This is a genomic window from Microbispora sp. ZYX-F-249 (genome assembly GCF_039649665.1).
Taxonomy (GTDB): Bacteria; Actinomycetota; Actinomycetes; order Streptosporangiales; family Streptosporangiaceae; genus Microbispora; species Microbispora maris.
This window is the reverse complement of the sequence record NZ_JBDJAW010000044.1, coordinates 1-56141: the sequence shown is the minus strand read 5'-3', so window position 1 is coordinate 56141 and position 56141 is coordinate 1. Positions and strand designations below refer to the sequence as shown.

The following is a 56141-nucleotide window of genomic DNA, read 5'->3' as shown; positions in this document are numbered from 1 at the left end:
AGCCGCCGGCGCCGACGGGAACCGTGGCGGCGCCGGCGGGCAGAGCGGGCAGGGACAGAGTGAGGGCGGTCAGGACGGCGAGGCCGAGGGTCCTGACGGGACGGAGTGGCATGTGCGACCTCCGCTGGGGGTCAACGACTGCGGAAGGCGGAACTCCTGCCGGCCCGTGATCCGGCAGCAACGCTGGAAGCGCTCTCAGCGCCGCTGACGCTAAGCGGGATGCAACCCCTTGTCAACGCGGAGAGAAAGTTTCACGAAGGTCAAGAGAACGCTCTCTTCTCGTGCTCGGCCGACGACCCGGCGGCCGATCCGCGGCCCCGCGGCGCCTCCCGCATGCCCGCGACGGGACCCCGGCACGCTGCGCGAATAGCCGTGGGAGCGCTCTCACCAGCGGCTTTGCCATCCGGAGATAACGGGAATCGTTACTGATCCATCCCTTGACGGCCCCACAGCCGACTCCCACTCTTATGCGAGAGCGCTCTCTTCAAGATCGATTTTATATGCGGGACCCAAGGAGGGTTCATGGGCACTCCCCATCCGGGCCGCCGGGCCGTCCGGTTCGTCGCCCCCATGCTCGCCGCCTCCCTGCTCACGCTCACGGCGTGCGGCGGAGGCGGATCCGGCACCGGGACCGGCGGCGGCCAGTCCACCGAGAAGGTCAAACTCAGCGTCGGCCTCTTCGGCGACTTCGGCTTCAAGCCGCTGTACGAGGAGTTCAAGAAGACGCACCCGAACGTCGAGATCGAGGAGCGCCAGGCGGCGTTCGCCGACCACCACACGAACCTCGCCGCGCACCTGGCCACCGGGGCGGGCGCCGCGGACGTCGAGGCGATCGAGGTGGGCTACATCAGCCAGTTCACCTCCCAGCCCGACAAGTTCACCGACCTCAAGCAGTACGGCCTCGACAAGCGCCAGGGCGAGTACCTCGACTGGAAGTGGCAGCAGGGCCTGGCCCCCAATGGCGCGCTCCTCGGCCTCGGCACCGACGTCGGCGGCCTGGCCATGTGCTACCGGACCGACCTGTTCGAGAAGGCCGGCCTGCCGGGCAAGCGCGACGAGGTGTCGGCCCTGTGGCCCACCTGGGAGCAGTACATCGAGACCGGCAGGAAGTTCGCCGCCAAGGCGCCCAAGGACGCCAAGTTCTTCGACAGCCCCGGCGAGATCTTCCGCGCCATCATCGCCCAGGCCCCGGTCGGCGTGTACGACGCGCAGGACAACATCGTCGTCGCCACCAACCCCGACGTGAAGAAGGCATGGGACCTGTCGATCCAGATGATCGACGCCGGCCTGTCCGCCAAGATCGGCGCCTTCACGCCCGAGTGGAACACCGGCTTCGCCAAGGGCTCGTTCGCGACCGTGATCTGCCCCGCGTGGATGACCGCCTACATCCAGGACCAGGCCAAGGACTCGGCCGGCAAGTGGGACATCGCCACCGTCCCCGGCGGCGCGGGCAACTCCGGCGGCTCCCACCTCACGGTGCCCAAGCAGAGCAAGCACCCCAAGGAGGCCGCCGAGCTGATCGAGTTCCTGACCTCGGCGCAGAACCAGGCCGCGGTGTTCAAGGCGATCGGCAACTTCCCGTCGATCCCCTCGCTGTACGACCAGCCCGACATCCAGAACTTCACGAAGGACTTCTTCAACGACGCCCCCGTCGGCAAGATCTACTCCGACGCCGCGAAGAACCTCAAGCCGCAGCACCTCGGCCCCCGCGAGGGCGACGTGCGCACGGCCATCGGCAACGGCATCGGCCGGGTCGAGCAGGGCAAGCAGTCGCCCGACGAGGCGTGGGCCCAGGTCCTCAAGGACCTGGAAGCGATCAAGTAGTCCGTCGCCGGCAGGGCCCCCGGCGAACCCGCCCGGGGCCCTGTTCCGGTCGTGTCTGCCCTCCCCGAGGAGGATCTTCCATGGCAACACCCCCGGGCGGGTCCGTGCGGACCGTGACGCCCTCCCCCGGCGGCCCTCCGGCCGCCTCGCACACGCCCGCACCCCCGAAGACGGCGGCAGGCCGGCGCTCCCGGCTGCACCGGCTGGACCGGCAGGCCTCGCCGTACGCGTACGTCGCGCCGTTCTTCCTGCTCTTCGCCGCCTTCGGCATCTTCCCGCTCATCTACACGGCCTGGGTGTCGCTGCACGACTGGAACCTGCTGAGCAGCGACAACCCGTTCATCGGCCTGGACAACTACACCGCGCTGTTCGCCGACGGCTACTTCTGGAACGCGGCGTTCAACACGCTGTCGATCGGCGTCCTGTCGGCGGTGCCGCAGCTGCTGCTCGCGCTCGTCCTCGCGCACCTGCTGAACCGGCCGCTGCGGGCGCAGACGCTGTTCCGCATCACGCTCCTGCTGCCCAACGTGACCAGCGTCGTGGCCGTGGTGGTCATCTTCAGCCAGCTCTTCGGGCGCGACTTCGGCCTGATCAACATGGTGCTCGACTGGCTCGGGTTCGGCCGGATCAACTGGCAGGCGGGGGTGGCCAGCTCGCACGTCGCCATCGCCGTCATGATCATGTGGCGGTGGGCCGGCTACAACGCGCTGATCTACCTCGCCGCCATGCAGGCCGTGCCCAAGGAGATCTACGAGGCGGCCACCCTCGACGGCGCGTCCAGCTTCAAACAGCTGTGGGGCATCACGCTCCCGATGATCCGGCCGACCGTCATCTTCACGGTCATCGTCACCACGATCGGGTCGATGCAGATCATCGCCGAGCCGCTGCTGTTCGGCGCGCAGGTCAGCAACGGCGCGGCGGCCACCGGCGGCACCGACCGCCAGTTCCAGACCCTCGCCCTCTATCTGTACGAGAAGGGCTTCCGCAGCTTCGAGTTCGGCTACGCCTCGGCGGCGGCGTGGATGATGTTCCTCCTCGTGGTGGTGGTCGTGGGATTCAACTATCTCGTCGTCCGGCGCATGCGGGGAGGCCTCGATGTTTAGGGCGCTACGCGGGCATCCGCTCACCTATCTCACCCTCGTGGCGGTGGCGTTCTTCTCGGCGTTCCCGGTCTACTGGAGTGTGATCGTCGCCTCGCACGACAACGCGGCGCTGGCCGAGGTGCCGCCGCCGCTGCTGCCCGGCGGCAACTTCTTCGCCAACGTGCAGCGGGTCTTCGACACCGCGCCGTTCGCGCTGGCGCTGCTCAACTCGTTCGTGGTCGCGGGGACGATCACGGTGTCGGTGATGTTCTTCTCCACGCTGGCCGGCTTCGCGTTCGCCAAGCTGCGCTTCCGCGGGCGCAACGCGCTCCTGCTGATGACCGTCGTGACGATGATGGTCCCCACGCAGCTCGGCATCATCCCGCTCTACATGCTGATGATCAAGCTGGAGTGGACCGGCACGATGTACGCCGTCATCGTCCCTGCGCTGGTCAACGCGTTCGGCGTGTTCTTCATGACGCAGTACCTGAGCCGCGCGCTGCCCACCGAGCTGCTGGAGGCCGGCCGGATCGACGGGTGCAGCACGGCCCGGCTGTTCTGGCACGTCGTGCTCCCGGCCGCCCGGCCGGCGGCGGCGGTGCTCGGAATGCTCACGTTCATGACGGCCTGGAATGATTACTTCTGGCCATTGGTCGTCCTCACCCCCGACAATCCAACCGTGCAGGTCGCGCTGTCGCAGCTCGCCAGCGGCTACGTGCGGGACTTCACGCTCGGCCTCACGGGCACGGCGGTGGCGACGCTGCCGCTGGTGCTCATCTTCGTCCTGCTCGGCAAACAGATCATCGGAGGAATCATGCAGGGAGCTGTGAAGGGTTGACCGCGGAGACCATCACCACTCGGGGGACCGGATCGTCCAAGTTGGTCTTCCCTGACGGCTTCGTCTGGGGCGCCGCCACGGCGTCCTACCAAATCGAGGGCGCCGCCGCCGAGGACGGCAGGGGCCCCTCGATCTGGGACACGTTCTCGAAGGTCCCGGGCAACGTGGCCGACGGCCACACCGGCGACGTCGCCTGCGACCACTACCACCGGTACGCCGACGACGTCCGGCTCATGGCCGGTCTGGGCCTGGCGGCGTACCGGTTCTCGGTGGCCTGGCCCCGGATCCTGCCCACCGGGGCGGGCCGGGTCAACGCCGCCGGCCTCGGCTTCTACGACCGGTTGGTGGACGAGTTGCTCGCCCACGACATCACGCCCTACCCGACGCTCTACCACTGGGACCTGCCGCAGGCGCTGGAGGACGCCGGCGGCTGGGCCGTACGGGACACGGCTCAGCGTTTCGCCGACTACGCCGCCGTCGTGCACGAGCGGCTCGGCGACCGCGTCCGCACGTGGACCACGCTGAACGAGCCCTGGGTGGCCGCCTTCCTCGGCTACTGCTCCGGCGTCCACGCTCCGGGCAGGCGCGACCCGGCGGCCGCGTTCCGCGCGGCCCACCACCTGCTGCTCGGCCACGGGCTGGCGGCGCAGTCCCTGCGCGCGGCCGGGGCCGCCGAGATCGCGCTCACCCTCAACCTCGCGCCGATCATCCAGACGGACGACGGCCTGGAGGAGGCCGCCCGGGTGGACGCGCTGATGAACCGGCAGTTCCTCGACCCCGCGCTGCGGGGGCGCTACCCGGAGGAGGTGCTGGAGATCGCCGCGCGCCACGGCGGTCTCGACCACATCGGCGACGGCGACCTGGCGGTCATCCACCAGCCGATCGACCTGCTCGGCATCAACTACTACAACCCGTCCTTCGTGTCGGCCCGGCCGGGCGAGCCGGCCAACCCCGCCTTCCCCGGCACCGAGGGCGTCCGGTTCGAGCCGCCGACCGGCCCGACGACCGCGATGGACTGGCCCATCGAGCCGTCCGGCCTGGAGACCCTGCTCGTACGGCTGTCGCGCGACTACCCCGAGGTCGGGCTGCTCGTCACGGAGAACGGCGCGGCCTTCGACGACCGGCCCGACGGCGACCGGGTGCACGACGAGGACCGGATCGGCTACCTCGACGGACACCTGCGGGCGGCGCACGCCGCGATCGCCGCGGGAGCGGACCTGAGGGGTTATCTCGTATGGTCTCTCCTGGACAACTTCGAGTGGGCCTACGGCTACCACAAGAGGTTCGGCATCGTGTACATCGACTTCGAGACCCAGCGACGCGTTCCCAAGGACAGCGCGCTGTGGTATCGAGACGTCATCGCACGCAATGGGCTGGGGAGTGCCTGACGAACGCTTGATCTGTCAGGCACCACAAAGGGGGCATGAATGAAACGACCCACTCTGGAGGCGGTCGCGGCGCGGGCAGGGGTGTCCCGCGCCACCGTCTCCCGGGTCGTCAACGGGCAGATGACGGTGACGCCGCAGATCCGGGATGCCGTGATGCGCGCCGTGGACGAGCTGGGCTACGTGCCCAACTCGGCGGCGCGCAGCCTCGTCACCCAGCGGACCGACTCGATCGCACTGGTCGTGTCGGAGCCGCCGACCAGGGTCTTCTCCGAGGACCCGATGTTCTCCACCGTCATCCGCTCGGCCAGCCTGGAGCTCGAGGCCGCCGACCGGCAGGTCGTGCTGATGCTCGGCGGCTCGGCCCAGAGCCACGCGAGGATCGAGCGCTACATCGCCAGCGGCCACGTCGACGGGGTCATGCTGATCTCGATGCACGGCGCCGACCCGCTGCCCGCCGCCATCGCGCGGATGGGCGTCCCCGCCGTCTCGTACGGCAGGCCGGCGGTGCCGGTTCCCCTGCCGTACGTGGACAACGACAACGTGGGCGGCGCGGTGAAGGCGGTGCGCCACCTGCTGGACAGCGGGCGGCGGCGCATCGCCACGATCGCCGGGCCGCAGGACATGATCGGCGGTCAGGACCGGCTCACGGGCTACCGTGACGCGCTGCGCGAGTCCGACCGCCGGTCGATCGTCGCCGTCGGCGACTTCACCCGGGAGTCCGGCGCCGTCGCGATGCGTCATCTGCTGCAGGACGACCCGAACCTGGACGCCGTCTTCGTCGCCAACGACCTCATGGCCATCGGAGCGCTGCAGACCCTGCGTCAGGCGGGCCGCCGGGTGCCGGACGACGTGGCGGTCGTCGGGTTCGACGACATCGAGGCGGCCCGCTACACCGAGCCCCCGCTGACCACGATCAGGCACCCGATCATCGAGCAGGCCGCCGCGATGGTCCGGCTGCTGCTGGGGTTGTTCCGGGGCGGCCCGGCGGACCCCGTGATCCTCCCGACCGAACTCGTCGTCCGGGGCTCCGCCTGAGCGATCCCCGTGGTCAGGACGCCGTGGTCAGGACGCCGTGGTCAGGACGCCGTGGTCAGCGACTCGACCGGCAGCCCGGCCTCGACCCAGTCCTGGATGCCCTCCCGGTACTTGCGCACGTCGGTGTACCCGAGCGCGGTCAGCCGGTTGGCCACGGCCTGGCTGTTGGAGCAGGCCGGGTTCGAGCAGTAGGTGACGATCGGGGCGTTCTTGTCCGGCAGCAGTTCCGCGGCCCGATCGGCGACCTCGGACTCCGTCAGCGGGATCGCGCCCGGAAGGTGCTGCCGGGCGTAGTAGTCGCCGCCGAGCGCGTCGACGACGGTGACGGCGCCCGCGTCGATCGCGGCCTTGAGCTCGTCCCTGCCGATGAGAGCGGTCATTGCGTCCTCCAAATAACTGGACTACAGTCCGTTTGCGTGAACAACCCGGAAATTACCGGACCGCAGTCCGGTTCGTCAAGAGACCTCACCTCCCTGATGGCGGACCCGCCCCGCGAGCGCGCGGACGCGGCCCGCAACCGGCTACGGGTGCTGGAGGCGGCGGCGAAGTTGTTCCGCGAGCACGGAGTCGAAGCGGTCTCGATGGACGCGGTGGCGGCGGAGGCCGGAGTGGGCAAGGGCACGCTGTTCCGCCGGTTCGGGGACAAGTCGGGACTCGTGGCGGCCCTGCTCGACGACAAGGAACGGGAACTGCAGGGGCGCATCCTGTCCGGGCCGCCACCGCTGGGGCCCGGCGCCTCGCCCGCCGATCGGGTGCGCGCGTTCGTGGCGGCCTACGCCGGCTATCTCTTCGGGCACCTCGACCTGCTGCGCGTCTCGGAGACCGCGAGCCCGGGCGCCCGCTATCGCATCGGCGCCTACCGTTTCTGGCACCGCCACCTGGCGATCCTGCTGGCCGAGGCGCGACCGGACGCCGACGCCGACTACCTCGCCCACGCGCTGCTCGCCCCGCTCGCGGCCGAGCACGTCACCGCCGTGCTGCGGGAGTGCGACGCCGCCCGGGTCGCGGCCGGCCTGGCCGTCCTCGCGGACGCCCTGGTCACACCCCCGTCAGTGGGCTCGGACCGGTGATCCGCACGGCGCGGCACGGCGGCAGGCCGGACGCTCCGCGCCCGCGACGGGTTCGGGCGGGCGCCCGGTGACGTCGGGTCAGGCGAGCGCCTCGGTGATGCGGCCGAGCGCGTCGAAGGGCGCCAGGCCGTACGCGGAGAAGTCGACGGCCCCGGCCCCCGCCGTACGGGCGGCGCGGACCTTGGCCGCCAGCCGGTCGGCGGAGTCGGTGTCCGGGGCGCCGGGGCGCAGCACGACCCTCAACTCGGGGTTCTTGCCCACGGACCGGCGGTAGGCCGCGACGTCGTCGGCCACCCGGACGGGGTCCCTGGCGTAGCCGAGGACCGCGAACGACGGGACCAGATCGCCAAGCGCCACCAGGTCGATCCCGAGTTGCCAGGAGTCGTGCGCGGCCAGCCCGGCCGAGGGCAGTCCATGGGTCTGGCCCTTGACCGCGCCCGTCGCGTCCGTGAACGTCAGCCGTGCGCCTTCGGCCGTCACGGCCGCCGCGACCTCGCCGACCAGCGACGTGACGCTCTCGGAGCGGGCCCGCGCGTACGCCACCGCCTCGGGGCCGGCATAAGCCGTCAGCGCCGCCCGCGTGACCTCGCCCTCCGCGGGAGGATCGCCGTCGAGCACGCCCGCCACGATCCTGGCGCACTCCTGCCTGGCCACCTCGGCGTTCACCCCGAGGTCGGCGGCCCGGCGCATGCAGTGGGCGCAGAAGCACAGGCCGAACAGGAAGGCGTCCATCGGGCCGAGCGCCACGAGGCACCGCTCGCAGGTGAAGGGCCCGAAGTGCAGCGACTCCGCGACGACCGTGTCCACCCCCTGCCGCGCGACGGCCCGGGCCAGCGCCACCGCGTACGCCCGCACATCGGGATGCGAGGGGCACAGGTCGGCCGGGGAGCCGTGGTCGCCGAAGCAGTTCTCCACGGTCACGTCCGGGCAGGCCAGGCCGAGCGTGGCGTTGCGCAGGAACACCGTCCAGCCGTGCAGCCGCATCCCCCGGTCCGCGCAGGCGCGGCGCAGCTCGTCGAGTGGCCGGTCCTCCGCCCCCGGTTGCACGGGCGGGGCCAGGCGCAGCCCGCCGAACAGGTCGTCCGGCGGGGGGAAGTGGACGCCGTCACGGCGCAGCGTCAGCCGCGAGGCACCGTGCGGGGTCACGTCCCTGGCCTGGTGGTAGGCCGCGGCCACCGCGACGCCTCGCACGCCGTACGCCGAGGCCCGGTCGAGCAGCCCGCGCACGCCCTCCGCGCGCAGGTCCTCGACGAAGACGTACAGGGCGCTGTCCATCGTCAGCGGCCCGTGTACGCCACGAAGTCGATCTCGACGAGGATGTCCAGGAGATCGGAGCCCACGGTGGTGCGCACCGGGTAGGGCCGGGTGAAGTAGGTCTGGTAGACCTCGTTGAACGCGGCGAAGTCCTCCTTCAGGTTCTGCAGGTGGACCGTCGCCTTCACCACGTCGTCGAACGTCAGGCCGTGGGCCTCCAGCACGGCCCCCAGGTTGCGCATGGTCCGGTGCGTCTGGGCCGCCACGTCGTCGCCCACGACCTCACCGGTCGCGGGGTCGAGCGGGCCCATCCCGGAGGTGTAGAGGAAGTCGCCGACCACCACGCCCTGCGAGTACGGCCCGATCGGCGGGGCGCCCTCGGCCGTACGGATCTCCTGCTTGCCAGCCATCGTCACCGCTCCGGAAGATCAGAAATACGTATTGATCAAATCAATCACGACGTCGTCGTCGTCCACCACGGGGATGACGCGCCACTTGTCGAAGGCCGTGCACGGATGGGAGAGCCCGAACGACACCAGGTCTCCCGGGCGCAGCCCGGCTTCGCCGCTGAGATGGGCGTGCTGGTCCCACAGCTTGACGACCGTCACCCCGGTCAGCGGCTCGGCCGGCTCCTCGCCCTCGCCGCGCCGCACGGCCTTCGGGGACGGCAGGTGCAGGTCGTACGGCACGTCCCGCTTGCCCATGCCGACCAGCACGAGGCCGGGCTCCGGCACGGACAGGACCTGGGCCCAGACCTCCAGCGCCGGCCGCAGTTCGCCCGCCACCCGGTTGTACGGCGTGGTCTCGCGGTAGAAGCCGTCGTCGTGCGCGATGTAGGCGCCGCTGCGCAGCACCACGGTCGCGCCGAGCTCCGCGGTCAGCGGCGCGAGCTCCTCGGCCACCAGGTCGAACCACGAGCTTCCCCCGGCGGAGACCACCAGGGGACCGGCCACCAGCGGCGCCAGTGCCCGCGCCGCGCGCGCCATGTCACGCAGGTACGCGCGGACCTCGTCGGCCGTCCGCAGGGTGCCCTCGTATCCGGCGACACCGGCGAGCTCGGTCCCCCGGGCCTCGCGCACCGCCCCGGCCACCTCGAGCAGCGCGTCGTGACCTCGGCAGCCGGTCCTGCCGCCGGGGTGGCCCAGCTCGACGAGCACCCGGAACGGCACCTCGCCGGCCGTCTCGTCGAGCGCGCGCACACCCTCGACGGAGTCGGCGTAGCAGAGGAACTCGAAGCGGCCGATCTCGCCGGCCAGCAGGCGCAGCGCGCCCCGGTCGAGGATCTCGTTGGCCAGCAGCACCCGGGGAACGCCGAAGGAGCGGTGGACGAGCACCTGGCTCGCCGTGGCGGCGGTGACCCCCCAGGCGCCGGCGTCGAGCTGGGCCCGGACGAGCTGGGGCGACATCGTGGTCTTGGCGTGCGGCGCGAAGGCGAGCCCGTGCCGGTCGGCGAAGGCGGCGAGCGTCGCGATGTTGTGGTCGAGGGCCGAACGCCTCGCCACCATGACCGGCCAGGTGAACGAGCCGTCGAACAGGGAGTGCCGCGCCGCGGCGAAATTCCGTCCGCCGATCGGCTCGCCCGGCCACAGGAAACCGCGCGTACGCGCGTCGACGACGATCTCCGGGAGCGCCGGTGGCCGCGCCGTGTCCTGCTCGGAGTGATCGAAGGAGTGCTCGTAGGAGTGCTCCGGGGAGTGCCGCGGGGCGTGCTCCGGGAGGCCGTCCGCGAAACCCACGCCGCCCCCTCGCTGTCCCGGTTCAGATCACCTCGTGGATCGTACTGGACCGCGCCCGCGGTGGCGGACTCCGCGCCTCGCGGAGCAGCGCCGCACGAGCGGGAACGCGCCGAATCGTCGTAGGGGATCACTACAGTGCGGTCCGGCAGTGCACACGAGTTCCGCGACGATCACGGATGGGACCGAGATGAGCGAGGATCCACGACTCGCACGGGCCGGCGCTCTCTATGAGCAGGCCGTCTTCGGCGGCGACCCCTCGGGCCTGCCCGAGGCCGAACGGGGGTTGGACGCGGTGGAGGCCGACCTCGCCCTGGCCCGCGGCCGGGTCGCCCACGCGCGGTTCCTGGAGGACCGCGAGGAGGACCCCCGAGAGCTCGAGCTGTTCGAGCGGGCCGCCGGCCTCTACCGGCGGCTCGGCGACGTACGCGGCGAGGGCGAGGCGCTCTTCTGGGTCGGCTGTTTCCACCAGGTCGTGCGGCACGACGACGAGGCGGCCGGGGTTGCGTTGCGGCGGTCGCACGAGCTCGCCGCCGCGGCCGGTGACACGCTGACGATGTCCTACGCGCTCCGGCATCTGGGCATCGCCGAGCACGGGGCCGGGCGGCTGGAGGCTGCGCGGGAGCGGCTGGAGGAGTCGGTGCGGCTGCGCCGGGAGATCGGTTTCCTGCCGGGTGTCGCCGCCAACCTGGTCGGACTGGCCTACATCGCCGCCGCGGAGGGCCGCAGGGACCACGCCCTCGGGCTGCTCGACGAGGCGGCCGACCTCGCGAAGGCGAGCGGGGCCCGGGGCATCGCCCGGCACGTGGAACAGGCGCGTACGGCCCTGTGACCATGGGTCCGCGAGGCGGCCAGCATTCGATGACATGTTCGATATAAGGTGTGCTGGCCGTCACAGGAGAGTCCGGCCGGGCCCATCTCCCGCGCCGGCGGCTTCACGCTCCGCAGGCGGATCAAGCAAGCGGATCGAGTAGGCAGATCACCCGTATCGAGGAGGAACCACCCATGACCGAGCCCAAGACCCACACCCTCGAGGTGCCCGGCTGCGTTCTGCACTACGACGTGCGGGAGGCCGAGGGGACCACGGAGCCGGTTCTGCTGCTGATCGGATCGCCGATGGACGCCACCGGATTCGCCGCCCTGGCGCGGCACTTCCCGGACCGTACGGTGGTCACCTACGACCCGCGCGGCAGCGGGCGGAGCACGCGGACCGGCGACGCCGCGGAGTCGACGCCCGAGCTGCACGCCGACGACCTGCACCGGCTGATCGACGCGGTCGGCGGAGGGCCGGTGGACATCTTCGCCAGCAGCGGAGGCGCCGTGAACGGGCTCGCGCTGGTGGCCCGGCATCCGGAGCAGGTGCGCACGCTCGTGGCGCACGAGCCCCCGACCGTCCGGGTGCTGCCGGACCGGGAGCAGGCGCTGGCCGCCGTGGCCGACATCCGGCGGACGTACGACCGGGAGGGCTTCGGCCCGGCGATGATGAAGTTCACCGCGATCGTGAGCCACCAGGGCGAGATCCCGGCGGACTTCGCCGACCAGCCCCGGCCGAGCCCGGCCGAGTTCGGGCTGCCGGCGGAGGACGACGGGTCGCGGGACGACGTGCTGTTCGCGCAGAACCTGATCACCTGCACGCACTACGAGCCCGACTTCGAGGCGCTGCGCGCGGCCCCGACCCGAATCGTCCTCGGCGCCGGCGTCGAGTCGGAGGGGCAGCTGGCCGGCCGCGCGGCCACCGTGATCGCCGAACGGCTCGGCGGCAAGCCCGTGCTCTTCCCCAGCAACCACGGCGGGTTCCTCGACGACACCTACGGCATGCCGGGCGACCCGGACAACTTCGCCGTCACGCTGCGCCAGGTCCTCATCGAGCAGGCGTAGGCGGCAAGTGCTCCGCCGCGGCGGCGACCGGCGCACGCCGGGCGCCTGCCGCACCCCCTTGCCGGCCAGGTCGCGTGCGGGCCAGGGACACGAGTGCGAGCGACACCAGGAGCGCGCACGCCCAGGCGAACCAGTCGCCGAACCTCGTGTAGAGCGTGTCGGCCGAGAGGGTGGGCAGCGTGGTGAGGACGGACGCGAACGGCGCGTCCGCGCTGTGCGCCTCGGCCCGGATGCGGCCATAGGCGTCGCTCACGACCAGATCGCCGTCGCGCGCCGCGCGCGCCACGGTGAGCCCGGTCTCGACGCCCCGGGTGACCGCCATCCTCCCGTGCAGCCAGCGGTCCCGATCGAAGTCCCAAGCGGGCACGAACAGCGTCGTGGCGCCGCTTCCGCGGTAGTCGCGCACCAGGCCGGGCAGGTCCAGGTCGAAACAGATCGCGATCGCCCAGCGGGAGCCCGAGCCGGGCACGAACGCCTTACGGCTTCCGGGCCGGAAGTCGTCTTCGAGTCCGGGGATGAGGTGGTGCTTGAAGTACTCGACCGGCCGGCTCCCGTCGGCGGGGAAGTCGAGCGCCGCGTTGCGGAGGCCGCCGGACCGCTCGAGGACCAGCCCGACGACGATGTCGACGTGGTGATCGGCGGCGAGCCGCGCCAGCGGCGCCGTCAGCACGGGCAGCGTCGCGTCGTCGGCGAGGAAGACCTTCTCCGGCATGACCACGACCCGCGCGCCCTGCGCGGCGAGACCCGGGATCCGCGCCGCGTACCGCCCGAGGAGGGCACGTCCCTCCGCCGATGCGACCGGGACCCAGCCGTCCCGGTCGATGGCGAGCAGCGCCACCTTCTCCGAGCCCTCGCCGTACGGCGCGCTCAGCCGCCAGGCGCCGTGCCCCGCCGCCAGAGCCAGGACGATCACGGCGGTGACCGCCACCCGCAGCCGCCCTGCCACCCGCAGCCGCCCGGCCGCCCCCGGTGCTGCGGGGAGCGGTGCGACGAGCACGGCGGCGGCCGCGGGCACCCCGAGGATCAGGAACGTGATGCCCCACGGTCCGGTGACCGAGGCGGTCTGCAGAACCGGAAGGACGTCGGCCTGGGTGTAGGCCAGGCTCCACCATGCCCCGTTCGGAGACAGCGCCGAGACCGCGTACTCGAGGGCGGCCCAGGCCGCCGGCACGACGACGGCGGCCGTCAGCGGACGTCCCCTCAGCATCAGCGCCCGTGACAACAGGACGACCAGCCCGAACAGCAGCGCCGACCCGACGAGCATCGACGCGACCATCGGCGGCGGGATCCGCACCGTGTCGAGGAAGTAGCCCCACATCGTCGTCTCACCGCCGAGCCACGCGGCCGACGCCGCGAGGAACGCGGCGCGAGCGCCGGCACGGTGGGCGAGGACGAGCACCGGCAGCGGTGCGAGCCAGGTGAGCCAGGGCACCGGCGTGAGCCCGGTGCCGAAATGGAACAGCGTCGCCGACAGCGCCGTGGCGGCGAGCGCCACGGCCAGACGCCTAATCGGTGAGTTCATCGTGCAGCCTCCTTCTCCAGCCGCCCCGACCCTCCCGGCTCCGGCCCGGACGCACATCACCGGCGGGAGTGGTCCGGGTGTCCGTCGCGGGGACCGGGACCGCTCGGACAGTCGTGACACCGGGATCACTCGAAGGAGTGAGAGGGCCATCAGCCGAGCGATGGAGGCGACGGCGGATGCCGCGCGCATAGTCTTGCCGGGTTTCCTTCGACACCCTCCCGGAGCCGGTCATGCGGGCGAGCATCCTCAGTCCATCGAGGGCCGACGTCGCGATCGCCGCCGTCGTCACCGTGATGACGGTGACGCCCGTCCTCGTCCCCCACCGGCAGCCGTGGTGGGCCGTGGCGCTCGCCGTGCTGATGTCGGTGCCCGTGCTGTGGCGGCGCCGCGCCATCCTCCCCGTCGGGGCGGTCGTGGGCTGTGCCACGACGATCCTGGCGATCACGGCGAAGTCGCTGCCGCACTCCGCGACTCTGGTGCTGCTGCTGCCCTACGGCGTGCTCGTGTGCACCTACACGTTCGCGGCGGCGGATCTCTCCCGGGCGCGGCGCGCCGGGGGGATCGCGGGTCTCGCCGCCGGCGTGGCCGCGTCGCTCGTCGTCCCGCACGAGAATCTGGAGACCTACCGCTACCTCGTCACCGCGATCGTCGCCGCGTACGCCCTCGGGGTGGGCGCACGGGCCCGGCGGGCCGCCCGGGACGCCGAGCGGGAGCGCGAAGCCCGCATCCGCGAGGAACGCGCCGCCGCGGTCGCACGCGAACGCACCCGGATCGCCCGCGACATGCACGACATCGTGACCCACTCGGTCGGCCTCATGGTGATCCAGGCGGAGACCGGCCCGCTGGTGGCGCGCGATCACCCGGAGAAGGCCGAGGCGGTCTTCGAGGCGATCGCGGAGGCCGGGCGGGACGCGATCGGCCAGCTCCGCCTGATCCTCGGCGCGCTGCGCGGAAGCGAGGCGCCGGGCGGTGCGGCTCCGGCCCGGGGGCCGCAGCCCGGGCTCGACGCCCTGCCCGGCCTGCTGGACAACGCCCGCCGGGCGGGCCTGGCGGTCGCCGCCGACGTGCGCGGCGAGCCACGGCGCCTTTCCTCCGGCGTGGACATCGCCGCGTACCGGATCATCCAGGAGGCCCTGACCAACACGATCCGGCATGCTGGGGCGAGCACCGTCCGCGTACGGCTCCGCTGGTCCGGTGACGCCCTGGACGTCGAGGTCGCCGACGACGGCCGGGGCGCACGGGAGCTGAGGGAAGGACACGGCATGATCGGGATGCGGGAGCGGGTCACCGCGTGCGGCGGACGGCTCGCCGTCCGGCCGGGGAACCCGGGTCTCACCGTCACCGCGACCCTGCCGATCGGCTGACGGGCATGCTGCGCGTACTCGTCGCCGACGACCAGGACCTGTTCCGCGGCGGCTTCGCGATGATTCTCGACGCCCATGACGACATCACCGTGGTCGGCGAGGCGGCCGACGGCGCCGAGGCGGTCGCCAGGGCGGTCGAGCTGGAGCCGGACGTGGTGCTCATGGACATCCGGATGCCCGGCGTGGACGGCGTCGAGGCCACCGCGGAGGTGTGCCGCAGAACCGACGCGAAGGTGCTGGTCCTGACGATGTACGACGTCGACGAGTACGTCTACGACGCCCTGCGCGCCGGGGCCAGTGGCTTCCTGCTCAAGGACGTGCGGCGGGACGACCTCGTACGCGCCGTCCGCCTGGTCGCCGAGGGGGAGTCACTGCTGGCCCCCGCGATCACCCGGCGCCTGATCGGCGAGTTCGTCGGGCGCGGACGTGCCCGGCCCCGGCTGCGGCAGCGGCTCGGCGAGCTGACCGACCGGGAGATGGACACGCTGCGGCTGCTCGCGCGCGGCCGGTCCAACGCCGAGATCGCCGCGGATCTGGTGGTCACCGAGCACACGGTCAAGAGTCACGTGAGCAACCTGCTGACGAAGCTGGACCTGCGCGACCGCGCCCAGGCCGTCGTCTTCGCGTACGAGTCCGGCCTGGTCGTCGCCGGCGACCAGGACCAGTTCCGCGCCGATCCGCGGTGACCACCGGTGCCCGGCCCAGCGGCAGGCAGCGGCAGCGGGGCCGGGCGGGCCTGCCGGGCCGGCGGCGCTCCCGGGGCGGACGCGGGCCGCTCGGGCTCTCAGGCGGGGCGCAGCGCGCGGCCGGGGGCGGCGCCGGTGAGCGCGCCGCCGCGCAGCACCGGCACACCGCCGACGAGCACGTCGTCCACGCCCACGGCGAGCGATCGGGGGTCCTCGTAGGTCGCCGTGTCGGCCACCGTCGCCGGGTCGACGACGATCAGGTCCGCGACCTGGCCACGCCGTACGAGGCCGCGGTCGGGCAGCCGGAAGCGGCGCGCCGGGTGGGAGGCCAGATGCACGGCGGCCTGTTCCCAGGTGAGGTCGCCGAGCTCGCGCACGTGCCGGCCGAGGTAACGGGCGAACGCGCCGAAGCCGCGCGGGTGCGGATGGCCGCCCACGTAGATGCCGTCGGAGCCGCCGGTGTGGCCGGGGTCGCGCATGACCGCGCGCACCGACTCCTCCCCCGCCGGGCCCTCGTCGGGCCGCGCCTGCACGCAGCCCGCCTGGAGCCGGGTCTCCACCAGCAGCACCCGGCAGAACTCGGCGGGGGTGGCGCCGTACTCGGCCGCGGCGGCGGGCAGGGTCATCCCCTCGGCCCACTCGAAGCCGGGGGCGTGCGAGAGCGTGATGCGCGGCCACAGGTCGTCGCGTCCCGCCCACTCCGCGGCGAGACGATCGCGCTCGGAGGACATCTCGGAGGACAGCATCGCCACGGCGCGGCCGGGGTCGGCGGCGGGCACCCACGGCGGCAGCGTCACCATCGCCAGGATCGTGCTGGACCGCAGGTAGGGATAGGTGTCGAAGGTCAGGTCGACGTCCTGCCGCCGGGCGTCCTCGACCAGCGGCAGCAGAGTGGAGGCCGGGCCGTGGAGATGCGAGACGTGCGCGGCCGCCCCGGACCGCCGGGCGATCTCCACGACCTCCGTCATCCCCACCGCCGCGGACGGGCCGTACGCACGCATGTGCGTCACGTACGGCAGGCCGCCCAGCGGTGCGCACAACGCGGCCAGCTCGGCGGCGTCGGCGTACCGGCCGGGGGCGTACTCCAGGCCCGACGACAGCCCGGCCGCCCCTTCGGACAGGCCCGCCTCGACCCTGCGGAGCATGGCCCGCGTCTCGTCCTCGTCCGCGGCGCGCTCCGCGGGACCCATCACGTCGAACCGGATCGTCGCGTGCGGGAGCAGGTAGACGGTGTTGAGCGCGGTCCTGCCGTCGTATCCGGCGAGCAGGTCCGCGACGCTCACCGGCCCGTCCACGTGCGGGTGCGCGCCGTTGACCGCCGCGAAATAACGGCTCGCGTACGCGAAGGCGGCCGGGGTGGTGGCGGGCGCGAACGACAGGCCGTCCTGCCCGAGCACGAAGGTCGTGACCCCCTGCCGCAGCGCGGCGTGCTGCACGAGAGGGTCGAACACGACCGCGTCGCCGTGCGCGTGGCAGTCCACGAGCCCCGGCAGCACGTATCTGCCCGCCGCGTCGATCCGGGTGGCCGCCCCGGCCGCGTCGAGACGGCCGACGGCCTCGACCCGGCCCCCGCGAACGCCGACGTCGGCGCGGAACGCGGGGGCTCCGGTCCCGTCCACGACACGGCCGCCACCGATCAGCACATCGAAGGTCACGTCCCCGATTAGATCAGTCGTACGGTCCGGGCACACGCGACGAACCGGGGCAGTCGTCGGGCCGCACGACGGGCCTGCGCTCCAGCACCTCACGGGCGCGGGCGCGGGCGAGGTTCCAGCCGTTCCAGGAGTCCGGCTCGCGCAGGCCGTTGACCGCGATCACGTCGCTGAGCACGCAGCTGCGGTCCGGTTCGGGCAGCCGGTCCAGGATCGGCACGGCCTCCGCCCCCAGGTCGCCCAGATAGCCGTGGTCGAGCCGCTCGACGCCCCGGATCGTGAGCTGGGTCTCGGCCACCCGCGCGTCGGGGTTCCAGACCCCGAACGCCAGCAGCGACACCCCGGTGAGCAGCACGAGCCCCCGGAAGAACCAGGACGCGCCGCCGCCGAGCAATCGCACCGCCCCGGCCGCCAGCACCAGCACGAACACCGCGCCGAGCCACCAGATCGTCGCCACCACCGAGGCCCGCAGCCGCGACAGGCCGTACGCGTCGGTGTAGAGGCCGATGCGATGCAGCGCCGAGGCGAGGATGACCAGCGTGAACGCGCACAGCAGGCCGAGCAGCACGGCGAGCAGCCAGCGGTCGGCCCGGCCGCGCAGGCGCAGCAGGGCCACCGCTGCGGCCACGACGCCGAGCACGAAGAGGCTGACCGTGACGAGTTCGAAGAAGCCCGACCTCGCGTACTCCGCGTAGGTGAGCCCCGCCGTCGACAGCACCCTGCGGCTTCCGCCGAACAACACGGTGATCTGCACGGTCACGAACGCCGCGAACAGCAGGTTCAGCCCGGCCAGCGGGATCACCCACACCTGCCGGCCGAGGGACATCCGCAGGTCGGGCGCGGCGGGCTCGGCCACCGGCCGCAGGCCCACCAGCACCGCCGCCACGGCCAGCACCGCGAACACGCAGAACACGAAGATCCGGTACGGCAGGCTCTGCGCCCAATCCGGCGTCCGCAGCAGGTCGCTGAGGAAGGCCGAGAAGACCGCGTCGGCGGAGGAGAACAGCAGGCCGAAGACGGCCAGCAGCACGACGGTCACGGCGGCGCTGACCAGCGTGGGCAGCATCCGCCTCCGTCGTGCCAGGGTCCGCACCGGCCCGGCCAGGAACCACGGCGTCGGCAGCACCGCGAACGCGACCGAGACCCCTCCCCTGAGCACGGCCAGCCAGCCCCGGCCACCGCCCGACAGCGCGAGGGACCCCACTCCGAACGCGGCCAGCAGCACCGGCCCGACCACCCATTCGGCGTCACGGAAGAGCGCCACGGAGACCAGCGCGTACGCCAGAAGGCCGAAGGCCAGGGTCCACGGGGTGACCCGGCCGCGCCGGAGCGGCAGCACCGCGGGGAGCGCCGCCGCCCCCATCGCGACCGCCGTCAGCACGAGGCCCAGCCCGGCCGACGCGTACGGCAGGGTGACGGCGGCGACCAGACCGGCCGCCGCCGCGGCCGGCAGCAGCCAGCGGGGCGCCTCCGGCAGGTCCGGCCGCGGGAACAGCGGCGGCGGCACGTAGGCGGGCGGCGCGGGCAGGGACGCCCCGGACGGAGGCGGTACGACCCCGGACCAAGCAGCCCCCGACCAGGCAGCCCCCGATGAGGCAGGCCCGGACGAAGCAGCTCCCGACCGGGCAGCCCCCGACGAGGCGGGCCCGGACGAAGCAGGCCCCGACGGCACAGGCGCCGGTGGTTCGGACGAGGACGGCACAGGCTCGGACAAGACAGGACCGGGCGACACAGGACCGGACGGCGCGGGCCCCGACGGCACAGGCGCCCGCGATCCTGACGAGGACGGCACAGGACCGGATGACACGGGCACCGGCGCCGCGGACAGCGGCGGGCGCACGGCCGCACCGGAGTACCCGGGCTGGCGGAGCACGTTCACGGCCGCGCCGGACCGCTGGGCCGAGGACGAGCCGAGAGCGGCCCCCACGACCATCCCTATGGCGGTGAACAGCAGCACCACGCCGATGCTCAGGATTCCCCCGAGATACAGGCCGAGGAAGAACGCGGCGGACAGCTTCACGAAGCAGCCGGCGACCATGCCCACACCCGCTCCCAGAGCCACCCGCGCCGAATGGGCCGTGCGACTGTAGGCCGGCGTGTGGGGGGCGGGCACCCGCCGCTGCGGGCCCGCACCGCTCACCGGGGAAACCGCGTGCGCCGCTCGAACGAGATCCGGCCGGCGCGGATGCCCGCGTAGCTCGTCGCCGCCGGCGTCGTCCCCGTCATTCGCGCCGCCGCCGGAGGGACCCCGTTCCCCTGCGCCGGGTTCCCCTGCGCCGTGTTGCTCTGTGCCGGGTTCCCCTGTGCCGGGTTCCTCTGTGCCGGCGGGGCCGGCCTCGGCACGTCCGGGCGGCGACGACGCGCCGGCAATGCGGGGAGTCTCCGGGCTCTCCGCGTGGCCGGCCTCGGGGTGCTCGTCGTCTTCGGCTCGCGACCGGCCGCCACGGGCTCCTTCCTGGAGGTGGCCGCCCGCGTCCTCGCCGTCGGATGGCCCTTCGGCCGCCGTGGCACCGGCCCGGGCCGATCCGCTCCCCGCGGGTGCGGGTGCGGGTGCGGGTGCACCGACGACGCCGCCGTCGTGTCGTCCCGCGGTGTGACCTCCGCCCGCCTCGATGTGCATGGTCCCCCTTCGTTCGTCGGCGTGGACGGGTCCGTCCACGCTCTCCCCCGCCACCGGCTCACTCTGACGCGGCAGCGTGACGACCATCCGGCACCCCGGGGCCGTCCCATGGCCTCTCCCCGCGGGCCGTCTCACGGTGGGGAGCGGATCCGCCACCGAGATCGACCCGCCGTGCAGCTCGACGATCTCCTTGGCGATGGCGAGCCCGAGCCCGGCCCCGCCCGCGTCGGCGGCCCGGCCGGCGTCGAGGCGCGAGAAGCGCTCGAACACCCGGGCCCGCTCCGCCGGCGGAATGCCGGGGCCCTCATCGGTGACGCCGATCTCCAGGTTCGTCCCGGCGGCCCGCGCCTCCACCCGGACCGTGCCGCCGGGCGGGCTGTGCCGTACGGCGTTGTCGAGCAGGTTGGCCAGCACCTGGGCGAGCAGGGCCGCGTCGGCCGACAGCGCGGTCCCCGGCGCGACGGCGCTCACCACCGTCACGTCGTCGCGCGCGAGAGCCGCCTCCGAGGCGGCCTGGCGGCACAGCGACGCCAGGTCCAGCTCCTCCGGCTCGATCAGCCGCGCCCCCGAGTCGAGCCGTGACAGGTCGAGGAGCTGGGCCACCAGTCGCCCGAGGCGCTGCGTCTGGGCGAGGGCCGTGCCCAGGGTGTCGAGGTCGGGCGGGCTGACGCCGTCCACCACGTTCTCCAGCACGGCCTGCAGGCCGGTGATCGGCGTGCGCAGCTCGTGGCTGACGTTGGCCACCAACTCGCGCCGCTGGCGGTCGACCTCGGCGAGGTCGGCCGCCATGGCGTTGAACGCCCGCGCCAGCTCCCCCACCTCGTCCCGCGACGTCGCGGTCACCCGCAGGCCGTACCGGCCCTTGGCGATCGTCTGCGCGGCGGCGGCCATCTCGCGCAGCGGCCGGGTCATGCCGCGGGCGAGGAGCTGCACCATGATCAGCGCGAGCACGACGGCGATCGCGATCCTGAGATCCCGGGACAGGCCGGAGTTGATGCCGACCTCGTTGACGACGAACGCCGCGACCACGGCGAGCACGATCACGATGCCGAGCTTGACCTTGATCCGGCCGAGGAAGTCGAGGGGCCTCATCGCCTGGCTTTCTCCGTTGCGGCGCGCGTCACGGACGGACGAGCGCGTATCCCACGCCATGGACGGTACGGACGACCTCCGGGCCGAGCTTGCGGCGCAGGGCGCGGACGTGGCTGTCCACGGTCCGGGTCGCGGCGGCCTCGGAGAAGCCCCAGATGTCCGACAGCAGCCGCTCGCGCTCGAAGACGTGGCCGGGCCGCTCGGCGAGACGCCGCAGCAGGTCGAACTCGGTCCGGGTGAGCTGGGCCTCGGTTCCCCGGACGAACACCCGGCGCTCGGCCGTGTTGATCTCGACGTCGCCGATCCTGATCACCGTGTCCTCGTGGGCCAGCAGACTGGCCCGCTCCACCCGCCGCAGCAGCGCGTGGATCCTCGCGACGAGCTCCCGCATGCTGAACGGCTTCGTGATGTAGTCGTCGGCGCCCACGCCCAGGCCGACCAGCACATCGGTCTCCTCGCCGAGCGCGGTGAGCATGAGCACCGGCACCGGCCGGGCCGCCTGCATCCTGCGGCACACCTCGAGCCCGTCCAGGCCCGGCAGCAGCCGGTCGAGGACGACGACGTCGGGCTCCGCCTTGGCATAGGCCGCGAGCGCCCCCTCGCCGTCGCTCGCGACGCGGACCTCGAAGCCCTCCGCCACGAGCCGGAGCCGTACGGCGTTGGCGATGGTGTCGTCGTCCTCGACGACGAGGACACGGCGTTGCTGCGGGGTTGCCATGCACGGAAGCGTAGATCCCCCCTGTGCAGAGGTGCCGTCCGGAAATGTGCAGATCCCGTGCACCGGAAACGTCGGCCGCCCGCGCTAGCGTGGCGGTGTGGATCGGACGCTGCACGTGGAGGACTACCTGCGACGGCTCGGCCTGCGGTCGAGCGGCCCGCCGAGCGTCGAGGAGCTGTTCCGGCTCCAGGCGGCCCACGTCGAGCGGGTTCCGTACGAGAACCTGCAGATCTGGCTGGGCCGGCCGACCACGATCGACCCGGCCGAGTCGTGGCGGCGGATCATGCGCGGGCGCGGTGGATACTGCTGCCACCTGAACGGCGCCTTCTCGGTGCTCCTGCGGCTGCTGGGCTACGCGGTCATCCAGCACTTCGGCGGCGTCCAGGGCTCGCCCGAGGAGGCCGCCGGGGCCACGGGCAACCACCTGGCCCTGACGGTGAGCGGCCTGCCGACGGACGCCAATCCCGGCGGGCGATGGCTGGTCGACGCCGGGCTGGGCGACGCGATCCACGAGCCGATCCCCCTGGTCGAGGGCGTCTACCGGCAGGGCCCGTTCCGGTACGCCCTACGCCGGTCGGAGGCCGAGCCGGGCGGCTGGCGGTTCGACCACGATCCGCGCGGCAGCTTCAGCGGCATGGACTTCCGTCCGGGACCGACCGAGATGGGCGCCTTCCAGGCCAAGCACGAATGGCTGTCCACCTCCCCCCAGTCGGGGTTCGTCCGGGTGGCATCCGTGCAGCGGCGCGACACGGCCGGAGTCGACCTGCTCAGGGGGCTCGTGCTCACGCGCGTCGGTCTTCCGCCGGCCGGGGGCGGGCCGGACGCGTCGGTGACGCTGGAGCGCCGCGAGGATTATTTCGCCGCGCTCGCGGACGTCTACGGCATGACGCTGGACGACGTCGGCGCCGCGGAGAAGGACGCTCTGTGGTCCCGGCTGCTCGCGGCCCACGAGGAGTGGCTGACCTCGCGGCAGCACACCTGAGCCGCCGGGGACGGCGCCCCGCCCACACGTTTCCGCGCCGGGTCGCCGTGCCCGTCCCGCGCGCCGTATCATGCGGCCCCACCGCGCCGAATCCGCAGGTCATGGGTTTCGCTCCCCGGTTACGGGTAGCCCCGATATGACCAGGAAGGAGGCGCTAATGGACCGCCAGTCAAGGCCGGAGACCATGCGGGAGAACGACGTGATCGAACTCCTGACGCACCAGCACGCTCTCATCCGGGAGCTGTTCGACGAGGTCGACAGATGCCAGGGGGAGGAGCGCAAGGAGGCCTTCAGCCGCCTCGTCCGCCTGCTCGCCGTTCACGAGACGGCGGAGGAGGAGATCGTCCACCCCTACGCGCGGCACAAGCTGGTCGGCGGCGACACGATCGTGGACAACCGTCTGCAGGAGGAGGAAGAGGCGAAGGAACTGCTCAGCCGCCTCGACGACATGGACGTGACGACGGCGGAGTTCTCCCGGGAGCTCGAGAGGCTGCGGGCCGCCGTGTTCGCCCACGCCGCCGCCGAGGAGCGCTACGAGTTCTCCGAGCTCAAAGCGAGCACGTCCGAGACCGAGCGCAGGGCCATGGCCGTGGGTGTCAAGGCCGCCGAGGCGATGGCGCCCACGCATCCGCACCCCGGGGTCGAGTCGGCGACCGAGAACATCCTGATGGGAACGCCGATCGCGATCATGGATCGTGCCCGCGATCTGATCCGCAAGGCGATGGGCAAGCAGGAGTCCGGCGAGGGCTGAGCCACCGGCGTTCCGCCGCAGGGGTCGCGGCGGAGCCGCCGCAGCCGGGGTCCGCGGCATCGGAATCCCGACTCGACCTGAAGAGCGAACGCCCCGGGCCGGGCTTCCGCCGCAGTAGCCGCGGAGCGGCGGCAGCCGGGGTCCGCGGCATCGCAACCCCGGCTCGACCTGAAGAGCGAACGCCCCGGGCCGGGCTTCCGCCGCAGCCGGGGTCCGCGCCCGCGGCATCGCAACCCCGGCCCACGTGAGTGCGCGGGCCGGGGTCCGAGCCGCACGCCCGGCACCGGCCCGCGCCGGACGCGACGCCGCGGAGCCGGGCCGGGGACGACCAGTCCTCCCCGGGGGCCGCCGCGCCGCGGCCTGGTCGCCTCGTCGGCTGGCCCTCGCCGGGGCCGATGCCCAGGCACGGCCCCGAACCCACCACGCGGCACGCCTCGCCGAAGGCGTCGTTCGACGGACGGCGAAGCCGGAGCCGGAGCCGTGCGTCTCCTCCCCCGGCCGTCCGCCGGAACTCGGCATGGAACTCGGCTCGGACCTCGGACGTTCTCCCAGCGACGCGGGACGACGCCCCGCGCCGGACCCGACACGAAAGGCCTGACGATGTCGCCACTGGGCAAGTACTACGTGGGCGCGGCGGTGGTGGCCGTGCTGGTCTTCATCCTTCCGCTGCCGACGCTCCTGGCCTGGCTGATCGCGATCGGCGCGCTGGGAGCGCCGATCGTCGCCTACTTCATGCTGGACGAGTCGCAGCGGGCGCGGCTGCGGCGCATTCGCCGGCGCCAGATCGGCGGCTGAACAGCCTGTTCCATTGAACAGTCCGCTCCCTTGATCCGCCGGTTCCGCTGAGCGGCCTGTTCCAGAGCTCGCGCGCATTCCCGGCCGGGCGCCGTCACGGCGCCCGGCCTGCCGCGTTCACGGGCCGGCGCTCACGAGCGGGGCGGCGTTTACGAGGCGGCGCTCACGAGCCGGCGCTCACGAGCCGACGCACACGAGGCTGTGCTCACGAGGCTGTGCTTACGAGGCGGTGCTTACGAGGCGGTCGCGATCCTCCTGCGGACCCGCTCGGTGACGTTCCGCTCCAGGACGAACGACAGGAACGGGATCGTGCCCGCGACGAGCACGAGCAGCAGGTAGCCGACCGGCCAACGGGCCTTGATCAGGCCCAGGTTGATCGCGGCCACCAGGTAGACCATGTACAGGAAGCCGTGGATCGGCCCGACGACCGCGACCATCGTGCCGTTGTCGAAGCCGTACTTGACGATCATTCCGGCACACAGCACGAGCAGCATCACGCCGACGATGTAGGCCAGGACGCGGTAGAAGTTGAGCGCGGATTCCACGTCGATCAATACCTCTGCTGGGTGCTGGGGAAACGGTCACCACACGATATCCGTGCGAGGCGGCGGTCCGGGCTCCAGGGCCCGTCAGGCCTCCACATGCGCGGCGGGCTCGGCGGCCTCCGGCTCCCGGCGCTCCTCCCGATTCCGCCGCCCGCGCAGGGCGTCGCGGACGAAGTGGAACCACATGTACACGGCGAACAGCGCGAAGATCCACCACTGGAGGGCGTAGGCCAGGTTCCGCCAGGTGAAGCCGCCGCCCTGGGTCGGCGGGGACACGGCCACCGGCGTGGCGCGGGACGGCGGCTCCTGGGCGGTCACGACGACGAACCCGTCCCGCACCCGCGCGTCCGGCCACAGGTTGATCAGCTCGGCCGTCGACACGGTCGCCACCTGGCCGCGCGGCAGGTTGCCGTTGCGCATCACGTCGTCGGTCTGCTCGGCAGGCCGCAGCCGCCCGGTCACCGTGACGGCGCCCTCGGGCACGGCCGCGGCGGGGTCGGCCGCCGCCGCGACCCAGCCGCGTACGACGGGGACGACCGTGCCGTCCGCGAGCCGCAGCGGGGTGAGCAGCCAGAACCCGCTCCCCCGGGCCGCCCTGCCGCCGGGGGCGTCGACGTCGGCGACCCGATCGGCCACCAGCAGCTGGTCCGCGGCGTCGTAGGTCCCCGTGGCGGTCACTTTGCGGCTGATCGCGGCACCGCTGACGTGCCGGCCCACCTGGGTCAGCTCGGTGACGGCGACGGGCGCCGGGTCGGGGGCCCGCCGTGGGGCGCCCGACGCCTCGAAGACGCCGAGTTGCCAGCGGCCGAGGAAGGTGAAGGACACGAGCACCCCGATGACCAGCAGGTGCAGGGCCACCAGCCGGGGAGCCAGGAGGGTGCGGAGCATGCATACAACGCTATCCGCCGGCCGTACCGGTCCGGTATCCGCGCCGGTGTCACGGGCGACGGCGAGCAGGAGCCCCAAGTCAAGCGCCACCGGAGGGCAAAATCCGACAAATCACAGCCGTGGCACACCGTGTGTCGCTAGAGTCTTGGCCATGTCCGACCCTCAGATCGACCCGGCCGGAAACACCCAGGCTTTCCGTGCCTTCGCGCAGCAGCAGGACTCGGCGGCGTCCAACGAGCAGCCGTCCCGCCTGCCGATTTGGATCGCCGTCGGCGCGGCGCTCGTCGTGATCCTCGCTGTGGTGGCCTACCTCCTGGTTCGCTGACATACCTGTACCAGCCGCCGACGACCGCGCCCGTCGGCGGCTTTGTCATGCCCCGCGCGGCCCGTTCAGGCGTACCGCCGGCCCGAAAACGGACTGGTACCACATAAGGTGACGGAGAGCCGCGAACGCCTCCACAACGGATCGCGCTGCCGGACCGCGCTGCCGGATTGTGCGGGGGCTGCGCCCGGGACGGCGCCGCTGGACCCCGGCGTACGGACGCGAATATATTGGACGATGTTCCAATAGGGCGGGGAGGACGCATGCCCAGTCCGGGCGTCACGATCATCGGTTCCGGGTTCGCCGGGCTCTGCATGGCCATCAAGCTCAAGGAGGCCGGCTACCACGACTTCGTGGTCCTGGAGAAGGCCGGTGAGCTCGGCGGCACCTGGCGGGACAACACCTACCCCGGCTGCGCCTGCGACGTCCCCTCGCCGCTGTACTCGTTCTCGTTCGAGCTCAACCCCGGCTGGTCGCGGTTGTTCTCCCCCCAGGAGGAGATCTGGGACTACATGCGGGCCTGCGCCCGCAAGTACGGCGTGGAGCCCCACCTGCGGTTCGACACGGAGGTCTGCGGGCTGGAGTACGACGACGAGCGGGCCCTGTGGCGCGTGTCGACCGGCGACGGGGAGACGTTCGAGACCCACGCCGTCGTGTCCGGCATCGGCGCCCTGCACGTGCCGTCGTTCCCCGAGATCCCCGGCCGCGAGCGCTTCACCGGCACGGCGTTCCACTCCGCCCAGTGGGACCACTCCACGGACCTGACCGGCAAGCGCGTCGCGGTCGTCGGCACCGGCGCGTCGGCGGTCCAGTTCGTCCCGGTCGTCGCCGAGCAGGCGAGCCGGCTCACCGTGTTCCAGCGCACCCCTCCGTGGATCCAGCCGAAGCCGGACCTGCCGATCGAGGGGCGGCTGAAGCGGGCCATGGAGACGCCGGTCGGCGCCCGTCTGGTGCGCGACGCCGTCTACTGGCTGCTGGAGACCCGGGCCGTGGGCTTCACGATCGACCCCCGGCTGATGAAGGTCCACCAGGCGATGGCCGAGCGGCACCTGGCCCGGCAGGTGCCCGACCCCGGGCTGCGCGCGAAGCTGACGCCCGACTACACCATCGGCTGCAAGCGCATCCTGCTGTCCAACGACTACTATCCCGCGCTGACCAGGGACAACGTCGAGCTGGTCACCGACCGGGTCACCGAGATCAGGGAGCGGTCGGTCGTGGACGCGGCGGGGCGCGAGCACGAGGTGGACGTGATCGTCTACGGCACGGGCTTCCGCGTGGTCGACTCCCTCAACGAGCAGCGCATCGTCGGCAGGAACGGCGTCAAGCTCCAGGACGCGTGGCGCGACGGCATCGAGGCCTACCACGGCGTCACCACCGCGGGCTTTCCCAACCTGTTCTTCCTGCTCGGCCCCAACACCGGGCTCGGGCACACCTCGGTCGTCTTCATGATCGAATCGCAGGTCCGGTACGTCCTGGACTGCCTGCGGCTGCTGTCCAGAACCAAGGCGAGGGCCCTGGACGTACGGCCGTCGGCGCAGCGGGCCTACAACGACCGCCTGCAGCGGCGGCTCGACCGGCTGGTGTGGAGCGAGGGCGGCTGCGTGAGCTGGTATCTGGACGAGCACGGCAAGAACCGGACGCTCTGGCCCGGCTTCACCTTCGAATACTGGGCACGGACCCGGAAGGTGAAGCCGGAGGCCTACGAGCTCATCGGCGCCCGGACCGGCGACGCGGGCTGACCGGATCAGCGACGTGTGCTGACCACGAGGGCGCTGCCCCCGCCACGCCGGAAGGCCGGCTCGGCGACGGCCTGCACCCGGCCGTTCCTGAGGAACTCCAGGCCGGTCGCCGCGCCGATCTCGCCGGCCGGCGGCGTGGTCGGCACCGCGAACGTGTGGCCCAGCTTGCCCAGCTTCTTGCCGTACCGGTCGATGAACGCCTGCTCGGCCTGGGTCACCTCGGTGTTGCGCTGGGAGGCCCGCGGCGCGGCCACCGCGTCCGGCAGCGACATGCCGAAGTCGAGCCGGTTCACCAGGATCTGCAGCACGGTCGTGATGATCGTCGCGCCGCCGGGCGAGCCGACGGCGAGCAGCGGCCTGCCGTCCTTGAGCACGATGGTGGGGGCCATGGACGACCTCGGGCGCTTGCCGGGCGCGGGCAGGTTCGGGTCGCCCGGCGCCGGGCCGAAGGTGAAGTCGGTCAGCTCGTTGTTGAGCAGAATGCCCCGGCCCGGCACCACGATGCCGCTGCCGCCGGTCTGCTCGATGGTGATGTTGTAGGCCGCGACGTCGCCCCACCGGTCGGTCACCACGAGGTGGGTGGTCTCCGGCCCCTCCTTCTTCTCCTCGGGCGCCGAGGCCGCCGGAGCCCCCTGAGCTGCCGGATCCCCCTGCGCGCACGAGGAGTAGGACCCGTCGGGCGACCCGGGCTCGGCGGGGTGCGCCATCGCCCGCGGGCCGATCAGGCAGGCGCGCTCCTTGGCGAACCCGTCGGACAGCAGCGCGCCGAGGGGCACGTCCACGTACGCCGGGTCGCCGACGTAGGCGTTGCGGTCGGCGAAGGCGAGCCGGGAGGCCTCCAGGTATTCGTGCAGGCCGACCTTCGGCAGCGCCTCGAGGATCTTCAGCGCCTCCCCCACGGTCGAGCCGCCCGACGACGGCGGCGCCATGCCGTACACGTCGAGGCCCTTGTACGTGACCTTGGTGGGCGGCCGTTCCAGCGCCCGGTAGGCCGTGAGGTCGGACACCTCCATGAGCCCGGGCCGGACGTTCCGGGTGGCGCCCTCGCGTACCGGCGGCTTCTTCACCGTGGCGACGATCTCCTGGCCGAGCGCCCCGCCGTACAACCAGGACGGGCCGCGGATCCCCAGCTCGCGGTACGTACGCGCGAGGTCGGGGTTGCGGAAGACCGAGCCGACCCGCGGCGGCTGCCCGCCGGGCAGGTAGAGCGACGCGGTCGAGGTGAAGTCGGCGAACCGCTCGGCGTTCTGCTGCGTCTGGTCGTAGAACGTCTGATCGACGACGAAGCCCTTCTCGGCGATGTCGATCGCGGGGCGCAGCGCCTCCCGCAGCGACATCGTGCCGTACTCGCGCAGCGCCGTCTCCCACTGCGCGACGCTGCCGGGCACGCCGACCGACAGCCCGCTGGTGACGGCCTCCGCGAACGGGATGCCCTCCAGCGTCGTCGAGGTCATCGCCTGCGGGGCGGTCTCCCGCCCGTCGATCGTGGTCACCTTCCGCCTGCGGGCGTCGTAGTAGACGATGAAGCCGCCCCCGGCGAGCCCGGCCGAGTAGGGCTCGGTCACGCCGAGCGCCGCCGCCCCCGCCACGGCCGCGTCCATCGCGTTGCCGCCCTGGCGCAGCACCGTGAGCGCGGCCTTGCTCGCGTCCAGGTCCACGGTCGCCACGGCCCCGCCGTACCCCTCCGCGACCGGCCGCTTGACCTCCTGCGGAGGCGGAGGATGCACGCCCGCCCGGGCGGGCGGGGCGAGGAGGCCCGCCAGCGTGACCAGTCCCAGCGAAGTGACGACGACGCTCCTCATACCCGGCACCTCCACCACACGCGCGATCACTCCAGCATGACTCAGGTCCGTACGAAGCGCTGCGAAATTGTCCGCATTTGGACGTCCGGCGACTGCCGGGCGAGCCCGAGGAACGGGGCTGGAGAGGGAGCGGGGCGACGGAGGGGCCGTGCGACCGCCTCACGCCGCCGGAGCGGTGAGCGGGGCGTACTCCCTCCGGCGTACGGCGGACTGCGGCGGCTGGCGGATGCGGCTGCCTGCGGCGATGGCCTAGCGTGCGGGGTGTGCGCCCCGGTTCCGCGTTGTATCACCGCATCGATCCCGTCCTGCCGGTCATCGTCGGGATCGTCGAGGTGTTCCTGTCGATGGGCGCCCAATACTGGCAGCTGCGCAATCCCGACCTCGGGCGGGTGCCGCTGACCTGGTGGGGCTACACGCTGCTGCTGGTCGGGGCGTTCGCGATCGCGCTGCGCCGCCGGCACCCGGTCGCCGCGCTGGCCGTCACGCTGACGGCGACCTCGGTCTACATGCTGTTCAATTACGCGTACGGGCCCGTGTTCCTCAGCCCGGTCATCGTGATCTTCAACGCGGTCCTGTCCGGGCACCGCCGCGCGGCGTGGCTGTCGTCGGCGGCGTTCTTCCTGTTCGTGGTCGCCTATGCCACCTGGCTCATCCCCCACCGGGCGAGCCTCTTCCACCACACCGCCGTCGCGGCGTACCTGCTGCTCACGCTGACCGTCGCGGAGTTCTACCGCGTGCGCCGCGAGCGCCTCGCCGAACGTGAGCGGGTCGAGCGGGAGGAGGCCAGGCGGCAGGCGAGCGAGGAACGACTGACGATGGCCCAGGAGCTGCACGACGTGCTCGCCCACAACATCTCGCTGATCCACGTCCAGGCGTCCACCGCGCTGCACCTGCTGGACGACCACCCCGAGCAGGCCCGCACCGCGCTGAGCACGATCAAGCAGGCGTCCAAGGACGTGCTGACCGAGATGCGCGGCGTGCTCGACCTGCTCAGGGACGGCGCGCCGCGCTCTCCCACCGCCGGGATGGCCCACCTGGCCGACCTGACCGGGCGCAGCGGCCTGCCGGTGACGCTGGAGGTCGCCGGGCGGGAGCGCCCGCTGCCCGCGAGCGTCGACCGGGCCGGCTACCGGATCGTCCAGGAGTCGCTGACGAACGTGTCACGCCACGCGCCCGGTTCGCGGGTGACCGTCCGCGTCGCGTACGGGCCGGAGGAGCTGGTCGTGACGGTGGAGGACGACGGCGCGGGCGCGGCGCGGGCCGAGACGGGCCTGGGCGGCGGCAACGGCATCCCCGGCATGCGGGAGCGGGCCGCCGCGCTCGGCGGGTCGCTGACGGCCGGACCCCGGCCGGGCGGCGGCTTCCGGGTGGAGGCCCACCTCCCGCTCCCCCTCCCCTCATCCGACGGACAGAAGGAGCCGAATTGATACGCGTCCTGCTCGCCGACGACCAGGCGCTGGTACGGGCCGGGTTCCGGGCCCTGCTCGACGCGCAGGAGGGCATGACCGTCGTGGGCGAGGCCGGGGACGGCGAGGAGGCCGTCCGGCTCACCCGGGAGCTGCGCCCCGACGTGGTGCTGATGGACATCCGCATGCCCGGCACCGACGGCCTGACGGCCACCCGCCGCGTCGGCGAGGATCCCGCCCTCGCCGACGTCAAGATCATCATGCTGACGACGTTCGAGCTGGACGAGTACGTCTTCGAGGCCCTGCGCGGCGGCGCGAGCGGCTTCCTGGTCAAGGACACCGAGCCGGCCGAGCTGATCCAGGCCGTCCGGGTGGTGGCCTCCGGCGACGCCCTGCTGTCCCCCGGCGTGACGCGCAGGCTCATCGCGGAATACGTCGCCCGCGCCAAGGAGCCGGGCATCGCGACCAGCCTCGACGCGCTGACCGAGCGGGAGCGGGAGGTGCTCGCGCTCGTGGGCACCGGCATGACGAACGACGAGATCGCCGCCAGGCTCTACATGTCCCCGGCGACGGCCAAGACCCACGTGAGCCGGACGATGACCAAGCTCCACGCCCGCGACCGGGCCCAGCTCGTGGTCATCGCATACGAGTCGGGCCTGGTGAAACCCGGCTGGCTATGAGTCCGCGCCCTGAACCCGCCGGCGAGGAGGACGCGCCCTGAACCGGCGGGTCACGGGGGCCCGTCCTGGCGGCGCTCCTCCAGCTCCGCGCGCAGGGCGGCGAGCGTCGCGGCGGTCCGGGCGAGGTCGGCGGCGGGGACGGCGGCCGTGCGGGCGGCCAGCTCGTCCGCGACCGTGGGGCGTGCGGCGGCCAGGATCCGCGCGCCCTCCGGCGTGAGGCTGAGCACGGAGGACCGCCGGTCCTCGGGGTGTGCCGCGCGCACGCACCAGCCCGTGCTCTCGAGCCGGTCCACCCCCTTGCTCACGGCGCCGACGGTGATTCCCACCTCGCGCACGATGTCGAGCACCCGGCACCCGGGGCGGTGGTCGATGATCTCCAGAAACTCGAACTGGCCCAGGCTGAGGCCGTGCTCGGCGCGCAGCCGGTCGCTCACCGCGTTGTACAGCCGGGTCTCGACGCGGACGAGGTCGACGAACAGGCGAGTGACGTCCGTCACAGTTACCACTCTCATAGATTCCAAGGAATCATCTTCCAGGGAATCGGGTTGCAGGTCTCACAAGTGCATTCCAGGTAATCCATCCTCTCACCCCGACCTATGGAGGTCCGGATGACCCGCAAGCAGCGCGAGGCCGTCGACGCCCTGCACCGCAACGCCCCCGTCCACCCGAACCCGACGCTGGCGGAGCAGCGCGCCGGATTCGCCGGCGCCCTCTCCCGGCCCGGGCCCGACAACGTGGCGGTGCGCGAGACGGAGCTCGGCGGCCGACCCGCACTCGACCTGACCCCGGCCACCGCCGGTCGCGGCCGGCTGCTCTATCTCCACGGAGGCGGCTACGTCCTGGGGTCGCCCGGCACGCACACGGGGATCGCCGCCCAGCTGGCGTCCCGTGCCCGGCTGCGCACGACGTCGCTGGACTACCGGCTGGCCCCCGAACACCCCTTCCCCGCGGCGGTGGACGACGGTCTCGCCGCCTACCGGGCACTGCTCGACGAGGGCGTGCGGCCGGAGGAACTGGTGCTCGCCGGAGACTCCGCCGGTGGCGGGCTCGCCGTCGCCACCCTGATCGCGGCCCGTGACGCCGGCCTGCCGCGGCCGGCGGGCGCCGTCGTCTTCTCCCCGTGGGTCGATCTGACACTCGGCGGGCAGAGCATGAGCACGAAGAAGGACGCCGACCCGATCTTCACCCCGGAGGCGATCCAGGCGTTCGCCACCCACTACCTGGCCGGCCAGGACCCCGCCCAGCCACTGGCGAGCCCCGTGTTCGCCGACCTGCGTGGCCTGCCCCCGCTGCTGGTGCAGGCCGGCTCGAACGAACTGCTGCTGGACGACGCCGTCCGGCTCGCCGCACGCGCCGCCGCGGACGACGTGGACGTCACGCTGCGAGTCTGGGCGCAGGTGCCGCACGTGTTCCAGAACCACTTCGGCCATCTCGACGAGGCCGACGAGGCGCTCGACGAGGCCGCCCGCTTCCTGTCCGTACGGGCGGAGGCCGGCCGGGAGGCCCCTGGAGCGGACTGACGTCCGAGCCGGCGGCGTGCCGGACAACGCGCTTCACGTGGTCCTTCTAGCCGGCGAGCGGCTCCTGGAGTTCGGTGACCCACCGGGCGGGGTCCTCCCCGGCCTCCAGGTAGAGCTCCCTGGCGTACCCGGCCGAGCGGTGGCCGCCGTCGGCGATCCATCGCGCCAGCGTCTGCGCGGCCGGGAGGACGTCGTCCATCGGCCCCCGGTGCACGATCGTGGCGGCCCGTTCGATCGCGGGCAGGTCCACGACCGCGAAGTCGTGACGGTCCCCGGGCGCCACCGCGACCGGCACCGCGACCGGCATCGCGGCGTGCGCGAGGATGCCGTCGCCGCCGGGGGCGTCCTCGTAGTAGGCGATCCCCGGCCCCACCGCGGTCACCCCGGCCTCGCCCAGCCTCCGGCACAGCTCGTCGAACAACGGGCCCACGACCGGGCCGATGTCCTCCGGCTCGTAGCTGCGCGCCACGGCGCTCAGCTCGGCCACCCGGACCGCCGGGATGCGCTTGACCACCACGTCGTCGGTGTTCATGTGTCCCTCACTCTCGATCGCGTGGAGCCTCGCCTCGACCTGGGCCAGCCGTGCCGTGGCGGCGGCCACCGCCGCCTCCAGCTCCGCCTGCCGCAGCCGCAGCATCCCGCGCAGTTCCTCGGCGCTCACCCGCCCGTCCAGGACCTCCCGCACCTGCCGGAGCGTGAAGCCCAGGTCCTTGAGCGCGGTGATCCGGTTGAGCCGGGCGAGCTGGCCCGCCTCGTAGAAGCGGTAGCCGCTCGCGGGATCGACGTGGGCCGGGCGGAGCAGCCCGATCGCGTCGTAGTGGCGCAGCATGCGGACCGACACGCGGCCGTGCCTGGCGAAGTCTCCGATGATGAACATGGTGCCGCCGATTCCAGCGCCTCACACGGTGTCAGGGTCAACAGCGCCCATGCGGATGCTCCGGGGCGGCGCGCCCAGCGGTCCGGGCAGCCGCAGCGGCCCGCGCCCAGGGGTGATCGTGCCGAGCACGCGCGGCCCGGCCGCGCCGGTGCAGGCGGGCACGGTGCCGGGCAGGCCGTGCGCGGTCAGCCAGCCGAGATAGGAGAACGCGATCGCCTCCTTGGCGTCGGAGGGCACACCGAGGTCGTCGCTCGGCAGCAGCCGCACACCTGCGGCCCGCTCGCGCAGCGCGCGCATCAGGGCCGGGTTGCGCACCCCGCCGCCGGACACGACCACCGTGCCGAGCCGGTGCCGCCGGATCTCGGCCGCGACCGTCTCGGCGGTGAGCGCCGCGAGCGTCGCCAGCAGATCCGGCAGCCCCAGCGCGTACGGCCCGGCCACCCGCTCCAGATAGCCCGCGTGAAAGAGTTCCTTGCCCGTCGTCTTGGGCGGCGGCCGGTGATAGTAGGGCTCGGCGAGCAACTCGGCCAGCAGCCCCTCGTGCACCCTCCCCGTCGCCGCCAGCCGGCCGTCCTCGTCGTACGGCCTGCCGGTGGCCGCGAGCACGGCCGCGTCCAGCAGCGCCGAGGCCGGGCCGGTGTCGTAGGCGAGCGGAGGCTCGCCGGCCGTGGGAGCCACGGTGAGGTTGGCGATGCCGCCGAGGTTGAGGGCGCCCGCGCGACCGGGCGGAGCAGCCGGCCCGCGCGACCCGTGCGATCCGGACGATACGGGCGGCTCGACCGGCGGGGACGGCGGGGTCGGCCCGTGCGGCTCCCGGGGTCCGAGGGGTTCGGGCGGCCCTTGCGGCCCGGAGGGCTCGCGCAGTCCGGCGAGCAGCGGCAGGTCGAAGGCGGACACGAGCGGCGCGCCCTGTCCGCCTGCCGCCACGTCGCGCACCCGCAGGTCAGACACGACCGGGACGCCGAGCCGTTCGGCGATCCAGGCTGGCTGACCGAGCTGGAGCGTCCCGCGCACACGCCCCTCCTCGACCCAGTGATACAGCGTCTGCCCGTGGGAGCAGACGAGGTCGGCGGGCGGGCAGCCCGCCGCCGCCTCGGCGAACGCCTGCCCGACGAGGGTGTCGAGACGGCAGACCTCGCCCATGTCCGTGCTGTTCGGCGGCAGCGCGGCGACGATCGCGGCCCGCAGGCCGGGAGGGTACGGCACCGTGCCGGTGTGTTCCACGACCCCGGTGAGCAGGTCGCCGTCCGCAGACCAGCGGACGAGCGCGCAGTCGATCCCGTCGTGGGAGGTCCCCGAGATCAGCCCGAGCACGCGCATGACCACCTCGCCAGAACCGCTAGCCGGCTCTCGGCGGCAGGCCGACGAGCTTGGTGAGGAATCGGTCGATCTGCTCCTCGGCGGGCGGCCAGGGCAGGTCGGGCTCGTTGATCCGCTGCGACAGCATGCCGTTCACGGCGGTGCGCAGGTCGATGGCGACCGTGGCGGCGTCGTCGCGCGGGGCGATGCCGGCGTCCATGCAGCGCTGGACCGCCTCCGTGGTCCTGGCCACCAGCACCTCCTTGAACGGCATGCCGAGCCGGCGGTGGACGGCGCTCTCGTGCAGCACCTTGTAGAGGCCCGGATGCTCGTGCGCCCAGGCGGCCTGCGCGAGGATGCGCGCGCGCAGCCGGCCCGCGGGGTCCTCCTGCGCCGCGTCGGCCTCGTCGCCGGTCCGCACCAGCTCCTCGTGGCAGCGCCGCAGGACCGCGAGCACGAGCGCGTCGCGATCGGGAAAGTGCAGGTAGACCGAGGTGGCCGCGATCGACACGGCGCGCGCCACGGCCCGCAGCGACAGCGCCTCGTCGTCGGCGAGGTCGTCGAGCATCCGCATGGCCGCCGCGACGATCTCCTCGCGCAGCCGCTCGCCCTGCCCGCGCGCGTTCGGGCGGCGGCGGGCGGCGGGGGCCGGGGGCCCGGTTGCCGGAGTTGGGGTGGCTTCCATGACCGGCCCATTGTACGAGGAGGGTCATCACGCTACAGTCGTAGCGCTACAGTCGTTTACAAAGGGAGCGAGTCTTGTGTCCGTGGAAACTCCGACCGACTTCGACGTGATCGACGGGATGGACCCGGTGTTCGCCCAGATGGCCGCCGCCAGCGTCGGACACTGCTGGGCGGTGCCCGAGCTGTCCGACCGCGAGAAGGTCTTCCTGGCCCTGGTGGCGGACGTCTGCCAGCCCGCCCTCGGGTTACCGTTCGAGATGCACGTCCGCGAGGGCCTGCGGCGCGGCCTGTCCACCGCGGACATGCGGGCGCTGCTGCGCCTGGTCTCCTACGACAGCGGGTACGCCGCCGCACTGGCCGCCCTGGAGCGGCTCGCCGAGGTCGAGGCCGCGGCCGGGCTGCCCCGCCCGGACGCCGAACCGCTGCCCCGGGAACTGCTGGAGACCGGCCCCGGGGCCGCGCCGACCCCGCTGCCCGAGCCGGTGCGTGCCGAGCTGAGCGGGCTCGACCCGTACTTCCTGGAGTACTTCGACCTGCAGTCGCGCATGCGGGGCGTCCAGGGGCCGGGCACGTTGAGCATCCGTGAGCGGGCGTTCGTGACGATGAGCGTCGACGTGCATTATCAGACCCTGGACGAGACGTTCCGCATCCACGTGGGCCGCGCCCTCGGGGCCGGCGCGTCAGCCGAGGACGTGCGGGCCGTGCTGCGCTTCAACGCGCAGTTCGGGGCGACGAGGGCCTGGCAGGCGTGGAAGGCGCTCAACGCCTGCCTCGCCGGCTTCGCCCCCGCCCGCTGATCCCGCAAGCCCCGGCCCGCGCCGCCCGGCCGTACGGGCCGGCGTCTCAGCGGCCGATCTTGTCCAGATCGGCGAGGTCCTCGTCGGAGAGGGAGAGCCCGGCGCCCGCGACGTTCTCGCGCAGGTGTGCCACCGACGAGGTGCCGGGGATCAGCAGGATGTTCGGCGACCGCCGCAGCAACCAGGCCAGGGCGACGGACATGGGCGTCGCGTCCAGCCGGGCGGCCACGGCCGACAGCGCCGAGGACTGCAGCGGGCTGAAGCCGCCGAGCGGGAAGAAGGGCACATAGGCGATGCCCTGCTCGGCGAGCTCGTCGATCAGCTCGTCGTCCTGGCGGTGGGCGAGGTTGTACATGTTCTGCACGCACACGATCGGCGCGATCGAGCGCGCCTCGGCGACCTGCTCCGCCGTCGCGTTGCTCACGCCGAGGTGGCGGATCAGGCCCTGCCGCTGGAGGTCGACGAGCGTCTCGAACGCCTCGGCGAGCGACCCGGGTTGAGGGCCCTGCGCGTCGCCGAGCCGGAGGTTGACCACGTCCAGCACCTCGAGGCCGAGGTTCTCCAGGTTCTCGTGGACGGCGCGGCGCAGGTCGTCGGGCCGGCGGGCCGGGGGCCAGCCTCCCTGCTCGTCGCGGGTCGCGCCGACCTTGGTCACGATGTGCAGCGAGCCCGGATAGGGGTGCAGCGCTTCGCGGATCAGCTGGTTGGTGACGCGCGGCCCGTAGGCGTCGGCGGTGTCGATGTGGGTGATGCCGAGGTCGACGGCCTCGCGCAGGACGGCCAGTGCGCCGTCGTGGTCGGCGGGCGGGCCCATGACCCCGGGACCGGCGAGCTGCATGGCGCCGTAGCCGAACCGGGTGACGGTCAGGTCGCCCAGAGTCCAGATGCCGCCGGGAAGCGAAATGGAGAGCGTGCTCATGCCTCTGTCTTTCATCGTGAGCTGAATGGTGGTGCCTCACGGCCCCCCTGCTGCATCTTGGATCGGTAACATCCTGGCGGGAAGTACGCACTTCGGAGTGCGTAAGGCACCCCCGGGTTGAGGAGCGGTCGATGGCGACGATGACGGCGGCCCAGAAGAGGGAGCAGGCCAAGATGGAATACGACGCTTTCCTGGCGGCGTGTCCAAGCCGGCAACTGCTCGACCGGATCTCCAACAAGTGGGTCACGCTGATCCTGGCCGCGCTGGGCGGCGGCTGCGACGGTGAGCCCCAGCCGATGCGCTACTCGGAACTGTCCCGGCTGCTCGCCGGCGTCAGTCAGAAGATGCTCACGCAGACGCTGCGCTCCCTGGAACGCGACGGTCTGATCACCCGCACCGCGACGCCGACCGTGCCCGTCACGGTCACCTACGAGCTGACCGACCTCGGTCTCTCCCTGCAGCAGATGATGCGCGGCCTGAAGACCTGGGCCCAGGCGCACATGGACGACGTGCTCGCCCACCGCACGACGTACGACGCCCGCACCGCCTGAGAGCTCGTACACCGTCTGACGGCCCGTACACCGTCTGGCCGGAACCGTGGCACTCGGGCACGTCCCGCCGAGAGCGCCACGGCCCGCGGACCCCGCTCAGTGCACCTGCTTCAGGGCAGCTGCTCTTGGGCACCATGCTTCGGGGCACCCTGCGTCAGGGCACCCTGCGTTCGCGGCTCGGCTCGCTCTGCCGGGATGCCCGGTCCACCGCCGTGACGTGATAGCGGTGGCCGGGCGCGCCGTCGGGGTCCACCCAGCGGACGTGCCTGCCCGCGGGGACGACCGCGACCAGGTGCGTCGCGTCGGCGAAGTCCTGCCGGCGGGCGGGCCGGTCGAACCGGAAGACGGCGAACTGGAACGGGGCGCGGGGACCCGCCGCCTCGACGTGCAGCTCGACGCCCCCGCTCACGCGCCGGGCCGAGGCGAGCACGGGACGGCGCGGCGGCTCGCCGCCCGCGAGCCTGGGCAGCAGCGGCGCGAGCGCGGGCCGCGTGTAGTGCCCGCTCACGACCGCGCTGATCGAGCCGAGCCGGTCGTCGCGGACGTCGGCCGCGTTGTACCAGATGTCTCCGCCGACCTCCGGATGGTCCCGGTTGAGCGTGAGGTGCCGGGCGAGCTCGTCCGGCTGGAACCACTCGGCGGGCTGCCCCGCCGTCCCCGCCTTGTACGCCGCCTGGCCGATCCACAGCTGCACCCCGGTGCCGGCGGCCACGTCGGACCACCAGGGGACGAGCTTGACGTAGTCGGCGTTCGACTGGCCGATGTACCAGTACAGCTGCGGCGCGACGTAGTCGAGCCAGCCCTTCTTCACCCAGCCACGGGTGTCGGCGTGCAGGTTGTCGTACGACTGGCCGCCGCTGGTGTCGGAGCCGAGAGGGTCGGTGGCCTTGTTGCGCCAGATGCCCGACGGGCCGATGCCCCAGATCACCTCGGGCTTGGCCCTCCGCACACGCCGCTGCATCTCCCGGACGAGCAGGTCGACGTTGTTCCGCCGCCAGGCGGCCAGGTCGGGGAAGCCCGCGCCGTACGCCGCATAGGCCGCGCTGTCGTCGAACGCCGTGGTGTTGACCGGGTAGAAGTAGTCGTCGAAGTGCACGCCGTCGATGTCGTAGCGGGTGACGGCGTCCATCATCGCGTCCTGCACGAACGCGCGGACCTCCGGGATTCCGGGGTTGTAGTAGAGCTTCCCGCCGTACGGCACGATCCATTCGGGATGGCGGCGGCCGGGGTGGTCGGGGTGCAGCTTGGCCGGGTCCGCCTGCATCGACACGCGGTACGGGTTGAACCAGGCGTGGAACGCGAGCCCTCGCCGGTGGGCCGCCTCGACGGCGAAGCCCAGCGGGTCGTAGCCCGGGTCCTGCCCCTGGACGCCGGTCAGATACTGCGACCACGGCTCGTACGGCGACGGCCAGAAGGCGTCGGCGGTCGGCCTGATCTGCACGAACACGGAGTTGAGCCGGCGCGCCACGGCCAGGTCGAGCCAGGCCGTGAGCTCGGCCTGCTGCTGCTCGGGCGTCAGCCCGGGCTTGGACGGCCAGTTGATGTTGACGACCGAGGCGATCCACATGCCGCGCATCTGACGCAGCGGCGGGACGTACCCGGCGGGCGAGGCGGAAGCGGGGGATGCGGCGAGGGCGGGCAGCGGGACGCTCGCCGCAGCGGCGGCGAGGGCCAGGCCGCGCAGCACGGAACGCCGGGAGGGTGAGCTCAATCGGACCTCCGAGGGCCGGGGGGATGCGGCGATCACGACACTGGCAGAAACTTACTTTCAGATCAATGCCGATAAAAGAAAGTGTCATAGACGTGTAATCTGCCCCAAGAGGTCTTCGTGGGAGACGCGCCGGGCGTGCAGGTCACGTCGCACATGTCTCGACATGTGGACTTCTGGTCCTCTTGTCCCGCACCGGCGGGCGGGTGGATCTAAGCTGATCGCGCCACAGGAGAGGCTGCAGGTGATGAACGAGAACGAGGGCGCCGCACCGGTCAACCCGATCGCGACGGTGCGTGCGGTGCTGCCCTCGCTCACCCCCGCCGCCCGGACCATCGCGCGTCTCATCCTCGACGACCCCGCCATGGTGGCCCGCAGCACGATCACGGAGATCAGCGCGGTCTCGGGGATCAGCGAGGCGACCATCGTGCGGACCGCACGGGCGCTGGGGTTCGCCGGCTACTCCCAGCTGCGGTTCGCGCTGGCCGCGGCCGTGGCCAGGGACACCCCCGAACGGCTCGTGCCGGGTGACCTCGCCCCGGACGACCCCCTGACCGACGTCATCGCCAAGGTCACCCGGGCCGAGTCGCAGGCGCTCGCCGACACGGCGGCGCAGCTCAACCCCGAAGGGCTCGGCGCGGTGGTGGACGCGGTCGCCGGCGCCCGCCGCGTGGACGTGTACGGCGTGGGCGCCTCCGGCCTCGTCGCGGCCGACATGGCGCAGAAGCTCATGCGGATCGGGCTGCCCGGCCACCACTTCACCGACGCGCATCTGGCGCTCACCAGCGCCGCGCTGCTGCGCGAGGGGGACGTCGCCGTCGGAGTGAGCTGCACCGGCGAGACACCCGACGTGCTCGGCCCGGCACGGGTCGCCCGCAAGGCCGGCGCGATGGTCGTGGCCATCACCAACAACCCGCGCTCGTCGCTGGCCGGGATCGCCGACCACGTCCTGATCTCCGCGGGGCGCGAGACCGCGTTCCGGCCGGGCGCGCTGGCCAGCCGGATCAGCCAGCTCCTCATCGTCGACTGCCTGTTCGTCGGCGTCGCGCAGCGCACGTTCGACACCTCCGACGCCGCCTTACGCGCGACCCGCGACGCGCTCGCCGACTATCTCGGCGACGCCCACCGCCGCGTCCGCAGCGCCTGACCACTCCGAGAGCGGCCGTCCGGCCCGCCCTCCTGCCGCAGCGGCCGGAGCTCGTCAGGCGGCGCCACCGGCGTGGCGGGCGGCCTCCAGCCGGTCGCCGTTGGCCCGCAGCAGCGCACGGGCGTCGTCCGGGCCGAGGTCGTGCTCGATCATCAGCACCGCCGCCTTGATGTTCCAGTCCGCGGCCTCCAGCGCCGCCCGCGCGGCGGCGGGCCCGGCGCCGGTGAGGTCGCCGACGATCCGCGTCGCCCGGCGCGCGAGCTTCGCGTTCACCGCCGAGACCTCGATCATGGTGTTCCCGTACGTCCGGCCGAGCCGGATCATCGCGATCGTGGAGATCATGTTGAGCACGAGCTTCTGGGCGGTCCCCGCCTTGAGCCGGGTCGAGCCTGCCACCACCTCGGGCCCGACGACCACCTCGATCGGATGCTCGGCCCGCTCCGACAGCGGCGACCCCGGATTGCACGACAGGCTCACGGTCAGCGCCCCGCGCCGGGCCGCCTCGCCCAGCGCGCCGAGCACGAACGGCGCCCGGCCGCTGGCGGAGATCCCCACGAGCGAGTCGAGCGGGCCCAGGCCGCGCTCGGCGACGGCCGCCACCCCGCCGCCGTGGTCGTCCTCGGCGCCCTCGATCGACCGGGTCAGCGCGGCCTCGCCGCCCGCGATGACGCCCTGCACGAGCTCGGGATCGGTGCCGAAGGTCGGCGGGCACTCCGACGCGTCGAGGACGCCGAGCCTGCCGGAGGTCCCCGCGCCCACGTAGAAGAGGCGTCCGCCCCCGCCCATCCGGGCGACGATGGCGTCGACGGCGGCCGAGACGGCCGGAATGGCCTTGGCCACCGCGCCGGGCACGGTGGCGTCGGCCGCGTTCATCAGCCGGGCGATCTCCTCGGTCGGGAGCCGGTCGATCTCGCGATACCGCGGATCGCTCTGCTCGGTGAACAAGTCGCTCTGCTCGGTGGAAAGCTGCTCGGTGGAAAGCTGCTCGGTGGACAGGCCCGTCAGTGGGTCAGTCATCTCGTCCCCGTCGTTGGAATCCGTCTCCCTCGTCCCGTCCGGGCTCACCGGCGGCTCACCGGCACGGCGACCACGCTGCGGCGTTCGGGGTGGAAGCAGGCGTGCCGCTGCGGCGTGCCGCCGTCGTGACCCAGCACGGGCCGCTCCCGCTCACACCGCTCCGTACGGAACGGGCAGCGCGGCGCGAACAGGCAGCCCCCCATGTGGTCGCCCGGGTGGTCTCCCGGCGCCTCCACCGGCACGACCCGCTGCTCGCCCGGCGACTCCAGCCCGTGCAGCACCGGGATGGCCGACAGCAGCGCCTGGGTGTAGGGATGCACCGGCGCCGAGATGACGGTCTCGACCGGGCCGCGCTCGACCACCTGGCCGCGGTAGATGACGTACAGCTCACCGTCGGCGCCGATGTAGCGGGCCGTCGCCACGTCATGCGTGATGAACAGCACGCTCACCCCGAGCCGCTCGCGCAGGTCCTTCAGCAGAGCGAGGATGCCCAGGCGCAGCGACACGTCGATCATCGAGACGGCCTCGTCGGCGACCAGGACCTCGGGATCGACGGTGAGCGCGCGGGCGATCACCACGCGCTGGCGCATGCCGCCGGAAAGCTGGTGGGGATAGCGCGGCAGCACGTAGCCCGGGTCGAGCCCGACCAGCCCGAGCAGTTCCGCCGCCCGCTCGTCCGCCCACGCGCGCGGCCGGCCCGTCTGCCGCGCCCGCAGCGCGAGCGGCGCGGCCAGCGCCTGGTGGATGGTGCGCGTCGGGTTCAGCGCGGAGTACGGGTCCTGGTGGACGAGCTGGACCCGGCGGAAGTACGGCTGCCGCCTGCGGTGGCTCAGCGACGACATCGCCACGTCGTCGATGACGATCTCCCCGGAGTCGCAGGTCTCCAGCCCGGCGATGATCCGGCCGAGCGTGGTCTTGCCACAGCCCGACTCGCCGATGAACGACACGGCCCCGCCCTTTGGGATCGCGAAGTCCACGCCGCGCAGCGCCGGGACCTCCCGCGCGCCGAGCACGCCGCCGCGCTGCCGGAACGTCTTCGTGATGCCGGTCCCGCCGATCATGGCTGGTCCTCCCCCGTCGCGGCGGCCACGGCCCGCCTGGCCCCCTCGTCGTCCCGTACGGCATGGCAGGCCGCCGACCTAGAGCCCCAGGTCACGATGGGCGGCCTGCCGGTCTCGCACACGTCCATGCGCAGCGGGCAGCGGTCGCGGAACACGCACCCGCCGGCCGGAACGTCGGCCAGCGTCGGCGGGCGGCCCGGCAGGGCCCGCGCCTCGCCGATGTCGCCGACCAGGCGCGGGATGGCCCCGAGAAGCCCCCGCGTGTACGGGTGGCGCGGCCCGGCGAGCACCTCGCGGGTCGGGCCGTGCTCGACCACGCGTCCGCCGTACATCACGGCGAGCCGGTCGGCGACCTCGGCGACCACCCCGAGGTCGTGGGTGATGACGAGCGTGGTGAGCCCGCGCTCGGCGTGCACCTCGCGCACGATCCGCAGGATCGTCGCCTGGGTGATCATGTCGAGCGCGGTCGTGGGCTCGTCCAGCACGACGAGGCGGGCGTTCAGCACCAGGGCCAGCATGATGCCGACCCGCTGGCGCATGCCGCCGGACAGCTCGTGCTGGTAGGAGTCGAGCACCCGGGCGCCGTCCAGGCCCATCCGGCCGAGCAGGCCACGGGCGTCGGCCAGCAGGCCGCGCGGGTCCTCGACGCCGTGCGAGCGCCCCAGGTCGAGCACCTGTTTGCCGACCGTCTTGAGTGGGTTCAAGGAGTTCTGCGCCGCTTGGAAGACGTACCCGACGTGCCGGCCCCGGGCCCGCCGCAGTGCCTCACCGCCGAGCGCCACGACGTCGCCGAGGCCCTCGATCTCGACGCTGCCCGCCGCGATCCTGCCGGGCGGCTGGACGGCGTTGAGCAGCGACAGCGCGAGCGTGGACTTGCCCGAACCCGACTCGCCGACCACGCCGGTGATCGTGCCGGGCGCCAGATCGAGGTCGACGCCGGACACCGCCGGGAGCTCTCCCGCCGGGGTGCGGTAGACCACGGTCAGCCCGCGGACCCGCACACCGGGAGGACCCTGCTCGGAGGCCATGGTCACTCCTCCCGCAGCCGTGGGTTGAAGATCTCGTCCATCGCGTCCACGATCAGCACGATGCCGAGCGTGAGCAGCAGGATCGCCAGCAGCGGCGCCAGCAGGTACGGCAGCGCGGCCGTCGTGGTCAGCGCGCCGCCGCCGAAGACGGCGAGGTTGAGCATGACCCCCCAGTTGTTGGCCTCGAACGGCAGCACGCCCAGGAAGAACAGGCCCACCTGCGCGTAGACCGCGCCGGTCACCGCGATGAGCGCGTTCATCGCGATGTACGGCGCCATGCCGGGCAGCAGCTCCCTGCCGACGATGTGCGTGGTGGACAGGCCGAGCCCCCGGGCGGCCTCGATGAACCCGCGCTCGCGCAGCGACAGCGTCTGCGCCCGCACGGCCCGGGCCACGCCGCCCCAGCCGAGCAGCCCGAGCACCAGGCCCATCTCGACGGCGCCGGTGAACTTCCACACCGTCGACAGCACCAGCAGCAGCGGCAGGCCGGGGATCGTGAGCTTCATGTCGGTGAACCGCATGAGCACCGTGTCCCAGCGGCCCCGCCGGAACCCCGCGAACAGCCCGATGCCCGCGCCCACCACGACCGTGATGACGGCCGTCACGACGGCGGTCAGCAGGACGTACCGGGTTCCGGTCACGACGAGGGCGAGCACGTCCGTGCCCTCGAAGTCGGTGCCGAACGGATGCCGCGGGCTCGGCGCGGCGTAGAGCGCGCTCGTGTCGCGGGGCAGCGGGTCGGGGTAGAGCAACGGCCCGAAGATCCCCATGAACGCGAACACCACGAGGATGACCGCCCCGGCCATCCGGCTCGGCTTGCGCCGCATGACCCGCCAGACGCCCCGCCAGAAGTTGCGGCGCACGGCCGCGGCGGCGCCCGCCTCCGGCACGATCGTGCTTGTCATGCCGTCTCCCCTCCGCTGCGCACCCGGGGGTCGATGACCGTGTAGAGCAGGTCGGCCGCGATGTTCGCGACGACGACCGCCGTCGTGATGAGCAGGAACGCCCCGCCCATCAGCGAGTAGTCGCGGTTGTTGACGCTGTCGATGAGCATCAGCCCCAGGCCGGGATAGTTGAAGATGCGCTCGATGAAGATCGCGCCGCCGAAGAGCAGGCCGAGCGAGAGCGCCAGGATCGTGAACAGCGGCAGGATCGCGTTGCGCGCGACGTAGCGGAAGATGATCGACCGTTTCATGCCGCGCAGCTCGGCGGCCAGGATGAAGTCGTCGCCGAGCACGGTGACCACGCTCGACTTCATCGCGAGGATCCACCCGCCGTAGCCGGCCAGCGCGTACGTGACGACCGGCAGGGTGGCGTGCTCGACCAGCGAGCCGATGTAGTCGGCGGTGAAGCCGGGATCGATCATGATGTCGGCCGTCCCTCCTGCCGGCAGGATCGGGATCAGCGTGGTGAAGATCGCTCCGAGCAGCAGCGCCAGCACGTACTGCGGGACGCCGTGCAGCAGCGATCCGGAGATCGCGAGGAGGTCGCCCAGCACGCCGGTCCGCTTGATCGCCGCGTAGACGCCCATGACGACGCCGGCGAGGAAACTCAGCAGCGTCCCGGCGAGCACCGGGATCACGGTCCACTTGGCGGCGGAGAACAGCACGGTGGACACCCCGGCGCCGGGCACGGACAGCGACTGCCCGAGGTCGAGGTGGGCCAGGCCGCCCATGTAGTCGAGGTACTGCTCCCACAGGCCGCCCTTCGGCGTGAAGCCGTACAACGCCTCGACCGCGCGCTGCGCGGCGTCGGGGGCCATGCCCTGCTCGACGAGCTTCTGGTAGCGCGCCGCGAGCGGGTCGCCGGGGACGCTCCTGATGATCAGGAAGCTGATCGTGGTGACGACCAGGATCATGACGAGCCCGCGGGCCACATGGCCCGCGAGCCGCCGGAGGAGAACCGCCATCGACTACTGCTTCTTCTTGATCAGGCCGAGCTGGATCCAGACGCCGGAGGGCTGGCGCAGCAGGTCGCTCTCGTCCTCCGGAAAGCCGGTGAAGCGGTTGGTGTTGACGAACTGGGTGTTCACGTAGTCCCACAGCTGGATGACCGGGAGGTCCTGGTTGGCCGCCTTGGCGAGCTTGGCGATGACCGCCTTCTGCTCGTCGCCGCCGACGGTGTTGAGCTGGGCGGTCAGCTCACCGGGGTTGACCGTGCCGACGCCGTCGACGTCGATCGTCTCGGGGCCGCCCATCCAGTTGCCGTCCTTGCCGGGCGCCGAGTGCTTGACCTTGCCGCCGAGGATGTTCCAGCCGTTGGAGGTGCCGTACAGGCGCTGGAAGATGTTGTACGGCGCGGGGCCGAGCGCGATGAGCCAGAAGCCGAGGTCGTACTTGCCCTCGGCGAGCTCGGACAGGTAGAGCGGGTAGTCGGCGGTGGTCACCACCTCGGCGTCGACACCGGCCGCGGTGAGCTGGCTGGTGATGGCCTTGGCCGCGGAGACCCAGTCGGAGAACGGCGCCGGGATGTGGATCGTCACCTTCCAGGGCTTGCCGTCGGCCATCGCCCACTTGCCGTCCTTCTTCCGCAGGCCGGCCTCCGCGAACTCCTTATCGGCCCTGGCCGTGTCGAGTCCGTACGGGTCCAGCACGTCGAGGTCGGCGCCGAGCCACTCTTTGGCGGCCTTCTGGTGGATGCCGGAGGTGGTCACGGCCGCCGTGCCGCCCTCCGGGGAGGCGATTCGGGTGACCTCCTCACGGTCGATCAGCGAGGCCAGCCCGCGCCGCACGTGCACGTTGTCGTACGGCTTCTTCGCCTGGTTGAACGCGAGCGAGACGGCCACCGGGGAGTAGCCCTTGACGACCTGGTTGCCGGGCGTCGCCTTGATGCGCTTCATCACGTCGGCGGGCACCGCGGTGAACGGCGCGTTGTCGAGCGTGCCGGAGGTCAGGTAGTTCCAGATCTGCTCGTTCCCTGTGGTGTTGAGCAGCTTGAGCTGGTCGGGCGCGACGTTGGCGGCGTTGTAGAAGTTCGTGTTCTTCACCAGCAGCGCCTCGCCGGGGTTCATCCGCTTGAGGACGAACGGCCCGGCCGACACGTCCTGGGGCGGGGCGAACGCGAGAACCTTCTCCGACAGCGCCTTGATCTGGCCGCGCGCCGCCTCCGCCTGCGGGCCGTCGCCCCGGGCGGTCTCGAGCGTGTCCCAGAAGTCGGCCGGAACGACGCTCTGCCACACGTGCTTGGGTACCACGAAGGCGTCCATGACCCCGCGTACGAACGTGACGCTGGGGTTCTTCATGTCCTGCGTGATTCTGATGGTCGCGTCGTCCACGACTTCGACGTCCGAGGCGGCGCCGGCCGCGCCGGGGTCGACCGCGAAGGCGGTGCTGCCCTGCGTGTAGGCCAGCCCGATGGAGAACTTCACGTCCTCGGCGGTGACGGGTTTGCCGTCCGACCACTTGTTGCCCGGCTGCAGGTGGAGGGTGATGGAGGAGTTGTCCGGCGCGATGTCCCAGCTCGCCGCGATGCCCGGGTAGAACTGGTTCGGATCGGTGAGGGTGTTCTTCGCCCAGGCGATCCTCATCGCGTTGTAGCCCCAGAACGCGTTGCCCTTGGGGTTCCACGGGTTGATCGGCGCGTTGACGTCGAGCGACGGCTTGTTGAGATCGACCGTGGTGTAGACGCCACCACCGCCGCCGGTGGAGTTCCCGTTCGTGCCGCCGCCGCTGCAGGCCGCGACGGCCGTGAGGCTGAGCAACGCCGCGACCGCTGTCAGACGTTTCATTGACCGCTCCGGGGGGTGTGCTGATGCGGATCTTGTCCGGACCTTATGCGCGGGCCCAAGGGTCGGTCAATAATCTGCAAAACTCGTGAGGGTTCTGCAACTTTCCTTCATTCAGGTCACGGCGAAACCAAGCATCATGATCGCTCCGCCGGAAGTGGCGGACTTCTCTCCGGCCGGTCAGCGAACTGTTACTGGTCGCCTCCATTCGATCACATTACGTTGCGAGCAAAGACCCCGCCGTACGAGGAGGACTGGCGTGAAGTCCATCGCCCGATTCTGTGGCAACTGCAGCTGCGGCTGCCCCGAGCTGTTCGTGGACGCCGCCGCCCCGGCCGAGCGTCAGGTCGTCATCACCGACGACTTCGGCCAGAAGGTGGAGATGAGCCTCGACCAGCTCGGCTCGCTCGTGGAGGCGGCGAAGACCGGTGCGCTGGACGACCTCGCGCTCACCGGCTGACCGTGAACTCGGCCGCCCTGTTCGCCGGGGGCCTCGCCGCCGGTCTCGCCGCGGGCACGGCGTCGTGCGCCGCCGTCCAGGGCGGCCTCCTCATCGGCCTCGTCTCTCCTCGCAGAGATTTCGCCTCTCCCCCCGGGAACACGGACGGGCCATCCTCCGCCCTCCCCCCGGTGACCGCCTTCCTCGTCGGCAGGCTGGCCGCCCACACCGCGCTCGGCGCGCTGCTGGGGCTGGCGGGTGCGGCCGTCCGGGTCGGCCCGGGCACCCGGGCGGTGCTGCTCGTCGCCGCCGGGACCGTGGTGGTCGTCCTCGCCGTACGGATGCTCCGCCGGCGTCACGAGGCGGGCTGCGCACCGGGGGGAGAAGGTCCCGAATGCACTACGGGAAGCGGACCCTCACCGGGCCGCCCGTGCACGGACCCCGGGCACGGGCAGGCGTGCGCGCCCGCGTACGGCACGGCCCCGGCCGCCCGCGGGGCCGTGCCCCCAGGCACGACCGCACCTTGGAACGTCACCCGGGGCGGCGCGCGCTCCCGCACTCTCGTACGGGCGGCCGGGCTCGGCATGGCCACGATCTTCGTGCCCTGCGGCGTCACGGTCGGCATGGAGGTCGTGGCCGTCTCCGCGGGTTCCGCGTCCGGGGGCGCGGCCGCGCTCGCGGGGCTCGCCCTCGGCACCGCTCCCGCGCTCGCCGCGCTCGGGCTGCTGGTGCGCACGCTCGCCTCGACCAGGCTGGCGGCCCTGGCGGGGATCGCGGCCCTGGCCGCCGGGCTCTTCACCGTCGGCTCCGGCCTGCGGCTCGGCGGCTGGCTGCCGGACCTCTCACAGGCGCGGTTCGGCTCCCCCGCCGCCGCCGCGGGACGTGCCCTCACCGGGACCGACGGCGTCCAGCGGCTCACGATCTGGGCGACCGCCGAGGGTTTCCGGCCCGGCATCGCCGTCGCCGCCGCCGGACGTCCCGTCGAGATCGCCTTCAGGACGAGGGACAACCGGGGCTGTACGCGCACGCTCGCGATCGACGACCGCGACGTCGTGCTCCCCGTGACCGGCGAACGCGTGGTACGGCTCGCGGCCCGTCCGGAGGGGCGGCTGCGCTACGCCTGTGGGATGGGAATGTACGTGGGCTTCGTCAGGTTCGAGCGCGTCCCATGACGCCAACGTCTTACCAATAACCCTCCGTGACGACTCGGTTACGTGTCACCCTGTCTCCCATGACACTAGTGGGAGCGACGGAGGCGACCGCGTGGCCCGGGATACCGGTCCCGCGTACCCCTGAACCCCTGGACCCGGCCGAGGCGAACCTGCTCGACAGGGCCCGCGACGGCGACCGCGACGCGGCGCACCGGCTGGGCCGGCTGTGCGCGGAGCGCGACGACCGACTGGGCGCCCGGCACTGGTGGGAACGGGCGGCGCGGGCGGGCAACGTCGACAGCGCCTACAACCTGGGGCTGTGGCACCGCACGCACGGGACGACCGAGGAGGCCATCGGCTGGTTCGAGCTGGCCGCGGCCACCGGCGACGCGGACGCGGCGACGAACCTGGCCTCGCTGCTGCTGGAGCGGCGCGGGGACACCGACGCGGCGCGTACGTGGTTCGAGCGGGCGGCCGAGGACGGCTCCCGCCACGCGGCCCGGCGGCTGGCGCTGCTGTGCGAGGACCAGGGCGACGGCATGGGCGCCCGGCGCTGGCACTTCAGGGCGGCCGTGGACGGCGACCTGCGCTCGGCCCACGACCTGGGCTTCCTGGGCTACGCCGCGGGCGACGAGGCCGAGGCGCTGCACTGGTGGGAGTACGCGGCGCGCGGCGGCCACGCGGAGGCCGCCTATCACATGGCTCTGCTCCTGCACGCGGCCCGCGACGAGAAGGGCGCGGAGGCGTTCTACCGGCTCGCCGCCCGCGCCGACCACCCCGGGGCGGCCTTCCGCCTCGGCGACCTGGCGCTGGGCCGGGGTGACTTACCCACCGCGCGCGCCTGCTTCGAGCGGGCGGCGCGCACCGGGCGGCCCGACGCACGGCGGATGGCCGGTCTCGTCTGCGCCCGGATGGACGACAAGCAGGCGGCCGCCCACTGGTACGAGCGGGCCGCGGCCGACGACCCCGAGGCCGCCTTCCGCCTCGGATTGCTGCTCGTCGCGGAGCACAACGACCTGAAGGGCGGGCGCCACTGGTTCAGGCGGGCGGCCGAGTTCGGGCATCACGGCGCGATGGTCGAGCTGCGGACGCTGCTGCCCCTGCTCGGCGCGTCCCCGGAGGCAGAGGACTGCCTGATCGACCCGCCCCCGCCCCACTGGAACCGGCCCGCGGAGCCCGCGCAGGCCGCGCGCGCCGAGCTCGCCGTGGCGGCGGCCCGCAGGCGCGGCGATTCCGCGGCGGAGCCCGCGGACCTGGTCGAGATCCTCGGCACCTGGGACCTGGTCACCGGAGACCTGATCGCCGGAAACCCGGTCATGGGCGGTCCGGCCGGCGGCGGCCTGCCGGACGCGGACGAGACCGGTCCGGCGGACACCGTGGGACGGCTCGCCCGGGTGAGCGGACTGCACCGGGCCGCGATCGAGCATCTCGGCCTGGTGCGCGCCACTCTGCTGCGGCCGGGCACGGCCCCCTGGCCCACCCCGGCCGAGGTCGAGCATGTGCTCGGCACCGCGAGGGACCTGCGCAGACGCCTCGACCTCGGTCGTACCTGACGAATCAGGCCCTGGCGCGCGTGGCTCAGGCGGCGAGGATCTCCGCGACCGGCGTGTACGAAAGGTCGTGCGCCACCGCGACCGGCTGGTTGGTGAGCACGCCGGCGTGGGTGTTGAGGCCGAGGCCGAGCGCCGCGTCGCCGCGCAGCGCGTCCTTCCAGCCCTTGTCGGCGATCTTGACGACGTAGGGCAGGGTGGCGTTCGTCAGGGCGAAGGTGGAGGTGTTGGCCACCGAGCCCGGCATGTTCGCCACGCAGTAGAACACCGACTCGTGCACCCGGAACGTCGGGTCGTCGTGCGTGGTCGGGCGCGAGTCCTCGAAGCAGCCGCCCTGGTCGATGGCGATGTCGACGAGCACCGAACCCGGCTTCATGCGGGAGACCAGGTCGTTGGAGACGAGCGTCGGGGCCTTCGCGCCCGGGATGAGCACGGCGCCGACGACCAGGTCGGCCTCCAGCACGGCCCGCTCGATCGCGTAGGACGTGGAGACCAGCGTCTTCAGCCGGCCCTGGTAGATGGCGTCGATGTGGCGCAGCCGGTCGATGTTGACGTCGAGGATCGTCACGTCCGCGCCCATGCCGACGGCGACCTGCGCCGCGTTGAGGCCGGAGACGCCGCCGCCGATCACGACGACCTTGGCGGGGGCCACGCCGGGCACGCCGCCCGGGAGCACGCCGCGGCCGCCGTTGAAGCGCATCAGGTTGTACGCGCCGACCTGGGGGGCCAGCCGGCCCGCGACCTCCGACATCGGGGCCAGCAGCGGCAGCCCGTTGCCGACCTGGACGGTCTCGTACGCGATGGCGGTGGTGCCGGCGGCGAGCAGCGCGTCGGTGCAGGGCCGGGAGGCGGCCAGGTGGAGGTAGGTGAACAGGATCTGGTCCGCGCGGAGACGGTGGTATTCCTCCGCGACCGGCTCCTTGACCTTGAGGATCATGTCGGACTCGGCCCACACCTCGTCGGCGCCCTCGACGAGCTTGGCGCCGGCCGCGAGGTACTCCTCGTCGGTGATGGAGGAGCCCAGGCCGGCGCCGCGCTGGACGCCGACCTCGTGACCGTGACGGACGAGCTCGTGGACGCCGGCCGGTGTGGCGGCGACGCGGTACTCGTGATTCTTGACCTCGGCGGGCACGCCGATCTTCATGAGTTGTGTCCTTTCAGGCGGTCACTCGTCACGGTCGCCCCCTACCCGGCCGAACGAGCTCCATGGTCTACAGGCGGGCCCACGCCTCGGTGAGCACCGAACGGAGAATCGACTCGATCTCGTCGAACTCCTTGGGGCCGCAGATCAGCGGCGGGGCGAGCTGCACGACCGGGTCCCCTCGGTCGTCCGCCCGGCAGTACAGGCCGGCGTCGTACAGCGCCTTCGAGAGGAAGCCGCGCAGCAGGCGCTCCGACTCCTCCTCGTTGAAGGTCTGCTTGGTGGACTTGTCCTTGACCAGCTCGATCCCGTAGAAGTAGCCCGAGCCGCGGACGTCGCCGACGATCGGCAGGTCCTGCAGCCGGTCGAGAGTGGCCTTGAACACGGGCTCGTTGGCCGTGACGTGCTCGAGCAGGCCCTCCCTCTCGAAGATGTCGAGGTTGGCCAGGGCGACGGCGGCCGACACCGGGTGGCCGCCGAAGGTGTAGCCGTGCGCGAAGGTCTCGGTGCCGCTCTTGAACGGCTCGAACAGCCGCTCGGAGACGATCATCGCACCGATGGGCGAGTAACCGCTGGTCAGACCCTTGGCGCAGGTGATGATGTCCGGCACGTAGTCGAACTTCTGACCGCCGAACATCGTGCCCAGGCGGCCGAAGGCGCAGATGACCTCGTCCGACACAAGCAGCACGTCGTGGGCGTCGCAGATCTCACGCAGCCGCTGGAAGTATCCGGGGGGCGGCGGGAAGCAGCCGCCGGCGTTCTGCACCGGCTCGACGAAGACGGCGGCCACGGTGTCCGGGCCCTCCATCTCGATGGCCTTGCCGACCTGGTCGGCGGCCCAGCGGCCGAACGCCTCGGGGTCCTTCTCCAGACCGGGGAAGCCGGAGATCTCGTCGGCGCGGTAGAGGTTCGTGTTGGGGGCCTTGATCGCGCCGGGCACCAGCGGCTCGAAGACCTGCTTGAGCGCCGGGATGCCGGTGATCGACAGCGCGCCCTGCGGGGTGCCGTGGTAGGCGATGGACCGGCTGACGACCTTGGTCTTCAGCGGCTTGCCCTTGAGCTTGTAGTACTGCTTGGCCAGCTTCCAGGCCGACTCGACGGCCTCGCCGCCGCCGGTGGTGAAGAAGACGCGGTTGAGGTCACCGGGGGTGAGCTCCGCGAGCCGCGCGGCCAGCTCGGCCGCCTTGGGGTGCGCGTACGACCACAGCGGGAAGAACGCGAGCTCCTGTGCCTGCTTGGCGGCGGCCTCGGCCAGCTCGGCGCGGCCGTGGCCGACCTGGACCACGAACAGTCCGGCGAGGCCGTCGAGATACCGCTTGCCGTGGATGTCGTAGACGTAGGCGCCCTCGCCGCGCACGATCATGGGCACCTCCCCTCCCTCGTAGGAGGAGTGGCGCGTGAAGTGCATCCAGAGATTGTCCTGTGCGGCCTTGAGTACGTCGGGGCGCGTCATCGCAACCTTCCCTCAGGTGATCCGTCGCTGGAGACAGTTTGCATGCCACTTCCGCGTTTTGCCAAGTGATTACGTGGCTGCACTGTGGAAGAAGTTCGGATTCCGCTACATCGACATGTAACGGCAACGAAATCCGTCAAGGTAGATTGAGACCGTCCGGACGTGGAAGATGGGCCCGCCGGACCGTGTGGTCAAATGGGGTCCACCGAACGCCGGGAAGATCCACGCACATCCGGGAGAACGCCGTGACACCTGAGGAGATCGAGCGCGCCGTCGAGGAGGGCATGCCGCAGACGGTCGAGGATCTCAAGCGCCTGGCCGCCATCCCTTCCGTCGCGTTCCCCGGTCACTCCGAGGCCCCGGTCCTGGAGGCCGCGGCGCTCGTCGAGCGACTGCTGCGCGCCGCCGGTCTCCCACACGTCCGGCAGATCCCCATCGAGGGCAGCTTCCCCGCCGTGTTCGCCGAGGCGCCCGCGCCGGACGGCGCCCCGACCGTGCTGCTCTACGCGCACTACGACGTCCAGCCCGCCGGTGACCTCGCGCTGTGGCGCACGCCGCCGTTCGAGCCCACGGTCGTCGACGGGATCATGTACGGCCGGGGCACGGCCGACGACAAGAGCGGCGTCATCACCCACGTGGCCGCGCTGCGCGCCTTCAACGGCCGCTTCCCGGTCGGCGTGAAGGTCATCATCGAGGGCCAGGAGGAGTACGCCGGCGAGCGCCTGGAGGCGTTCGTCGAGGCCAACCCCGACCTGCTGCGCGCCGACGCCATGGTCATCGCCGACGTCGGCAACCCCGAGGTGGGCGATCCCGCGCTCACCACGTCGCTGCGCGGCATGGCCGCGTTCACCGTGGAGGTCCGCACGCTCGCCGAGGCCGTGCACAGCGGCGCGTTCGGCGGCGCCGCGCCCGACGCGCTGGCCGCGCTCATGCGCATGCTGACCGCCCTGCACGACGACCAGGGGAACGTCCGGGTGCCCGGCCTCGAACCGGGGACCTTCCCCGGCGAGGCGCCGGCCGAGGAGGAGTTCCGCTCGCTCGCCGGAGTGCTCGACGGTGTGTCGCTGGTCGGGGACGGCTCGCTGTCCGACCGGCTCTGGGCGTCGTACGCGATCACGGTGACCGGGCTGGACGTGCCGACCGTGACCGGCGCGATCAACGCGGTCCAGGCGGTGGCCCGGGCCCGTGTCACGATCCGCATCCCCGCGAGCGGGAACGCCAGGCAGGCGCTGAACGACGTGACGGCCTTCCTGGAGAAGGTCGCGCCGTGGGGGGTCAAGGTCTCCTTCGGCGACTTCGTCAGCGGCTCGGGCTTCCAGATCGAGCCGGGCGGCCCGGCGATGAACGCCGCGGAGCGCGCGCTGGAGCGCGCCTTCGGCCGGGCGCCGCGCCAGGTCGGTCAGGGCGGCTCGATCCCGCTGGTGGCGGCCCTCGCCCGGCAGTTCCCCAAGGCCGAGATCCTGCTGTACGGCGCCGAGGACGACGGCGCCTCGATCCACGCCCCCAACGAGCGGGTGGTGCTGGAGGAGTTGCGCCGCGTCGTCACGACCGAGGCCCTCTTCCTCGCCGACTACGGCGGCTGGCACGGCGCCGCCTGAGCCGCCGCGCCGCAGGCGCGGCAATTCAACACAGAAGGCCCGGTGGCTGGGGGGGGACCACCGGGCCTTCCGTTGTTCCCGCCTGCGCGGGGCGTGGGGGCGCTTACTTGTAGGTGATGTCGGAGGAGCTGTAGAGGCAGTTCGTGCCGTCGGGACCCTCACCGATCTTGGAGGGCTCGCTGCCCTTCGGGACGCCCTTGTACTTCTCGCAGATCACGATCTTGTGGCTGGAGTCGTTCACGATCGTGATGTTGGAGAAGCGCGCGGTGTCGCCCCAGTTGGTGTTGATGCCGGCCAGCGTCTTGCCGGGGGTGGTCGCCACGATGTTCGACATCTGGACGTGACGCTGGTAGGAGTTCGTGCAGTTGCCGCAGGCGCGGTAGAGCTTGCCGAAGTTCTGCACCTGGAAGTTCTTGATGATCATGGTGCCGGGGCCGTTGTGCTGGAACACCTTGTCGGATGCGCTCTTCGCCCCGCCGCCGTCGATGGTCATGACCTGCGACGACGAGCTGCCCAGCAGGGTGGCGGCGTCCTCGCCGACGTCCTCCCACCAGACGTTCTGCAGCGTGCAGCTGCCCAGGCAGTGGATGCCGTCGGCGCCGGGCGAACCGATGATCACGTTCCTGAGCGTCGCGCCGTTGGCCAGCTCGAAGATCGGCTTCTGGCTCTCGCTCTGCCCGCCGTCACCCATGCTGCCGCTCGCGTAGTAGCGCTTCAGGCCTCCGTCGAGGCTGCCGGAGACGCTGATCGTGCTGGTGACCGCCTGTGAGCCCTGCGGGCTGGGCCAGCCGGACGGCGGCGTCGGGCTGGT

52 protein-coding genes (1 of these 52 running past the window's edge) are annotated in these 56141 nt (G+C 72.4%); 25 read left to right on the top strand and 27 right to left on the bottom strand.

The features are described 5' to 3' along the window. Positions 1–112 carry the 5' portion of a glycosyl hydrolase gene (locus AAH991_RS34025; RefSeq protein ID WP_346230036.1) on the bottom strand. 2687 nt of this gene lie to the left of the window's left edge, so only the first 112 of its 2799 coding nucleotides appear in the window; its start codon is at positions 110–112; its stop codon lies beyond the left edge, outside the window. 410 nt (positions 113–522) lie between these two features. Between AAH991_RS34025 and AAH991_RS34020 the strand changes: the two genes are divergently transcribed. The 5 genes from AAH991_RS34020 to AAH991_RS34000 all read left to right on the top strand — a co-directional run bounded on the left by AAH991_RS34020 (position 523) and on the right by AAH991_RS34000 (position 6167). Next, positions 523–1824 carry an ABC transporter substrate-binding protein gene (locus tag AAH991_RS34020; RefSeq protein WP_346230035.1) on the top strand — a complete coding sequence of 434 codons (1302 nt, stop codon included), beginning with the start codon at positions 523–525 and terminating at the stop codon, positions 1822–1824. An 80-nt stretch (positions 1825–1904) separates the two neighbouring features. Continuing rightward, a complete protein-coding gene (locus AAH991_RS34015) occupies positions 1905–2927 on the top strand; it encodes a carbohydrate ABC transporter permease (protein WP_346230034.1) in 1023 nt (340 codons plus the stop codon). Further along, positions 2920–3744, top strand: a complete 825-nt coding sequence (locus AAH991_RS34010; RefSeq protein ID WP_346230033.1) for a carbohydrate ABC transporter permease — start codon at positions 2920–2922, stop codon at positions 3742–3744. Before AAH991_RS34015 ends, AAH991_RS34010 begins: the two co-directional genes overlap by 8 nt. Continuing rightward, positions 3741–5132: a GH1 family beta-glucosidase gene (locus AAH991_RS34005; protein ID WP_346230032.1), complete on the top strand. Its 1392-nt coding sequence runs from the start codon at positions 3741–3743 to the stop codon at positions 5130–5132. The genes AAH991_RS34010 and AAH991_RS34005 overlap by 4 nt, the downstream gene beginning before the upstream one ends. 39 nt (positions 5133–5171) lie before the next feature. Further along, positions 5172–6167, top strand: a complete 996-nt coding sequence (locus tag AAH991_RS34000; protein WP_346230031.1) for a LacI family DNA-binding transcriptional regulator — start codon at positions 5172–5174, stop codon at positions 6165–6167. A 41-nt stretch (positions 6168–6208) separates the two neighbouring features. Here AAH991_RS34000 and AAH991_RS33995 read toward each other — a convergent pair whose 3' ends face one another. Then, a complete protein-coding gene (locus AAH991_RS33995) occupies positions 6209–6547 on the bottom strand; it encodes a rhodanese-like domain-containing protein (protein WP_346230030.1) in 339 nt (112 codons plus the stop codon). Between the two features lie 36 nt (positions 6548–6583). Here AAH991_RS33995 and AAH991_RS33990 point away from each other — a divergent pair, with 36 nt between their 5' ends. After that, positions 6584–7237, top strand: coding sequence for a TetR/AcrR family transcriptional regulator (locus AAH991_RS33990; protein ID WP_346230029.1), 654 nt, complete (start codon positions 6584–6586; stop codon positions 7235–7237). Between the two features lie 78 nt (positions 7238–7315). Here AAH991_RS33990 and AAH991_RS33985 read toward each other — a convergent pair whose 3' ends face one another. From AAH991_RS33985 to AAH991_RS33975, 3 genes are read right to left on the bottom strand one after another with little or no spacing between them, the layout of a single operon-like run. Further along, positions 7316–8512 (bottom strand): hypothetical protein, encoded by a 1197-nt coding sequence (locus tag AAH991_RS33985; protein ID WP_346230028.1) that lies wholly within the window; start codon positions 8510–8512, stop codon positions 7316–7318. Positions 8513–8514: 2 nt separating this feature from the next. Continuing rightward, positions 8515–8901: a Rid family detoxifying hydrolase gene (locus tag AAH991_RS33980; RefSeq protein WP_346230027.1), complete on the bottom strand. Its 387-nt coding sequence runs from the start codon at positions 8899–8901 to the stop codon at positions 8515–8517. A gap of 18 nt (positions 8902–8919) precedes the next feature. After that, on the bottom strand, positions 8920–10080 hold the full coding sequence (locus tag AAH991_RS33975; protein ID WP_346230039.1) for a type III PLP-dependent enzyme domain-containing protein: 1161 nt from the start codon (positions 10078–10080) through the stop codon (positions 8920–8922). A gap of 334 nt (positions 10081–10414) precedes the next feature. Here AAH991_RS33975 and AAH991_RS33970 point away from each other — a divergent pair, with 334 nt between their 5' ends. Both AAH991_RS33970 and AAH991_RS33965 read left to right on the top strand, forming a co-directional pair. Beyond that, on the top strand, positions 10415–11056 hold the full coding sequence (locus AAH991_RS33970; protein WP_346230026.1) for a hypothetical protein: 642 nt from the start codon (positions 10415–10417) through the stop codon (positions 11054–11056). A 173-nt stretch (positions 11057–11229) separates the two neighbouring features. Next, on the top strand, positions 11230–12102 hold the full coding sequence (locus AAH991_RS33965) for an alpha/beta fold hydrolase (protein ID WP_346230025.1): 873 nt from the start codon (positions 11230–11232) through the stop codon (positions 12100–12102). Here AAH991_RS33965 and AAH991_RS33960 read toward each other — a convergent pair. Then, complete coding sequence (locus tag AAH991_RS33960; RefSeq protein ID WP_346230024.1) at positions 12086–13624, bottom strand: nitrilase-related carbon-nitrogen hydrolase; 1539 nt, start codon at positions 13622–13624, stop codon at positions 12086–12088. The genes AAH991_RS33965 and AAH991_RS33960 overlap by 17 nt on opposite strands. Before the next feature lie 230 nt (positions 13625–13854). Here AAH991_RS33960 and AAH991_RS33955 point away from each other — a divergent pair, with 230 nt between their 5' ends. Together AAH991_RS33955 and AAH991_RS33950 are read left to right on the top strand one after the other, a co-directional pair. Then, a complete protein-coding gene (locus AAH991_RS33955; protein WP_346230023.1) occupies positions 13855–14988 on the top strand; it encodes a sensor histidine kinase in 1134 nt (377 codons plus the stop codon). A 5-nt stretch (positions 14989–14993) separates the two neighbouring features. Then, positions 14994–15674 (top strand): response regulator, encoded by a 681-nt coding sequence (locus AAH991_RS33950; protein WP_346230022.1) that lies wholly within the window; start codon positions 14994–14996, stop codon positions 15672–15674. A gap of 98 nt (positions 15675–15772) precedes the next feature. Here AAH991_RS33950 and AAH991_RS33945 read toward each other — a convergent pair whose 3' ends face one another. The 3 genes from AAH991_RS33945 to AAH991_RS33935 are packed head-to-tail and all read right to left on the bottom strand — an operon-like array spanning position 15773 to position 21756. Then, positions 15773–17329 carry an N-acyl-D-amino-acid deacylase family protein gene (locus AAH991_RS33945; RefSeq protein WP_346230021.1) on the bottom strand — a complete coding sequence of 519 codons (1557 nt, stop codon included), beginning with the start codon at positions 17327–17329 and terminating at the stop codon, positions 15773–15775. 13 nt (positions 17330–17342) lie between these two features. Next, on the bottom strand, positions 17343–21038 hold the full coding sequence (locus tag AAH991_RS33940; protein WP_346230020.1) for a DUF4153 domain-containing protein: 3696 nt from the start codon (positions 21036–21038) through the stop codon (positions 17343–17345). 28 nt (positions 21039–21066) lie between these two features. Continuing rightward, positions 21067–21756, bottom strand: a complete 690-nt coding sequence (locus AAH991_RS33935; RefSeq protein WP_346230019.1) for a response regulator — start codon at positions 21754–21756, stop codon at positions 21067–21069. Between the two features lie 97 nt (positions 21757–21853). Here AAH991_RS33935 and AAH991_RS33930 point away from each other — a divergent pair, with 97 nt between their 5' ends. From AAH991_RS33930 to AAH991_RS33920, 3 genes are all read left to right on the top strand, one after another. Continuing rightward, on the top strand, positions 21854–22738 hold the full coding sequence (locus AAH991_RS33930) for an arylamine N-acetyltransferase family protein (RefSeq protein ID WP_346230018.1): 885 nt from the start codon (positions 21854–21856) through the stop codon (positions 22736–22738). 157 nt (positions 22739–22895) lie between these two features. After that, on the top strand, positions 22896–23489 hold the full coding sequence (locus tag AAH991_RS33925; RefSeq protein ID WP_346230017.1) for a hemerythrin domain-containing protein: 594 nt from the start codon (positions 22896–22898) through the stop codon (positions 23487–23489). 600 nt (positions 23490–24089) lie between these two features. Beyond that, a complete protein-coding gene (locus AAH991_RS33920) occupies positions 24090–24284 on the top strand; it encodes a tail-anchor membrane protein (protein ID WP_079319271.1) in 195 nt (64 codons plus the stop codon). A 233-nt stretch (positions 24285–24517) separates the two neighbouring features. Here AAH991_RS33920 and AAH991_RS33915 read toward each other — a convergent pair whose 3' ends face one another. Both AAH991_RS33915 and AAH991_RS33910 read right to left on the bottom strand, forming a co-directional pair. Then, positions 24518–24829, bottom strand: coding sequence for a DUF3817 domain-containing protein (locus tag AAH991_RS33915; RefSeq protein ID WP_346230016.1), 312 nt, complete (start codon positions 24827–24829; stop codon positions 24518–24520). A gap of 84 nt (positions 24830–24913) precedes the next feature. Next, positions 24914–25717, bottom strand: a complete 804-nt coding sequence (locus tag AAH991_RS33910; RefSeq protein WP_346230015.1) for an SURF1 family protein — start codon at positions 25715–25717, stop codon at positions 24914–24916. A 151-nt stretch (positions 25718–25868) separates the two neighbouring features. Between AAH991_RS33910 and AAH991_RS33905 the strand changes: the two genes are divergently transcribed. Both AAH991_RS33905 and AAH991_RS33900 read left to right on the top strand, forming a co-directional pair. Next, positions 25869–26042, top strand: a complete 174-nt coding sequence (locus tag AAH991_RS33905; RefSeq protein ID WP_346230014.1) for a hypothetical protein — start codon at positions 25869–25871, stop codon at positions 26040–26042. A 260-nt stretch (positions 26043–26302) separates the two neighbouring features. Then, a complete protein-coding gene (locus AAH991_RS33900) occupies positions 26303–27778 on the top strand; it encodes a flavin-containing monooxygenase (RefSeq protein ID WP_346230013.1) in 1476 nt (491 codons plus the stop codon). 5 nt (positions 27779–27783) lie between these two features. Here the strand turns inward: AAH991_RS33900 and ggt are convergent, their stop codons facing one another. After that, positions 27784–29580, bottom strand: a complete 1797-nt coding sequence (gene ggt, locus AAH991_RS33895; protein WP_346230012.1) for a gamma-glutamyltransferase — start codon at positions 29578–29580, stop codon at positions 27784–27786. Between the two features lie 263 nt (positions 29581–29843). On the opposite strand from ggt, the gene AAH991_RS33890 reads away from it, so the two are divergent. Next, a complete protein-coding gene (locus AAH991_RS33890; RefSeq protein WP_346230011.1) occupies positions 29844–31007 on the top strand; it encodes a sensor histidine kinase in 1164 nt (387 codons plus the stop codon). After that, positions 31004–31666 (top strand): response regulator transcription factor, encoded by a 663-nt coding sequence (locus tag AAH991_RS33885; RefSeq protein ID WP_346230010.1) that lies wholly within the window; start codon positions 31004–31006, stop codon positions 31664–31666. Before AAH991_RS33890 ends, AAH991_RS33885 begins: the two co-directional genes overlap by 4 nt. Before the next feature lie 50 nt (positions 31667–31716). Here the strand turns inward: AAH991_RS33885 and AAH991_RS33880 are convergent, their stop codons facing one another. Beyond that, entirely contained in the window at positions 31717–32163 is a 447-nt protein-coding gene (locus AAH991_RS33880; protein WP_346230009.1) for a MarR family winged helix-turn-helix transcriptional regulator, read from the bottom strand. A 111-nt stretch (positions 32164–32274) separates the two neighbouring features. Between AAH991_RS33880 and AAH991_RS33875 the strand changes: the two genes are divergently transcribed. Next, the gene (locus AAH991_RS33875; RefSeq protein WP_346230008.1) at positions 32275–33186 is read left to right on the top strand and encodes an alpha/beta hydrolase; all 912 of its coding nucleotides are present in this window, start codon (positions 32275–32277) and stop codon (positions 33184–33186) included. A gap of 46 nt (positions 33187–33232) precedes the next feature. Here AAH991_RS33875 and AAH991_RS33870 read toward each other — a convergent pair whose 3' ends face one another. Genes AAH991_RS33870 through AAH991_RS33860 form a run of 3 tightly spaced genes read right to left on the bottom strand, consistent with a single transcriptional unit; the run spans position 33233 to position 36047 of the window. Beyond that, entirely contained in the window at positions 33233–34063 is an 831-nt protein-coding gene (locus tag AAH991_RS33870; protein WP_346230007.1) for a MerR family transcriptional regulator, read from the bottom strand. A gap of 21 nt (positions 34064–34084) precedes the next feature. Then, positions 34085–35383: an anhydro-N-acetylmuramic acid kinase gene (locus tag AAH991_RS33865; RefSeq protein ID WP_346230006.1), complete on the bottom strand. Its 1299-nt coding sequence runs from the start codon at positions 35381–35383 to the stop codon at positions 34085–34087. A 19-nt stretch (positions 35384–35402) separates the two neighbouring features. Further along, a complete protein-coding gene (locus AAH991_RS33860) occupies positions 35403–36047 on the bottom strand; it encodes a TetR/AcrR family transcriptional regulator (RefSeq protein WP_346230005.1) in 645 nt (214 codons plus the stop codon). 82 nt (positions 36048–36129) lie between these two features. Here AAH991_RS33860 and AAH991_RS33855 point away from each other — a divergent pair, with 82 nt between their 5' ends. After that, positions 36130–36843, top strand: coding sequence for a carboxymuconolactone decarboxylase family protein (locus AAH991_RS33855; protein WP_346230004.1), 714 nt, complete (start codon positions 36130–36132; stop codon positions 36841–36843). 46 nt (positions 36844–36889) lie between these two features. Here AAH991_RS33855 and AAH991_RS33850 read toward each other — a convergent pair whose 3' ends face one another. Further along, positions 36890–37762 carry an aldo/keto reductase family oxidoreductase gene (locus AAH991_RS33850; protein WP_346230003.1) on the bottom strand — a complete coding sequence of 291 codons (873 nt, stop codon included), beginning with the start codon at positions 37760–37762 and terminating at the stop codon, positions 36890–36892. Between the two features lie 131 nt (positions 37763–37893). On the opposite strand from AAH991_RS33850, the gene AAH991_RS33845 reads away from it, so the two are divergent. Continuing rightward, positions 37894–38313 (top strand): winged helix-turn-helix transcriptional regulator, encoded by a 420-nt coding sequence (locus tag AAH991_RS33845; RefSeq protein ID WP_346230002.1) that lies wholly within the window; start codon positions 37894–37896, stop codon positions 38311–38313. Positions 38314–38467: 154 nt separating this feature from the next. Here the strand turns inward: AAH991_RS33845 and AAH991_RS33840 are convergent, their stop codons facing one another. Further along, a complete protein-coding gene (locus tag AAH991_RS33840; RefSeq protein ID WP_346230001.1) occupies positions 38468–40024 on the bottom strand; it encodes a glycoside hydrolase family 10-like protein in 1557 nt (518 codons plus the stop codon). Between the two features lie 244 nt (positions 40025–40268). On the opposite strand from AAH991_RS33840, the gene AAH991_RS33835 reads away from it, so the two are divergent. Next, positions 40269–41168 carry a MurR/RpiR family transcriptional regulator gene (locus AAH991_RS33835; protein ID WP_346230000.1) on the top strand — a complete coding sequence of 300 codons (900 nt, stop codon included), beginning with the start codon at positions 40269–40271 and terminating at the stop codon, positions 41166–41168. A gap of 54 nt (positions 41169–41222) precedes the next feature. Here the strand turns inward: AAH991_RS33835 and murQ are convergent, their stop codons facing one another. The 6 genes from murQ to AAH991_RS33805 are packed head-to-tail and all read right to left on the bottom strand — an operon-like array spanning position 41223 to position 48001. Continuing rightward, entirely contained in the window at positions 41223–42185 is a 963-nt protein-coding gene (murQ, locus tag AAH991_RS33830) for an N-acetylmuramic acid 6-phosphate etherase (protein WP_346229999.1), read from the bottom strand. 44 nt (positions 42186–42229) lie between these two features. After that, positions 42230–43246, bottom strand: coding sequence for an ABC transporter ATP-binding protein (locus tag AAH991_RS33825; protein WP_346229998.1), 1017 nt, complete (start codon positions 43244–43246; stop codon positions 42230–42232). Then, complete coding sequence (locus tag AAH991_RS33820; RefSeq protein ID WP_346229997.1) at positions 43243–44274, bottom strand: ABC transporter ATP-binding protein; 1032 nt, start codon at positions 44272–44274, stop codon at positions 43243–43245. The genes AAH991_RS33825 and AAH991_RS33820 overlap by 4 nt, the downstream gene beginning before the upstream one ends. 2 nt (positions 44275–44276) lie before the next feature. After that, positions 44277–45179 carry an ABC transporter permease gene (locus AAH991_RS33815; RefSeq protein ID WP_346229996.1) on the bottom strand — a complete coding sequence of 301 codons (903 nt, stop codon included), beginning with the start codon at positions 45177–45179 and terminating at the stop codon, positions 44277–44279. Beyond that, positions 45176–46183 carry an ABC transporter permease gene (locus AAH991_RS33810; protein ID WP_346229995.1) on the bottom strand — a complete coding sequence of 336 codons (1008 nt, stop codon included), beginning with the start codon at positions 46181–46183 and terminating at the stop codon, positions 45176–45178. The genes AAH991_RS33815 and AAH991_RS33810 overlap by 4 nt, the downstream gene beginning before the upstream one ends. Before the next feature lie 3 nt (positions 46184–46186). Next, positions 46187–48001 (bottom strand): ABC transporter substrate-binding protein, encoded by a 1815-nt coding sequence (locus AAH991_RS33805; protein ID WP_346229994.1) that lies wholly within the window; start codon positions 47999–48001, stop codon positions 46187–46189. A 256-nt stretch (positions 48002–48257) separates the two neighbouring features. Here AAH991_RS33805 and AAH991_RS33800 point away from each other — a divergent pair, with 256 nt between their 5' ends. Genes AAH991_RS33800 through AAH991_RS33790 form a run of 3 tightly spaced genes read left to right on the top strand, consistent with a single transcriptional unit; the run spans position 48258 to position 51141 of the window. Beyond that, complete coding sequence (locus AAH991_RS33800; protein ID WP_346229993.1) at positions 48258–48458, top strand: hypothetical protein; 201 nt, start codon at positions 48258–48260, stop codon at positions 48456–48458. 2 nt (positions 48459–48460) lie between these two features. Next, the gene (locus AAH991_RS33795) at positions 48461–49609 is read left to right on the top strand and encodes an urease accessory protein UreH domain-containing protein (protein WP_346229992.1); all 1149 of its coding nucleotides are present in this window, start codon (positions 48461–48463) and stop codon (positions 49607–49609) included. Between the two features lie 59 nt (positions 49610–49668). After that, positions 49669–51141: a sel1 repeat family protein gene (locus tag AAH991_RS33790; protein WP_346229991.1), complete on the top strand. Its 1473-nt coding sequence runs from the start codon at positions 49669–49671 to the stop codon at positions 51139–51141. A gap of 25 nt (positions 51142–51166) precedes the next feature. Here AAH991_RS33790 and ald read toward each other — a convergent pair whose 3' ends face one another. Further along, positions 51167–52282 (bottom strand): alanine dehydrogenase, encoded by a 1116-nt coding sequence (gene ald, locus AAH991_RS33785; protein WP_346229990.1) that lies wholly within the window; start codon positions 52280–52282, stop codon positions 51167–51169. A 67-nt stretch (positions 52283–52349) separates the two neighbouring features. Further along, on the bottom strand, positions 52350–53732 hold the full coding sequence (locus AAH991_RS33780) for an aspartate aminotransferase family protein (RefSeq protein WP_346229989.1): 1383 nt from the start codon (positions 53730–53732) through the stop codon (positions 52350–52352). A gap of 245 nt (positions 53733–53977) precedes the next feature. On the opposite strand from AAH991_RS33780, the gene AAH991_RS33775 reads away from it, so the two are divergent. Continuing rightward, positions 53978–55330, top strand: coding sequence for a M20/M25/M40 family metallo-hydrolase (locus AAH991_RS33775; protein ID WP_346229988.1), 1353 nt, complete (start codon positions 53978–53980; stop codon positions 55328–55330). A 103-nt stretch (positions 55331–55433) separates the two neighbouring features. Here the strand turns inward: AAH991_RS33775 and AAH991_RS33770 are convergent. After that, positions 55434–56141 (bottom strand): pectate lyase (locus AAH991_RS33770; RefSeq protein WP_346229987.1); only part of this gene is annotated, 708 nt, incomplete at its 5' end.

What these genes read in the sequence shown, in the direction of transcription:
- AAH991_RS33780 (WP_346229989.1), bottom strand. Translation starts at nt 53,732, where the DNA reads ATGACGCGCCCCGACGTACTCAAGGCCGCACAGGACAATCTCTGGATG.
- murQ (WP_346229999.1), bottom strand. Translation starts at nt 42,185, where the DNA reads ATGACTGACCCACTGACGGGCCTGTCCACCGAGCAGCTTTCCACCGAG.
- AAH991_RS33940 (WP_346230020.1), bottom strand. Translation starts at nt 21,038, where the DNA reads ATGAGGCCCCTCGACTTCCTCGGCCGGATCAAGGTCAAGCTCGGCATC.
- AAH991_RS33820 (WP_346229997.1), bottom strand. Translation starts at nt 44,274, where the DNA reads ATGGCCTCCGAGCAGGGTCCTCCCGGTGTGCGGGTCCGCGGGCTGACC.
- AAH991_RS33815 (WP_346229996.1), bottom strand. Translation starts at nt 45,179, where the DNA reads ATGACAAGCACGATCGTGCCGGAGGCGGGCGCCGCCGCGGCCGTGCGC.
- AAH991_RS33965 (WP_346230025.1), top strand. Translation starts at nt 11,230, where the DNA reads ATGACCGAGCCCAAGACCCACACCCTCGAGGTGCCCGGCTGCGTTCTG.
- AAH991_RS33805 (WP_346229994.1), bottom strand. Translation starts at nt 48,001, where the DNA reads ATGAAACGTCTGACAGCGGTCGCGGCGTTGCTCAGCCTCACGGCCGTC.
- AAH991_RS33870 (WP_346230007.1), bottom strand. Translation starts at nt 34,063, where the DNA reads ATGTTCATCATCGGAGACTTCGCCAGGCACGGCCGCGTGTCGGTCCGC.
- AAH991_RS33950 (WP_346230022.1), top strand. Translation starts at nt 14,994, where the DNA reads ATGCTGCGCGTACTCGTCGCCGACGACCAGGACCTGTTCCGCGGCGGC.
- AAH991_RS33845 (WP_346230002.1), top strand. Translation starts at nt 37,894, where the DNA reads ATGGCGACGATGACGGCGGCCCAGAAGAGGGAGCAGGCCAAGATGGAA.
- AAH991_RS33920 (WP_079319271.1), top strand. Translation starts at nt 24,090, where the DNA reads ATGTCGCCACTGGGCAAGTACTACGTGGGCGCGGCGGTGGTGGCCGTG.
- ald (WP_346229990.1), bottom strand. Translation starts at nt 52,282, where the DNA reads ATGAAGATCGGCGTGCCCGCCGAGGTCAAGAATCACGAGTACCGCGTC.
- AAH991_RS33905 (WP_346230014.1), top strand. Translation starts at nt 25,869, where the DNA reads ATGTCCGACCCTCAGATCGACCCGGCCGGAAACACCCAGGCTTTCCGT.
- AAH991_RS33875 (WP_346230008.1), top strand. Translation starts at nt 32,275, where the DNA reads ATGACCCGCAAGCAGCGCGAGGCCGTCGACGCCCTGCACCGCAACGCC.
- AAH991_RS34020 (WP_346230035.1), top strand. Translation starts at nt 523, where the DNA reads ATGGGCACTCCCCATCCGGGCCGCCGGGCCGTCCGGTTCGTCGCCCCC.
- AAH991_RS33925 (WP_346230017.1), top strand. Translation starts at nt 22,896, where the DNA reads ATGGACCGCCAGTCAAGGCCGGAGACCATGCGGGAGAACGACGTGATC.
- AAH991_RS33980 (WP_346230027.1), bottom strand. Translation starts at nt 8,901, where the DNA reads ATGGCTGGCAAGCAGGAGATCCGTACGGCCGAGGGCGCCCCGCCGATC.
- AAH991_RS33900 (WP_346230013.1), top strand. Translation starts at nt 26,303, where the DNA reads ATGCCCAGTCCGGGCGTCACGATCATCGGTTCCGGGTTCGCCGGGCTC.
- AAH991_RS33790 (WP_346229991.1), top strand. Translation starts at nt 49,669, where the DNA reads ATGACACTAGTGGGAGCGACGGAGGCGACCGCGTGGCCCGGGATACCG.
- ggt (WP_346230012.1), bottom strand. Translation starts at nt 29,580, where the DNA reads ATGAGGAGCGTCGTCGTCACTTCGCTGGGACTGGTCACGCTGGCGGGC.
- AAH991_RS33960 (WP_346230024.1), bottom strand. Translation starts at nt 13,624, where the DNA reads ATGAACTCACCGATTAGGCGTCTGGCCGTGGCGCTCGCCGCCACGGCG.
- AAH991_RS33810 (WP_346229995.1), bottom strand. Translation starts at nt 46,183, where the DNA reads ATGGCGGTTCTCCTCCGGCGGCTCGCGGGCCATGTGGCCCGCGGGCTC.
- AAH991_RS33910 (WP_346230015.1), bottom strand. Translation starts at nt 25,717, where the DNA reads ATGCTCCGCACCCTCCTGGCTCCCCGGCTGGTGGCCCTGCACCTGCTG.
- AAH991_RS33825 (WP_346229998.1), bottom strand. Translation starts at nt 43,246, where the DNA reads ATGATCGGCGGGACCGGCATCACGAAGACGTTCCGGCAGCGCGGCGGC.
- AAH991_RS33935 (WP_346230019.1), bottom strand. Translation starts at nt 21,756, where the DNA reads ATGGCAACCCCGCAGCAACGCCGTGTCCTCGTCGTCGAGGACGACGAC.
- AAH991_RS33995 (WP_346230030.1), bottom strand. Translation starts at nt 6,547, where the DNA reads ATGACCGCTCTCATCGGCAGGGACGAGCTCAAGGCCGCGATCGACGCG.
- AAH991_RS33955 (WP_346230023.1), top strand. Translation starts at nt 13,855, where the DNA reads ATGCGGGCGAGCATCCTCAGTCCATCGAGGGCCGACGTCGCGATCGCC.
- AAH991_RS34015 (WP_346230034.1), top strand. Translation starts at nt 1,905, where the DNA reads ATGGCAACACCCCCGGGCGGGTCCGTGCGGACCGTGACGCCCTCCCCC.
- AAH991_RS34010 (WP_346230033.1), top strand. Translation starts at nt 2,920, where the DNA reads ATGTTTAGGGCGCTACGCGGGCATCCGCTCACCTATCTCACCCTCGTG.
- AAH991_RS33985 (WP_346230028.1), bottom strand. Translation starts at nt 8,512, where the DNA reads ATGGACAGCGCCCTGTACGTCTTCGTCGAGGACCTGCGCGCGGAGGGC.
- AAH991_RS34000 (WP_346230031.1), top strand. Translation starts at nt 5,172, where the DNA reads ATGAAACGACCCACTCTGGAGGCGGTCGCGGCGCGGGCAGGGGTGTCC.
- AAH991_RS33835 (WP_346230000.1), top strand. Translation starts at nt 40,269, where the DNA reads ATGAACGAGAACGAGGGCGCCGCACCGGTCAACCCGATCGCGACGGTG.
- AAH991_RS33860 (WP_346230005.1), bottom strand. Translation starts at nt 36,047, where the DNA reads ATGGAAGCCACCCCAACTCCGGCAACCGGGCCCCCGGCCCCCGCCGCC.
- AAH991_RS33970 (WP_346230026.1), top strand. Translation starts at nt 10,415, where the DNA reads ATGAGCGAGGATCCACGACTCGCACGGGCCGGCGCTCTCTATGAGCAG.
- AAH991_RS33850 (WP_346230003.1), bottom strand. Translation starts at nt 37,762, where the DNA reads ATGAGCACGCTCTCCATTTCGCTTCCCGGCGGCATCTGGACTCTGGGC.
- AAH991_RS33865 (WP_346230006.1), bottom strand. Translation starts at nt 35,383, where the DNA reads ATGCGCGTGCTCGGGCTGATCTCGGGGACCTCCCACGACGGGATCGAC.